The organism is Roseovarius sp. (assembly GCF_965228755.1).
Lineage (GTDB): Bacteria > Pseudomonadota > Alphaproteobacteria > Rhodobacterales > Rhodobacteraceae > Roseovarius.
Genome location: NZ_CBDDIG010000008.1, coordinates 108655 through 163901 on the forward strand (window position 1 = coordinate 108655; position 55247 = coordinate 163901).

Annotated in this window: 52 protein-coding genes and 2 riboswitches (1 of these 54 running past the window's edge); of the genes, 22 read left to right on the forward strand and 30 right to left on the reverse strand. The window is 67.8% G+C overall.

The window, feature by feature from the left end; genetic code table 11:
- Window positions 1–101 precede the first annotated feature (101 nt).
- The 4 genes from ACO07J_RS14320 (at window position 102) to gyrB (ending at window position 4418) form a co-directional block, all read left to right on the forward strand.
- Window positions 102–629 (forward strand): DUF1697 domain-containing protein, encoded by a 528-nt coding sequence (locus ACO07J_RS14320; protein ID WP_422030121.1) that lies wholly within the window; start codon window positions 102–104, stop codon window positions 627–629.
- Window positions 626–1246: a LysE family translocator gene (locus tag ACO07J_RS14325; RefSeq protein WP_300891999.1), complete on the forward strand. Its 621-nt coding sequence runs from the start codon at window positions 626–628 to the stop codon at window positions 1244–1246. Before ACO07J_RS14320 ends, ACO07J_RS14325 begins: the two co-directional genes overlap by 4 nt.
- A gap of 83 nt (window positions 1247–1329) precedes the next feature.
- Window positions 1330–1827, forward strand: coding sequence for a hypothetical protein (locus ACO07J_RS14330; RefSeq protein WP_422030124.1), 498 nt, complete (start codon window positions 1330–1332; stop codon window positions 1825–1827).
- 173 nt (window positions 1828–2000) lie between these two features.
- Window positions 2001–4418: a DNA topoisomerase (ATP-hydrolyzing) subunit B gene (gene gyrB, locus ACO07J_RS14335; RefSeq protein WP_422030126.1), complete on the forward strand. Its 2418-nt coding sequence runs from the start codon at window positions 2001–2003 to the stop codon at window positions 4416–4418.
- 17 nt (window positions 4419–4435) lie between these two features.
- Here the strand turns inward: gyrB and ACO07J_RS14340 are convergent, their stop codons facing one another.
- A complete protein-coding gene (locus ACO07J_RS14340) occupies window positions 4436–5344 on the reverse strand; it encodes a LysR family transcriptional regulator (protein WP_422030128.1) in 909 nt (302 codons plus the stop codon).
- 246 nt (window positions 5345–5590) lie between these two features.
- Here ACO07J_RS14340 and ACO07J_RS14345 point away from each other — a divergent pair, with 246 nt between their 5' ends.
- Together ACO07J_RS14345 and ACO07J_RS14350 are read left to right on the forward strand one after the other, a co-directional pair.
- Window positions 5591–6196 carry an NADPH-dependent FMN reductase gene (locus ACO07J_RS14345; protein ID WP_422030130.1) on the forward strand — a complete coding sequence of 202 codons (606 nt, stop codon included), beginning with the start codon at window positions 5591–5593 and terminating at the stop codon, window positions 6194–6196.
- A 55-nt stretch (window positions 6197–6251) separates the two neighbouring features.
- Window positions 6252–7448, forward strand: coding sequence for an MFS transporter (locus ACO07J_RS14350; RefSeq protein WP_422030132.1), 1197 nt, complete (start codon window positions 6252–6254; stop codon window positions 7446–7448).
- A gap of 12 nt (window positions 7449–7460) precedes the next feature.
- Here ACO07J_RS14350 and ACO07J_RS14355 read toward each other — a convergent pair whose 3' ends face one another.
- Window positions 7461–8399, reverse strand: a complete 939-nt coding sequence (locus ACO07J_RS14355) for a LysR substrate-binding domain-containing protein (protein WP_422030134.1) — start codon at window positions 8397–8399, stop codon at window positions 7461–7463.
- A 222-nt stretch (window positions 8400–8621) separates the two neighbouring features.
- On the opposite strand from ACO07J_RS14355, the gene ACO07J_RS14360 reads away from it, so the two are divergent.
- The 4 genes from ACO07J_RS14360 to ACO07J_RS14375 all read left to right on the forward strand — a co-directional run bounded on the left by ACO07J_RS14360 (window position 8622) and on the right by ACO07J_RS14375 (window position 12228).
- On the forward strand, window positions 8622–8807 hold the full coding sequence (locus tag ACO07J_RS14360) for a hypothetical protein (RefSeq protein WP_422030136.1): 186 nt from the start codon (window positions 8622–8624) through the stop codon (window positions 8805–8807).
- Between the two features lie 164 nt (window positions 8808–8971).
- Window positions 8972–10354 carry an MmgE/PrpD family protein gene (locus ACO07J_RS14365; protein ID WP_422030138.1) on the forward strand — a complete coding sequence of 461 codons (1383 nt, stop codon included), beginning with the start codon at window positions 8972–8974 and terminating at the stop codon, window positions 10352–10354.
- Entirely contained in the window at window positions 10351–11325 is a 975-nt protein-coding gene (locus tag ACO07J_RS14370) for a D-2-hydroxyacid dehydrogenase (protein WP_422030140.1), read from the forward strand. The genes ACO07J_RS14365 and ACO07J_RS14370 overlap by 4 nt, the downstream gene beginning before the upstream one ends.
- Before the next feature lie 12 nt (window positions 11326–11337).
- On the forward strand, window positions 11338–12228 hold the full coding sequence (locus ACO07J_RS14375; RefSeq protein WP_422030142.1) for a dihydrodipicolinate synthase family protein: 891 nt from the start codon (window positions 11338–11340) through the stop codon (window positions 12226–12228).
- A 90-nt stretch (window positions 12229–12318) separates the two neighbouring features.
- Here ACO07J_RS14375 and ACO07J_RS14380 read toward each other — a convergent pair whose 3' ends face one another.
- From ACO07J_RS14380 to ACO07J_RS14425, 10 genes are all read right to left on the reverse strand, one after another.
- Entirely contained in the window at window positions 12319–13647 is a 1329-nt protein-coding gene (locus ACO07J_RS14380; RefSeq protein WP_422030144.1) for a M16 family metallopeptidase, read from the reverse strand.
- Entirely contained in the window at window positions 13644–14975 is a 1332-nt protein-coding gene (locus ACO07J_RS14385; RefSeq protein ID WP_422030146.1) for a M16 family metallopeptidase, read from the reverse strand. Before ACO07J_RS14385 ends, ACO07J_RS14380 begins: the two co-directional genes overlap by 4 nt.
- Before the next feature lie 111 nt (window positions 14976–15086).
- Window positions 15087–15611: a DUF3035 domain-containing protein gene (locus ACO07J_RS14390; RefSeq protein ID WP_422030148.1), complete on the reverse strand. Its 525-nt coding sequence runs from the start codon at window positions 15609–15611 to the stop codon at window positions 15087–15089.
- Window positions 15612–15665: 54 nt separating this feature from the next.
- A complete protein-coding gene (gene lspA / locus ACO07J_RS14395; protein ID WP_422030150.1) occupies window positions 15666–16136 on the reverse strand; it encodes a signal peptidase II in 471 nt (156 codons plus the stop codon).
- Between the two features lie 28 nt (window positions 16137–16164).
- Entirely contained in the window at window positions 16165–17754 is a 1590-nt protein-coding gene (gene purH / locus ACO07J_RS14400; protein WP_422030152.1) for a bifunctional phosphoribosylaminoimidazolecarboxamide formyltransferase/IMP cyclohydrolase, read from the reverse strand.
- A gap of 27 nt (window positions 17755–17781) precedes the next feature.
- Window positions 17782–19524, reverse strand: coding sequence for a heparinase II/III family protein (locus tag ACO07J_RS14405; protein WP_422030154.1), 1743 nt, complete (start codon window positions 19522–19524; stop codon window positions 17782–17784).
- A 121-nt stretch (window positions 19525–19645) separates the two neighbouring features.
- Window positions 19646–19780 (reverse strand): aa3-type cytochrome c oxidase subunit IV, encoded by a 135-nt coding sequence (locus tag ACO07J_RS14410; RefSeq protein WP_422030156.1) that lies wholly within the window; start codon window positions 19778–19780, stop codon window positions 19646–19648.
- Between the two features lie 114 nt (window positions 19781–19894).
- Window positions 19895–20350 (reverse strand): DUF6173 family protein, encoded by a 456-nt coding sequence (locus ACO07J_RS14415; protein WP_422030158.1) that lies wholly within the window; start codon window positions 20348–20350, stop codon window positions 19895–19897.
- A gap of 7 nt (window positions 20351–20357) precedes the next feature.
- Entirely contained in the window at window positions 20358–21407 is a 1050-nt protein-coding gene (locus tag ACO07J_RS14420) for an MBL fold metallo-hydrolase (RefSeq protein ID WP_422030160.1), read from the reverse strand.
- Window positions 21404–23122 carry an acyl-CoA dehydrogenase gene (locus ACO07J_RS14425; RefSeq protein ID WP_422030162.1) on the reverse strand — a complete coding sequence of 573 codons (1719 nt, stop codon included), beginning with the start codon at window positions 23120–23122 and terminating at the stop codon, window positions 21404–21406. Before ACO07J_RS14425 ends, ACO07J_RS14420 begins: the two co-directional genes overlap by 4 nt.
- Before the next feature lie 138 nt (window positions 23123–23260).
- Between ACO07J_RS14425 and ACO07J_RS14430 the strand changes: the two genes are divergently transcribed.
- Window positions 23261–24205 (forward strand): L-threonylcarbamoyladenylate synthase, encoded by a 945-nt coding sequence (locus ACO07J_RS14430; RefSeq protein ID WP_422030164.1) that lies wholly within the window; start codon window positions 23261–23263, stop codon window positions 24203–24205.
- Window positions 24206–24273: 68 nt separating this feature from the next.
- Here the strand turns inward: ACO07J_RS14430 and ACO07J_RS14435 are convergent, their stop codons facing one another.
- Window positions 24274–24816 carry an invasion associated locus B family protein gene (locus ACO07J_RS14435; protein ID WP_422030166.1) on the reverse strand — a complete coding sequence of 181 codons (543 nt, stop codon included), beginning with the start codon at window positions 24814–24816 and terminating at the stop codon, window positions 24274–24276.
- A gap of 196 nt (window positions 24817–25012) precedes the next feature.
- Between ACO07J_RS14435 and ACO07J_RS14440 the strand changes: the two genes are divergently transcribed.
- The 3 genes from ACO07J_RS14440 to ACO07J_RS14450 all read left to right on the forward strand — a co-directional run bounded on the left by ACO07J_RS14440 (window position 25013) and on the right by ACO07J_RS14450 (window position 27662).
- On the forward strand, window positions 25013–26008 hold the full coding sequence (locus ACO07J_RS14440; protein WP_422030891.1) for an asparaginase: 996 nt from the start codon (window positions 25013–25015) through the stop codon (window positions 26006–26008).
- 473 nt (window positions 26009–26481) lie between these two features.
- Complete coding sequence (locus ACO07J_RS14445) at window positions 26482–26742, forward strand: EF-hand domain-containing protein (protein WP_422030168.1); 261 nt, start codon at window positions 26482–26484, stop codon at window positions 26740–26742.
- Window positions 26743–26989: 247 nt separating this feature from the next.
- Window positions 26990–27143, forward strand: a riboswitch (FMN riboswitch).
- Between the two features lie 78 nt (window positions 27144–27221).
- The gene (locus ACO07J_RS14450; protein WP_422030170.1) at window positions 27222–27662 is read left to right on the forward strand and encodes a 6,7-dimethyl-8-ribityllumazine synthase; all 441 of its coding nucleotides are present in this window, start codon (window positions 27222–27224) and stop codon (window positions 27660–27662) included.
- Here the strand turns inward: ACO07J_RS14450 and ACO07J_RS14455 are convergent.
- The 7 genes from ACO07J_RS14455 to ACO07J_RS14485 form a co-directional block, all read right to left on the reverse strand.
- On the reverse strand, window positions 27659–28357 hold the full coding sequence (locus ACO07J_RS14455; RefSeq protein WP_422030172.1) for an ATP-binding cassette domain-containing protein: 699 nt from the start codon (window positions 28355–28357) through the stop codon (window positions 27659–27661). The two genes, ACO07J_RS14450 and ACO07J_RS14455, sit on opposite strands and share 4 nt — an antisense overlap.
- Window positions 28344–29897: a thiamine/thiamine pyrophosphate ABC transporter permease ThiP gene (locus ACO07J_RS14460; protein WP_422030174.1), complete on the reverse strand. Its 1554-nt coding sequence runs from the start codon at window positions 29895–29897 to the stop codon at window positions 28344–28346. The genes ACO07J_RS14455 and ACO07J_RS14460 overlap by 14 nt, the downstream gene beginning before the upstream one ends.
- Window positions 29873–30850, reverse strand: coding sequence for a thiamine ABC transporter substrate binding subunit (gene thiB, locus ACO07J_RS14465; RefSeq protein WP_422030176.1), 978 nt, complete (start codon window positions 30848–30850; stop codon window positions 29873–29875). The genes ACO07J_RS14460 and thiB overlap by 25 nt, the downstream gene beginning before the upstream one ends.
- A 32-nt stretch (window positions 30851–30882) precedes the next feature.
- A riboswitch (TPP riboswitch) is annotated at window positions 30883–30995 on the reverse strand.
- 72 nt (window positions 30996–31067) lie between these two features.
- Entirely contained in the window at window positions 31068–31403 is a 336-nt protein-coding gene (locus tag ACO07J_RS14470; RefSeq protein ID WP_422030178.1) for a YciI family protein, read from the reverse strand.
- 670 nt (window positions 31404–32073) lie between these two features.
- Window positions 32074–34134: a response regulator gene (locus ACO07J_RS14475; RefSeq protein ID WP_422030180.1), complete on the reverse strand. Its 2061-nt coding sequence runs from the start codon at window positions 34132–34134 to the stop codon at window positions 32074–32076.
- 333 nt (window positions 34135–34467) lie between these two features.
- Window positions 34468–35334 (reverse strand): phosphoserine phosphatase SerB, encoded by an 867-nt coding sequence (serB, locus tag ACO07J_RS14480; protein ID WP_422030182.1) that lies wholly within the window; start codon window positions 35332–35334, stop codon window positions 34468–34470.
- A 71-nt stretch (window positions 35335–35405) separates the two neighbouring features.
- The gene (locus ACO07J_RS14485; RefSeq protein WP_422030184.1) at window positions 35406–36263 is read right to left on the reverse strand and encodes a c-type cytochrome; all 858 of its coding nucleotides are present in this window, start codon (window positions 36261–36263) and stop codon (window positions 35406–35408) included.
- Window positions 36264–36539: 276 nt separating this feature from the next.
- Here ACO07J_RS14485 and ACO07J_RS14490 point away from each other — a divergent pair, with 276 nt between their 5' ends.
- Entirely contained in the window at window positions 36540–37694 is a 1155-nt protein-coding gene (locus ACO07J_RS14490) for a phosphoserine transaminase (protein WP_422030186.1), read from the forward strand.
- Between the two features lie 98 nt (window positions 37695–37792).
- The gene (serA, locus tag ACO07J_RS14495; protein ID WP_422030188.1) at window positions 37793–39388 is read left to right on the forward strand and encodes a phosphoglycerate dehydrogenase; all 1596 of its coding nucleotides are present in this window, start codon (window positions 37793–37795) and stop codon (window positions 39386–39388) included.
- 360 nt (window positions 39389–39748) lie between these two features.
- Here the strand turns inward: serA and ACO07J_RS14500 are convergent, their stop codons facing one another.
- The gene (locus tag ACO07J_RS14500; RefSeq protein ID WP_422030190.1) at window positions 39749–40120 is read right to left on the reverse strand and encodes a hypothetical protein; all 372 of its coding nucleotides are present in this window, start codon (window positions 40118–40120) and stop codon (window positions 39749–39751) included.
- Window positions 40121–40296: 176 nt separating this feature from the next.
- Here ACO07J_RS14500 and ACO07J_RS14505 point away from each other — a divergent pair, with 176 nt between their 5' ends.
- The 4 genes from ACO07J_RS14505 (at window position 40297) to ACO07J_RS14520 (ending at window position 44834) form a co-directional block, all read left to right on the forward strand.
- The gene (locus ACO07J_RS14505) at window positions 40297–40989 is read left to right on the forward strand and encodes a metallophosphoesterase family protein (RefSeq protein ID WP_422030192.1); all 693 of its coding nucleotides are present in this window, start codon (window positions 40297–40299) and stop codon (window positions 40987–40989) included.
- A gap of 85 nt (window positions 40990–41074) precedes the next feature.
- A complete protein-coding gene (locus ACO07J_RS14510) occupies window positions 41075–42250 on the forward strand; it encodes an acetyl-CoA C-acyltransferase family protein (protein ID WP_422030194.1) in 1176 nt (391 codons plus the stop codon).
- 240 nt (window positions 42251–42490) lie between these two features.
- On the forward strand, window positions 42491–43216 hold the full coding sequence (locus ACO07J_RS14515) for an STAS/SEC14 domain-containing protein (RefSeq protein ID WP_422030196.1): 726 nt from the start codon (window positions 42491–42493) through the stop codon (window positions 43214–43216).
- A 100-nt stretch (window positions 43217–43316) separates the two neighbouring features.
- Complete coding sequence (locus tag ACO07J_RS14520) at window positions 43317–44834, forward strand: catalase (protein WP_422030198.1); 1518 nt, start codon at window positions 43317–43319, stop codon at window positions 44832–44834.
- Between the two features lie 93 nt (window positions 44835–44927).
- Here the strand turns inward: ACO07J_RS14520 and ACO07J_RS14525 are convergent, their stop codons facing one another.
- The 9 genes from ACO07J_RS14525 to ACO07J_RS14565 all read right to left on the reverse strand — a co-directional run bounded on the left by ACO07J_RS14525 (window position 44928) and on the right by ACO07J_RS14565 (window position 53211).
- Complete coding sequence (locus ACO07J_RS14525) at window positions 44928–45791, reverse strand: D-amino-acid transaminase (protein WP_422030200.1); 864 nt, start codon at window positions 45789–45791, stop codon at window positions 44928–44930.
- 70 nt (window positions 45792–45861) lie between these two features.
- Window positions 45862–46827, reverse strand: coding sequence for a M23 family metallopeptidase (locus ACO07J_RS14530; RefSeq protein ID WP_422030202.1), 966 nt, complete (start codon window positions 46825–46827; stop codon window positions 45862–45864).
- A gap of 25 nt (window positions 46828–46852) precedes the next feature.
- Window positions 46853–47818 carry an N-acetyl-D-Glu racemase DgcA gene (gene dgcA, locus ACO07J_RS14535; protein WP_422030204.1) on the reverse strand — a complete coding sequence of 322 codons (966 nt, stop codon included), beginning with the start codon at window positions 47816–47818 and terminating at the stop codon, window positions 46853–46855.
- Between the two features lie 85 nt (window positions 47819–47903).
- Window positions 47904–48905 (reverse strand): N-acetyltransferase DgcN, encoded by a 1002-nt coding sequence (gene dgcN, locus ACO07J_RS14540; protein WP_422030206.1) that lies wholly within the window; start codon window positions 48903–48905, stop codon window positions 47904–47906.
- A 138-nt stretch (window positions 48906–49043) separates the two neighbouring features.
- Window positions 49044–50309 carry an MFS transporter gene (locus ACO07J_RS14545; RefSeq protein WP_422030208.1) on the reverse strand — a complete coding sequence of 422 codons (1266 nt, stop codon included), beginning with the start codon at window positions 50307–50309 and terminating at the stop codon, window positions 49044–49046.
- 108 nt (window positions 50310–50417) lie between these two features.
- Window positions 50418–51410, reverse strand: coding sequence for a fatty acid desaturase (locus tag ACO07J_RS14550; RefSeq protein ID WP_422030210.1), 993 nt, complete (start codon window positions 51408–51410; stop codon window positions 50418–50420).
- Between the two features lie 73 nt (window positions 51411–51483).
- Window positions 51484–51738 (reverse strand): hypothetical protein, encoded by a 255-nt coding sequence (locus ACO07J_RS14555; protein ID WP_422030212.1) that lies wholly within the window; start codon window positions 51736–51738, stop codon window positions 51484–51486.
- Window positions 51739–51825: 87 nt separating this feature from the next.
- Entirely contained in the window at window positions 51826–52032 is a 207-nt protein-coding gene (locus tag ACO07J_RS14560) for a cold-shock protein (RefSeq protein ID WP_300893642.1), read from the reverse strand.
- 195 nt (window positions 52033–52227) lie between these two features.
- Window positions 52228–53211 carry a hypothetical protein gene (locus ACO07J_RS14565; protein ID WP_422030214.1) on the reverse strand — a complete coding sequence of 328 codons (984 nt, stop codon included), beginning with the start codon at window positions 53209–53211 and terminating at the stop codon, window positions 52228–52230.
- A gap of 363 nt (window positions 53212–53574) precedes the next feature.
- Here ACO07J_RS14565 and ACO07J_RS14570 point away from each other — a divergent pair, with 363 nt between their 5' ends.
- Window positions 53575–54534 carry an L-malyl-CoA/beta-methylmalyl-CoA lyase gene (locus ACO07J_RS14570; protein WP_422030216.1) on the forward strand — a complete coding sequence of 320 codons (960 nt, stop codon included), beginning with the start codon at window positions 53575–53577 and terminating at the stop codon, window positions 54532–54534.
- A 176-nt stretch (window positions 54535–54710) separates the two neighbouring features.
- Window positions 54711–55247: the 5' portion of an SDR family NAD(P)-dependent oxidoreductase gene (locus ACO07J_RS14575; protein ID WP_422030218.1), read on the forward strand. 210 nt of this gene lie beyond the right edge of the window; only the first 537 of its 747 coding nucleotides appear in the window; the start codon lies at window positions 54711–54713; its stop codon lies off the right edge, out of view.

A 55247-nucleotide genomic window follows, 5' to 3' on the forward strand; every position in this document is an offset into this window, starting at 1 on the left:
CAAGGCACCGAGAGGCGGTTGGTTGATGTGGCGTTCGGTGCGGGGTGCTACGAGATGTGGGATGGGGCGCAACACCAAGGCCGCGGAGCGGAGGGCGTGAGATGAGTGTTTCGGTGCTGCTGCTGCGCGGGATCAACGTGGGCGGGCGGAGGTCGCTACCGATGGCGGAGCTGCGGGCCATACTGGAGGGGTTGGGGGCGGAGGACGTGGCGACCTATATCCAGAGCGGCAACGCGGTGTTTCGCGGGGAGGTTTCGGCGGAGGCCATCGCCGACGGGATCGAGGCGGCGAAGGGCTTTCGGCCGCAGGCGCTGGTGATGTCCCGCGAGCGGCTGGAGAAGGTCATGGCGGCCAACCCCTTCGGCAAGGAAGGGGAGGCGGATGGCAAATCGGTGCATGCCTGGTTCTTCGATGCCGCGCCGAAGGCGCTGGAGGACGAAACGCTGGCGCTTGCAACCAAGACCGAGCGGGTCGAGGTGACGGACACGGCCGCCTACCTGCATGCCCCCGACGGGATCGGGCGGTCGAAGCTGGCCGCGACGCTGGAGAAGGCGCTGGGCGTGCCTGCCACGGCGCGGAACTGGCGCACGGTCATGGCCATCGCGAAGCTGGTGCAAGAGCGCCGATGACGCTGGGCCTGTGGGACGTGGCGCTTTATGCCGGGGCGCTGTTCATCCTGTTCATCACGCCCGGCCCGGTCTGGCTGGCGGTGCTGGCGCGGTCGCTGACCGGTGGGGCGCCGGCGGTGCTGCCGCTGGCGATGGGCGTGGTGGTGGGGGACGTGCTGTGGTCGCTTCTGGCGGTGCTGGGGGTGTCGTGGATCGTGAGCGCCTATGGCGGTTTCATGACGGCGCTGAAGCTGGTGGCGGTGGTGACCTTTGCCGGGATGGGGGTGCTTCTGATCCGCCATGCCGGGCGCAGCATCGTGGCCGACAGCCGGCTGACCCGGCCCGGGGCGCTGGCCGGGTTCATGGCGGGGCTGGCGGCGATCCTCGGGAACCCCAAGGCGATCCTGTTCTACATGGGCGTCCTGCCGGGGTTCTTCGACCTTGGCCGGGTGACGCCGGCGGATATCGCGGTGATTGCCCTTTTGTCGGCCATCGTGCCATTCGTGGGCAACATGGGGCTGGCGCTGTTCCTGGGCCGAGTGCGGCGGTTGATGACCTCTCCGACCGCGCTCAGGCGGACGAACCAGGCGGCGGGCGCGCTGCTGATCGTGGTGGCGGTGGTGATTGCGGTGACGTGAGCGGGACGCATCGGCACGGTCTTGTTGCGCGACGTCATTCGCGGGGGAATAGTGGGGCCGGAACGGATGCCGAGGTGAGGCGGATGGCGCGGCGCACGAGTGAAGAGATCAGGGCGGAGATCGACCGCTGCGACGCGTTCCTGCGGATCGCTGGGGATCTCCGGAAGGTGTTTTTTCCCGAGGAAGCGGCGTTGCGGGAAGCGTTAGTAGGTCTGCCGGACAAGGATGCCTTTGTGGCGAGATGCCTGAGTAACGGCGCCACCCTGTCGGAAGTGTTGAGTGGATTCGAGCAGGCGGTAAACGATCATATGTCCGCGTTTGCCGATACGGCGCCGGATTCGGTGGCGTATGCGGCCGGACTTCGCGCGTATTACCGCGAGCGGACGGGCCGGGAATTGCTGTCGGATTTTCCGCCGCCGACAGGCAAGTTGAAGGCGATCGTGAAGCGAGGGAAGATCCGTAACGACACGGAGTTCTACCTCGTGAAAGAGTGCGTCGATGGCCTGGAGGACAATCCGAAGACCGCCGCCATGGGGCGGGACTTGCGGGCGCTGCTCGGTGCCTACGAGGCCGGTGGCTGAGGTCTGACGGGCCCTATGGGCCGCCGAGCGAGGGCCGCACCCCCGAATGCCGGATTCCGGGTCGGGACCGCGCGGAGATACGCCGTGCGGACACCCGCGAAAACTGCCGCCGATTGCGTGACATTCCCCCCGGAAAATCGTATAAAATCGGAAAGTTAAAAAGGATAGCTTGCATGGCAGAGGCAGTACCGGCGCGGGAAGAATATGGCGCCGATTCCATCAAGGTTCTCAAGGGGTTGGAGGCCGTGCGGAAGCGGCCCGGCATGTATATCGGGGATACCGATGACGGCTCGGGTCTGCACCACATGGTCTACGAGGTGGTCGACAACGGGATCGACGAGGCGCTGGCGGGTCACGCGGATGTCGTGACGGTCACGATTCACGGCGATTCAAGCGTGTCGGTTAGCGATAACGGCCGCGGAATCCCGGTGGAGATGCACGAGGAAGAGGGCGTTTCGGCGGCCGAGGTCATCATGACCCAGCTTCATGCCGGCGGGAAGTTCGACAGCAATTCCTACAAGGTGTCGGGCGGTCTGCATGGCGTCGGCGTCTCGGTGGTGAACGCGCTGTCGGACTGGCTGGAGCTGCGCATCTGGCGGAGCGGCAAGGAGCATGTGGCGCGCTTCGAGGGCGGCGAGACGGTCGAGCACCTGAAGGTGGTGGGTGAGGCCGAGGGCAAGCGCGGCACCGAGGTGCGGTTCCTGGCGTCGACCGACACGTTCTCGAACCTCGAATACAGTTTCGAGACGCTGGAGAAGCGGCTGCGCGAGCTGGCGTTCCTGAATTCCGGGGTGCGCATCCGGCTGCGCGACGAGCGGCCGGAAGAGGCGCTGGAGTCGGAGCTGCATTACGACGGCGGGGTGAAGGAGTTCGTCAAGTATCTCGACCGCCACAAGTCGCCCATGCTGCCGGAGCCGATCTTCATCACCGGCGAGCGGGACGATATCCAGGTGGAAGTGGCGATGTGGTGGAACGACAGCTATCACGAGACGGTGCTGCCCTTCACCAACAACATCCCCCAGCGGGACGGCGGCACGCACCTTGCGGGGTTTCGCGGCGCGCTGACCCGGGTGATGCAGAAATATGCCGCCGAGAGCGGGATCGCGAAGAAGGAGAAGGTGACGTTCACCGGGGACGATGCGCGCGAAGGGCTGACCTGTGTGCTGTCGGTGAAGGTGCCGGACCCGAAGTTTTCCAGCCAGACGAAAGACAAGCTGGTGAGTTCGGAGGTGCGGCCGGCTGTCGAGGGCCTGATGAACGAGAAGCTGTCGGAGTGGTTCGAGGAGAACCCCAACGAGGCGCGGCAGATCGTCGGCAAGATCATGGAGGCCGCTCTGGCGCGGGAGGCGGCGCGGAAGGCGCGCGAGCTGACCCGGCGGAAGACGGCGATGGACGTGAATTACCTGGCCGGGAAGCTGAAGGACTGTTCCGAGAAGGACCCGTCGAAGACCGAGCTGTTCCTTGTCGAGGGTGACAGCGCCGGCGGGTCTGCCCAGACCGGGCGGGCGAGGGGCACGCAGGCGGTGCTGCCGCTGCGCGGCAAGATCCTGAACGTGGAACGGGCGCGGTTCGACCGGATGCTGGGGAGCCAGGAGATCGGCAACCTGGTAATGGCGCTGGGCACCGGGATCGGGCGGGACGAGTTCGATATCTCGAAGCTGCGGTACCACAAGATCATCATCATGACCGATGCCGATGTGGACGGGGCGCATATCCGGACGCTCTTGCTCACCTTCTTCTACCGCCAGATGCCGGAGCTGATCGAGGGCGGGTACCTGTATATCGCGCAGCCGCCGCTCTACAAGGTGTCGCGGGGCAAGTCGGAAGTGTATCTCAAGGACGTGCCGGCGCTGGAGGATTACCTGATCCAGCAGGGGACGGAGGACGCGGTGCTGCGGCTCGGCTCGGGCGAGGAGATCGTCGGGCAGGACCTTGTGCGCGTGGTCGAGGAGGCGCGGCAGGCGAAGCGCATCCTCGAGACCTTCCCGACGCATTATCCGCGGCATATCCTCGAACAGGCGGCGATTGCCGAGGCGTTCCTGCCCGGTCGGGCGGATGCGGACCTGCAGGCGGTGGCCGACGCGGTGGCGAAGCGGCTGGACCTGATCGCGGTGGAGTACGAGCGCGGCTGGCAGGGGCGGCAGACGCAGGACCACGGCATTCGGCTGACGCGGATGGTGCGCGGGGTCGAGGAGGTGCGGACGCTGGACGGGCCGGTGCTGCGGTCTGGCGAGGCGAAGCGGCTGGCGCAGCTCACGCAGGCGTTGCGGGAGGTCTATACGCAGCCCGCGAAGCTGTATCGCAAGGAGCGGGGGCAGGGGATCTATGGCCCGCTGGACCTGCTGGACGCGATCCTGAAGGAAGGCGAGAAGGGGCTGGCGTTGCAGCGCTACAAGGGGCTGGGCGAGATGAACCCGGACCAGTTGTGGGAGACGACGCTGGACCCCGAGGCGCGGACGCTGTTACAGGTGAAGATCGACGACGTGGCCGAGGCGGACGACCTGTTCACCAAGCTGATGGGCGACGTGGTCGAGCCGCGGCGGGAGTTCATCCAGCAGAACGCGCTGAACGTCGAGAACCTGGATTTCTGAGGCGTTGGCCGGGGCGGTCAGCCCTGGCCGGATGCCCCGCGGGGGCCGGTCTCGGCCGCCATGGTTCTCAGGATGTCGCCCAGCCGGCGCACACCGGGGCTGGCGCCGACGGCATCGCGGAACACCAGGAAAAGCTCGGCCGAGCGGCGGGCCCGTTCGGCCAGCGGCAGTTCCTTCAACGTGCCGGCGGCCAAGTCTTCGCCGATCAGCGTTTCGGCATACCAGCTGAATCCGACGCCGCGGCGCGCGGCCTCGAGCGATGTCGAGGTCTGGGAGAAGATGATCCGGTTTTGCGAGACCTGCCACGCGCCGTGCTCGACCCGGCGCACGCCGCTGTCGCGGATGATCAGGTGGTGATGGTCCCGCAGGTCGTTGAGCGACACATGATCGAGCGCGTGGAGCGGGTGGGACGGGGCGGCTACGGGCAGGAACTGGACGCGCATGATCGGCTCGCCCAGGAACCCGTCGGGCACGTCGGGGGCGATGGCGAGGTCGACCTGCCCCTGTGCGAGCAATTGCGAGGAGCCGGCGACGACGGTTTCGTAGATCTCGAGGCGGGTGGTCGGCCGCTCGGCGGCAAAGCGCCCGATCGCGTCGAGGAGCAGGGCCGGCGGGAACATGATGTCGATGGCGAGGCGCAGTTCCGCCTCGTGTCCCACGGCCATCTCGGCGGCGGCTTTCTCGATGCGCCCGGCCTCGGCCAGCAGGTGGCGGGCGCGCTGGTAGAGGGCTTTCCCCTCGGGCGTGAGGACGGCCTTGCGCCCCGCCATGCGGAAGAGGGTGACTCCGGTACGCTCTTCGATCTGGTTCACGGCATAGCTGACGGAGGATTGGCTCTTGCCGAGCACATCGGCGGCCAGCGCGTAGGTGCCGGCGTCGACGATGGCCACGAGGGCGCGCCACTGTTCCAGCGATATCACATTCATCTAATTATCCGATCATAATCCGCGAATCTTTGCGCTATTCTATCTGATGAGGAAATGTATTCTGCCCCCGATCCCGAAGAAAGGGCCCGTGAGCATGAAAACACCCATCGCAGGCTAGGGCCGCGCAGCCAGAGCGCGCCGCCGCCGCATACCCGGAAAACCCAACACCAAACCAACGCATCGGACACAGCTCGCGATGCGGCTGACCCCGCTCGTTTCGAGCGGCCAGGATCACAGGAGAGACCCATGTCGGACACCCCGCTTCACCTTGCCATTCTCGTCGGGAGCACCCGCGAAGGCCGGCTTTCGCCGGTGATCGCGCGGTGGTTCATCGAGCATGTCCGCGCGACCGCCGATGTCACGGTCGATGTCATCGACCTGGCGGAGCTTGCGCTGCCCGCGGCGATGCCGGAGGTGCCGACCGCCGAGATCGTGGCGTATCGCGAGCGGCTGGCGGCGGCGGACGGTTTTGTCATGGTGGTGCCGGAGTACAACCACAGCTTTCCCGCCGCTCTCAAGCAGGCCATCGATTTCGCCCATGGTGAATGGCAGGCGAAGCCGGTGGGCTTCGTGTCTTACGGCGGGTTTGCGGCCGGGCTGCGCGCGGTCGAGCACCTGCGCGGGGTCATGGCGGAACTGCACGCCGTGACCATGCGGGACACGGTGAGTTTCCAGAACGCGTGGGACGCGTTCGACGCGGAGGGGCAGCCCGCCAACCCCGGCGGCAGCGCATCGGCCGCAGAGGTGATGCTGCACCAGTTGACATGGTGGGCAAGCGCGCTGCGCAGAGCGCGGGGCGCCGAGGCCTATACGGTCGCGCCGGACTCGCAGCGGCTTGTGGGCGCTGCCTGATGCCGGGTCAGGGCAATTCGCAGGCCATCATTCACATTGAACGGAGACGATCCCCATGACCGTGGTGGAAAAAATCGAGAGTGGCCGGATTGGCGGGGCCGGGTGGCCCACCGTATTCATCATCGCCGGGGCCGGGACGGTTTCGGCCTTCCAGGTGGGAAAGGCGCCAATGGCGCTGAGCGCCATTCAGGGCGACCTGGGGGTCAGCCTTGCCGTGGTCTCGTGGCTGATTTCGGCCTTTGCCATCGTCGGGGCCGGGTTCGGCGCCCCGATCGGGCTGGTGGTGGACCGGATCGGGGCCAAGCGCATGGTGGTCGGCGGGCTTCTGTGCCAGGCGCTCGGCTCCGGGCTGGGCGCTGTGGCGGAGAGTGCTGGGCCGCTGATCCTGTCGCGTGTGATCGAAGGGCTGGGCTTTGTCTCGGTTCTGGTGGCGGCGCCGACGATCATCCTTGCGACCGTGTCGCCGGGCCTGAGGGATCGGGCGATCGCGGTCTGGGCCACGGTCATGCCCGTGGGCATGACCGTGGTGATGCTGGCCTCGCCCCTGTTCACCTACCTGGAGTGGCGCGGGTTCTGGTTGCTGAACGCGGCGATCCTGTTCGGTTACGGCCTGTTCTTCGCGGCCTGTGTGCCGGCAAGGGGGGCGGCGAAACAGGCCGACCGCATCGGCGCGCAGTTGGTGCATGTCGTGGCGGCGCCGGGGCCTTGGGTTCTGGCTGCGCTGTTCGCGGCCTTCTCCGCCGCCTTCTTTGCCATCTTCGGGTTCCTGCCGGCGATCCTTACCGGTGAGTTCGGCCTGAGCCAGACGCTGGCGAGCACGGTTGCCGCGATCGCGGTGGCGGCGAGCGGGATGGGCAACCTTGCCGCCGGTGCGCTGCTTTCTGCGGGGCGGCGCCCGGTTCAGGTGCTGACGGCGGGGTTCGTGGCGATGACGGTCCTCGGGTTCGGAGTTCTGGGTGCGGGTTTCGCCTGGCCCGTCGTGGCCGGGCTTGCGGTGCTCTTCTCATTCATGGCGGGGCTGGTTCCGGTCGTGCTCATGGGCAGCGTGCAGGAGCTTGCGCCGCGGCCCGACCTTGTCGGCGCGACGATGGGGTTTGCCATCCAGGGCAACAATGCGGGGATGCTGGCCGGGCCGGTCACCGCCGCGGCGCTGGCAGCGAGCTTTGGCTGGGGCAGCGTTGCGGTGGCCATGGCTGTCGTGCTGGTGGCCGCCATCCTGCTTGGCCGGGCAGGGCCGGGGGCGCGTGGGTAACGGCGTTTTCGGTCAGGCCGCTTCGGTGACGTCGAGGTTCAGCCCGGCGAGGTAGTCGCAGTCGCGGGCCGCCATGGTGGCGGCCCAGCTGCGGAAGGCCGCGACCTTGGGCTCGTGCCACTTGTCGCGCGGGCCGAGGATCGAGATGCCGCCCATGGGCGAGGGGCAGACCATGTCGGGAAGCGGCATGACGAGGGTGCCGCCCTCGAACTCCTCGCGGCAGAGGACGATGTCGCCCATGACGATGCCGGTGCCCATGACGGCGGCCTTGGCGGCGATGTCGAGGTTGGGGAAATCGTCGCCCGAGGCCGGGTCGACGCCGGTGACGCTGAACGCCTCGAGCCAGTCGCGCCAGTCGAGATGGGTGGACGTTTCGTGCAGGAGCACGTGGCGGGCGAGATCCTGTGGCGTGTCGAACCAGGGTTTGCCGGCCAGCAGCGCGGGCGCGCAGGCCGGGGTGAGGTAGACCGGGAAGAGGGTTTCCGAGACGATGTCGGGCGCGCGGGTGGGCCAGTGTTCGCAGGAGAAGCCGATGTCGAACTCGGTCATGTCGAAGCCGAGATGGCCGTGGAAATCGGTGGTGAGGCGAACGCGGATCTCGGGGTGGGCGCGGCGGAAATCCTCGAGCCGGGGGATCAGCCAGCGGATCGAGGTGGCCGGTGGGCAGATGATGCGCAGGTCGCCGGTGTCGGCGGTCAGCCGGTCGGTTTCGCGGCGGATCAGGGCGAAGGCCTCGGACAGCGCGGGCAGGAGCTGTCGGCCCGCGTTGGTCAGCCGGACGCCCTTGGACTGCCGGACGAAGAGTTGCACGCCGAGATGATCCTCGAGCTGGCGGACGTGGCGGCTGATGGCGCCGCGGGTGACGTGAAGCTCGTCGGAGGCGCCGATGAAGCCCTCGTGGCGGGCGGCGGCCTCGAACGCGCGCAGGGCGTTGAGCGGGGGCAGGGGCATAAGGCGGGTCCAAGGATCAATTTCTGTGATCCATGGTACGAGAAAGCCTGATTTGATTGCAAGCGTGGCGCTGGGGTAATCTGAGGGCAGGTTCACCCTATTTGCCGGATTATCGCCATGAATACCGCAAACCCTGCCAGTTTCTCGTTCCCCGCCTCGCCCGGATCGCGGCGGAGGTTGCCGTTCGGGGGATGGAGGAAACCTGATCCTAAGACGGGAGCGGTGCGAGGGCTGGCGGAGGCACTGGAACGGCTGGCGCTGACCTCGCCGCATCTGCTGGCCGATATGGGGTTCGAGATGGATGGCGGCGCGGCGAGCCCGACGCGCACGGTGTGGCGGCGGGGGCGGCTGAGCGTGACGATCGAGCGGGGGGATGTGGCGGAGGTGCGTGTCGAGACCGGAGGCTGAGCGCTTGACGGGGTGACATTTGCCCGCGCGCGACGGCGCGTGTCGCAAATGACATGGATTTGCGCCGTGCGCTCCGGAAGGATCGGGGGGAAAGGAGGGCCTGCCATGACAGATGCCCCTGTGTTTCCGACCGTCTTTCTCGTTAATTCCGAAAGGTCCGTGCGATGAACCGCCCGCTGAGCCCGGTGGCCCGGCCCGGGGCGGAGCAGATCGCGCGGATCGCGGGGTTCGCGCTGGACCGTGACCTGGCTGTGCCGGAGCACGTGATGCGCCATGCGGCGACGTTGCTGATCGACACGCTGGGCGTGGCGGCGGGGGCGACGCGGCTGAAGGTGGGGCGGATCGCGCGGGATTACGCGGTGGATTTCCACGGGGCGGGCGCGGGCCGGTATGCCGCGCCGATGCTGTTCGACGGGCGGGTGGTGAGCATGCCGGGCGCCGCCTGGGCGCTGGCGACGCAGATCGACAACCTTGATGGGCATGACGGGTATTACCCGACGAAGGGGCATATCGGCTGTGCCGTGGTGCCGGCGCTGTTTGCCTATGCCGAGCGGCATCCGGAGCTGACCGGGCCTCAGGCGTTGCGGGCGATGGTGATGGCCTACGAGGTGGCGACGCGGGCCGCCGTGTCGCTGCACGGGACGGTGAGCGATTACCATACCTCGGGCGCGTGGAACGGGCTGGGGGTGGCGGCGCTGGGCTGTCATCTGGAGAATGCGGGGACGGAGGTGCTGCGCCACGCGCTGGGGATTGCGGAGTATCACGGGCCGCGCAGCCAGATGATGCGGGAGATCGACAACCCGACGATGCTGCATGACGGCTCGGGCATGGGGGCGCTGGTGGGGGTGAACGCGGCGCTTCTGGCGATGCGGGGCTTTACCGGGGCGCCGGCGATCACGGCGGAGGCGCCGGAGGTGGCGGCGTACTGGGACGATCTCGGGGCCGAGTGGACGGTGGCGGAGAATTACATCAAGCCCTATCCGAGTTGCCGCTGGGGCCATCCGGCGGTGGATGCGATGCGGAAACTGCGGGAGGCGCACGGGTTGACCGCCGAGCAGGTGGCGGCGGTCGAGGTGCGGACGTTTGACGAGGCGGCGCGGCTCTATGCCGGGATGCCGGAGACGACGACGCAGGCGCAGTATTCGCTGCACTACGTGGTGGCGGTGATGTTGCAGCATGGCACGCTGGCGCCCCGGCACGTGGCGGATGAGGGGCTGGTTGATGCGGAGGTTGCGGCGATCATTCCACGGATCACGGCGGTGGCGACGGACAGGCACAATGCCCGCTTTCCCGCGGGGCGCTGGTCGGATATCGAGGTGACGCTGAGGGATGGGCGAAAGCTGCACTCGGGCGATGTGCCCGCCAGTGGCGGCCCCGGCGCGTGGCGCACCGATGCCGAGGTCGAGGCGAAGTTCCACGATTTCTGCGAGGGCGTGCTCTCCCCGGCCCGCATCCGCGCGATCTGGGCGATGCGGGACGCAATGCTGGACGACACGGTGACGCTGGCCGACCTGGCGCGGCTGGTCACCCCGGAAGGAGACGCATGAGCAGGGACGCCCCGAGGGTTATCATCATGAACGACGCCGCCGGGCCGATGGCGGCACGGTTGCGCGAGGCCGTGCCGGAGGCGGAGGTGGCCGTGGTGTCGCGGTACGAGGAGACCGAAGCGGTATTGGCCGAGTTCCGGCCGGACGTGGTGTATTCCATCAAGTTTGCCGGGAATGACGGGTTTCCGGTGGAGGCGCTGTTCGGGCCGGAGGGACCGGAATGGGTGTCGGTCGGGGGGTCGGGGTGCGATCACCTTGGCACTTGGGATGCCGGGCGGGTGACGGTGACCAACTCGGCGGGCGTGGCCGCGCATATGATGGCGGAATATGCCTTTGGCTGTGCGCTGCATTTCAGCCTCGATTTCGCGGGGCTGGCGAAGGACAAGGCGTCGCGGCGGTGGGACAGGGCGCGGATGATGGCGCCGCTGAAGGGGCGGACGCTGCTGATCGTGGGGCTGGGCCAGACCGGGCAGGCGGTGGCCGCGCGGGGGCAGGCGTTGGGGATGCACGTGATCGGCACAAGGGCGCGGCCGGAGCCGATGGATAACCTCGACGAGGTGCATGCGGCGGATGATCTGCCGGGCCTGTGGGGGCGGGCGGACATGATCGTGGTCGCCGTGCCGCTGCTGCCCTCGACGCGGGGCATGATCGGGGCGGCGGATTTCGCGGCGATGAAGCGCTCGGCGGTGCTGGTGGATGTGTCGCGCGGGGGCGTGATCGACGGAGAGGCGCTGTTGGCGGCGTTGCAGGAGGGCGAGATCGCCGGGGCGGGGCTCGATGTGTTCGCCGAGGAGCCGCTGCCGGAGGAGAGCGCGTTCTGGGATCTCGACAACATCATCCTGTCGCCGCACGCGTCGGGGGTGTACGAGGGGTGGGAGCTCAATTCGTTCGACATGTTCATCGAGAATTTGAAGCGGTGGCAGAAGGGCGAGGCGTTGCGGAACGTGGTCGACCCGGCGCGCGGATACTGAGGAGATAAGCCCATGGCAGAGCGGTTTCGCGGCGTGATCACGCCGATCCTGACGCCTTACAACGACGATTACGGCATTGCAGAGGAGCTGTATCTTGAGCATGCCGGCGCCTGCCTGAAGGGCGGGGCGCATTACATCTCGCCGTTCGGGACCACGTCGGAGGCGCTGAGCCAGTCGATGCGGGAGCGGATGGCGATGGTGGAATTGCTGGCGAGTTCCGGCACCGCAAGGCCGGGGCAGATGATGCCGGGCACGGGGCTGTGCAACATGGAGGAGACCGAGACGCTCTGCCGGCATGCGGTGGAGCTGGGCTGTGCGGCGGTGATGGTGCTGCCGCCGTTCTTCTTCGTGAATGCGGGCGACGAGGGGCTGTACCGGTATTTCAGCGGGCTGATCGAGCGGGTGGGGTCGGACCGGTTGAAGGTGTGCCTCTACCACATTCCGCAGATGGCGGGGATCGGGATAACGCCGGCGCTGGCCGCCCGGCTGAACGAGGCGTTTCCGGAGGTGGTGGTGGCCTACAAGGACAGCTCGGGCAACTGGGAAAATACGAAGGCGGTGATCGAGGCGGCGCCGGGGATATCGGTGTTTCCGGGGTCGGAAAGTTTCCTGGTGGAGGCAGGCAAGCTGGGCGGGGGCGGGTGCATCTCGGCCAGTTGCAATTCGAACGTGGCGGCGATCCGGGGGGTGTATGACCTTGTCGAGGCGATGAAGTGGGAGGCGGCCGAGGCGGCGCTGGGGTCCGTGAACGTGCATCGCAAGGCGGTGCAGGATGGCGGGCTGATCCCGGCGCTGAAGGCGTTGAAGGCGTACCGGTCGGGGGATCGGCGGTGGCTGAACCTGCGGCCGCCGCTGGAGAATGCGGACCCGGCGCTGGGCGAGAGGCTGGCGGCGACGCTTTAGGGGGGTGCCGGAATTTTGGAAAAATCCGGGGTAGAAAATTCGAATTTTCTACCCCGTTTTCCGCGCGGAAAACGTGTCCCCGCGCCCCGGTCAGTTGATCGTCGAGTCGAGCCCGTCCGGCTGGCCCACGACCACGAAGGTGAGCTTCTCGGGGTCGAGCCATTCGCGGGCGACGCGGTTCACGTCTTCCAGCGTCACGGCGTTCATCTTGTCGTTGCGTGTGGCGATGTAGTCGCGGGGCAGGCCGTCGACCTGCATGCCGACCGCGATGTCGGCGATGGGGCCGTTGCCGTCGAAGCGGAGGGGGTAGGCGCCGGTGATGTAGGTCTTGGCGTCTTCCAGTTCCTCGGCGGTCACGCCCTCTTCCTTGATGCGGGTCCACTGGTCGCGGATGACCTCGATCGCCTCGGCGACGCGGTCATTGGCCGAGGAGACCGAGCCGATCCAGGTTTGCGCGTTGTCCTTGAGCGAGAGGTAGGAATAGACGCCGTAGGTGAGGCCGCGTTTCTGGCGCACCTCGGTCATCAGCCGGGATGAGAAGCCGCCGCCGCCGATGATGTGGTTGAGGATGTAGGCGGCGAAGAAATCGGGGTCGTCGCGTTCGATGCCGGGCTGGCCGAAGATCACGGCGGATTGCGGGGTCTCGTAGTCGATGACCTTGACGCCGCCGGGCATGTTGGTGTCGGCCGCGCCGGGCAGGGGCGCGCCGGTGGCGGGCAGGTCGCCGAGGAGGTCGTCGAGCAGGGTGGCCAGTTCGTCGGCGGTGATGTCGCCCACGGCGCTGACATAGACCCGGTCGCGGGCGAAGACGGCCTTGTGCGCGGCCTGGATATCCTCGCGCGTGAGGCTGCCGACGCTGTCGATTGTGCCGTCCTCGGGGCCGCCATAGGGGTGATCGCCGAAGACCAGTTCGGAGAAGGCGTGGCGGACGATCTCGTCGGGGTCCTTCAGGCTGGATTGCAGGATCGAGATCACCTGTGCCCGGACCCGTTCGATGGCGGGCGGGTTGAAGGCCGGCTGCACGAGGCTGCCGCGGAGGAGGTCGACGGCCTCGTCGCGGGTTTCGGTCAGGAAGCGGGCCGAAACGCTGACGGCGTCGTCGCTGGCCTGGTACGAGAACTCGGCCGCGAGCGATTCCGCGGCGCGGGCGAAGGCGCGGGAATCCATGTCGCCGTTGCCCTCTTCCAGCAGGGCGGTCATCAGGCTGACCGCGCCGTCCTTGCCCTCGGCGTCGAGCGAGGTGCCGCCGCGAAAGCGCAGTTCCAGCGCGACGAAGGGAAGGGAGTGTTCCTCGACCAGCCAGGCCTCGATGCCGCCGGGGGTGGTGACCTCCTGGATGTCGACCTCGGCCCGGGCGGGCAGGGCCATGGCGAGGGCCACCAGCATCGCCGGGACGAACAGGATCCTTGCAAAGCTCATTGGGTCACCTCCGGTGCCTTCATCCAGCCGGTCACGGCCTTGTCGCGGTTGAATACCTTGCGGGCGGCGGCGAGCACGTCGTCGGCGGTCACCGCCTGGAGCACGTCGGGCCAGGCCTGCACGTCCTCGACCGTCAGCCCCTGGGTCAGGGCCCGGCCATAGCGGTTCGCCACCTGGTTCACGTCGTCGCGGGCATAGATCTCGTCGGCCTTGAGCAGGCGCTTGATGCGGTCGAGCTGGTCCTCGTTGATGCCCTCTTCGAGGAAGCTGGCGATCACGGCGTCCATGGCGTCCTCGATCTCCTGCAGGGTGACGCCGGCGGCCGGCGCGACGATCAGGTCGAAGGTGGTGTCGTCGAGCGACTTGCCGTTGTAATAGGCCGAGGTGTAGACCGCCTTGCTTTCGTCGAACTGCAGCTTTTCGGACAGCAGCGAGGTGATGCCGCCGCCGAGGATCTCGGCCAGCACGGTCAGCGCGGCAGCCTCGTCCTGCTTGCCGCTGTCACGCTCGGGGGCGAGGTAGCTGCGCATCACGTAGGGCTGGCCGACGCGGGGATCTTCGTAGATCAGCCGGCGTTCGGCCATCTGGCGGGGTTCCTGCGGGCGGGCGCGTTCGGGCAGGTTGGGGTTGCGGGGCAGGGCGCCGTAATACGTCTCGGCCAGCGCCTTGACCTCTTCGGGTTCGACATCGCCGGCGACGATGAGGACCGCGTTGTTCGGCGCATAATAGGTCTGGTAGTAGTCGAGCGCGTCGCGCAGGTCGAGCTCGCGCATCTCGTGCTGCCAGCCGATGATCGGCACGCCGTAGCGATGGTTGAGATACTGCGCCGCGGTGGCCTGTTCGCGGAAGAGGGCGCCCGGGTTGTTCTCGACCCGCATGTTGCGTTCCTCGATGATCACGTCGCGTTCGGTGGCGATGACCGACTCGTCAAGCTGGAGGTTCACCATGCGATCGGCCTCCATCTTCATCATCAGTTCGAGGCGGTCGGCGGCGACGCGCTGGAAATAGGCGGTGTAATCGAAGCTGGTGAAGGCGTTGTCGCGCCCGCCGTTGCGGGCGACGGTGGCGGAGAATTCCCCGTCGGCCACCGTTTTGGTGCCCTTGAAGAGCAGGTGTTCGAGGAAATGCGCAACGCCCGAGACGCCGGGCTTTTCATCGGCGGAGCCGGCCTTGTACCAGACCATGTGGACGACCACGGGGGCACGGTGATCCTCGACCACGACGACCTCCATCCCGTTGTCGAGCCTGTAGGACGTGACCTGTTCGTCGGCCTGCGCCGGTACCGCCGCCGTGAGGATCACGGCGAGCATGGCCAGAAATCTCGTCATGGCCTGTCTCCCTGCCATCAATTCGCTTCGCCCCACGCCTATACTAGCGAAGATACGGGCGTACCATCGCAATTCAATCGATCTGAACGGGTTGTGAATGGGGCGCGGAGCCTAGCGCGAAGGCGGCGGTGCCGTCGGCGTGATGACGCCGGCGTTGCGCATGCGGCGCTGTTCGGCCTCCGAATCGAGCCATTGCCGCTTGTAGGCGTCGGTATAGTTGTCGCGCGGCCCGATGCGCAGAATGTTGCGGCGGCCATAGCTGCGGCGGACTTCGCTGTCTTCCACGCGCAGGCGCTGGCGGATCGCCGGATCGGTGCCGTAGCGCGAGGCGTGACGGACGAGGCCGGCATCGTTGGCCGAGATCCCGGTGTCGGCCGTGGCCGCCGGGTTGCCGCCGAGGGCGGCGATGCCGTCGGCCTTGGTATTATGGTCGGTGCGGTTGCCGGCGCCGGGTTGCGGCGTGGGCAGGGCGGAATAGCTTTCGGGGGCCTCGAGCGGCTTGCCGGGGGCGATCGCGAACTCGTCCGGCCCGTCGCCGGTGTTGTTGAACCGGGTCAGCGTGAAATCGCGGTCGCGCGCACAGGCGGCCACGGCCAGCACCAGCCCAACCATCATGATCTTTCGCGGCAAGCTCATTCCGCCAATCTCCTGCAATCGTCGTGCCGTGTCTAACCCATCGCGTGGGAAAGGTCACGCGGCCTTTTTCTCGCCCGTGAATATTACCATACCGACGGCCCCGGCGAAAACAGCGATATCGGCCACGTTGAAGGCATAGGGGTTGTCGATGCCGCAGCAGGACATGTTGAGGAAGTCGGCGACCGCCCCGTAGACCAGCCGGTCGACCACGTTGCCCATCGCCCCGCCGATCAGCAGGCCGGCGGAGATGTGCTGCCAGAGGCCGCCGGGTTCGCGGCGGATCCACCAGATCACCACGCCCGAGATCACCAGCGCGATGGCGATGAGGATCCAGCGGGTGGTGTCGGTGTTGCCCTGGAAGAGGCCGAAATTGATGCCGTAGTTCCACGCCATCCGGAAGTTGAGGAGGGGCGGCAGGATGTCGATCTCGCGCAGGCGGTCGAGTTCGAGGATGTGGACGACCCAGTATTTCGACACCTGGTCGATCAGGAAGGTGATGATCCCGGCGATGATCACGGTGCGCATTGTCGTTCTCCTGCCCTGTTGGCGGGGTTCAGTGCCGGAAGTGGCGCATGCCGGTGAGGACCATGGCGAGCCCGGCCTCGTCGGCGGCGGCGATCACGTCGTCGTCGCGCATCGAGCCGCCGGGCTGTATGACGGCGGTCGCCCCGGCCTCGGCCGCGGTGAGCAGGCCGTCGGCGAAGGGGAAGAAGGCGTCGGAGGCCACCACGCTACCTTGCGTGAGGGGGGCGTCGAGGCCGAGTTCCCTGGCCATGTCCGCCGATTTGCGGGCGGCGATGCGGCAGCTGTCGACGCGGCTCATCTGGCCCGCGCCGATGCCGACGGTGGCGCCGTCCTGAACGTAGACGATGGCGTTGGACTTGACGTGTTTCGCCACTTTCCACGCAAACAGCATGTCGGCCATCTCGCGGTCCGACGGCGCGCGCTTGGTGACGACGCGGAGGTCGGTCACGTCGACCTGGCCGGTGTCCTTGTCCTGCACGAGGAAGCCGCCGGAGACCTGCTTGATGGCGAGGAGGGAGGCGGTGGGGCTGGCGAGCTTGTCGGTGGTCAGCAGGCGGAGGTTCTTCTTGGCGGCGAAGATGGCCCTGGCGTCGTCATCGGCGCCGGGGGCTATGACCACCTCGGTGAAGATCTTGGCGATCTCCTCGGCGGTTTCGCCGTCGAGGGGCTGGTTGAGGGCGATGATGCCGCCGAAGGCGCTGGTGCGGTCGCAGTCGAAGGCGCGCCTGTAGGCGTCGCGGAGGGTCGGCCCCTGGGCCACGCCGCAGGGGTTGGCGTGCTTGATGATGGCGCAGGCGGGGCCCTCGTCGGTGGGGTATTCGCTGACCAGCTCGAAGGCGGCGTCGGTGTCGTTGATGTTGTTGTAGCTGAGTTCCTTGCCCTGGTGCTGGGTGGCGGTGGCCACGCCGGGGCGGGCGGTTCCGTCTTTGTAGAAGGCGGCGGACTGGTGCGGGTTCTCGCCATAGCGGAGGGTTTGCGCGAGCGTGCCGCCGAAGGCGCGACGGCGGGGGGTCTTGTCGCCCAGCGCCTGAGCCATCCAGCCGGAGACGGCCGCGTCATAGGCGCCGGTGCGGGCATAGGCGGTCAGCGCGAGGCGCTGGCGGAATTCGTAGGTGGTCTGCCCGTCATTGGCGTCGAGCTCGTCCAGCAGCGGCTGGTAATCCTCGACATCGACGACGACCGAGACGAAGGCGTGGTTCTTGGCCGCCGCGCGGATCATGGCCGGGCCGCCGATATCGATGTTCTCGATGCAGGTGTCGTAATCGGCGCCCTTGGCGACCGTTTCCTCGAACGGGTAGAGGTTGACGACCAGAAGGTCGATCGGGCCGATGCCGTGCTGTTCCATGGCCGCCACGTGATCGGCGTTGTCGCGCAGCGCCAGCAGGCCGCCATGGACCATCGGGTGCAGGGTTTTCACGCGGCCATCCATCATCTCGGGGAAGCCCGTCACATCGGCCACGTCGCGCACGTCGAGCCCGGCCTCGCGCAGGGTCTTGGCGCTGCCGCCGGTCGAGAGCAGCTCGACCCCGCGTTCGGTGAGGGCCTTGCCCAGCCGGACCAGCCCGGTCTTGTCGGAAACGGAAAGCAGGGCGCGGCGAAGGGGCGCAAGATCGGTCATCGGCAGCATGTCCTTGGTCGGTTCAGATCAGGTTTCGGTCACCGGGTCGAGCCCGTCGCGCGCCAGATCGCGGATCCCGATGGGCGAGTCCTGCGGCTTGGCCAGTGACCATCTCACGCGGGTCGCATACTCCATCATGCGGCCGGATAGAACAATCTGTTTGGTCGCACGTGGCTTCAGGCGCGTTTTTTCGAGGTAAACGCTGCCTTCGATGGACATTTCGACGTTTCCGTCGACCCGCATGACCCAGATTTCGCCGCTCATCAGCGCCATCGAGGCGGCGGTGCCGCCCATGTCGAGCGAGACGTCGACATCCGGGTGCAGGTGAAAGCGGATGTCGAAGGGGATGCCCTCGAGCCCGGAGGCGTCGAGCGCCTTGTCGAAGCGTTCCTTGTCGCCCTCGTCGAGGGTGACGAGCATGTCCTCGCCCGCCAGCCCGCGCCCGTCGAAGGTGAGTTCCAGCTTGCGCACGTGGGTGAGGCCGTAGTCGCGGACATAGCCGTCATGCCCGCCCTCGAAGCGCAGCCCGTCGGAGGCGTGGCTGATCTCGATGGGCACCCGGCGGGGGGCGCTGACGAGGTAGTCGAACCCGTCGCGGGGGGCGCCGAGCCGGGCGCTGGACTGTTCGTTGAGGACGAGGGTGGAATGCGAGGGGGTGGCACGGCCGGCGCGGCGCCATTCCTGCCCGAAATTGACGCCCGAACCGCAATTGACGATCAGCGGGCGGCGGCCGGAGGTCAGCTCGAAGGCGAGGGTGGAGGCGTGGGCCTCGCCCGAGGCCTTGCCCTGGGGCGGCGGGGCGGCATCGACGATGACGCTGGTGCGGCCGGCGCTGAGCCGGAGGAAGCCCATGGAGAGGCCGTTCGCCGCGCGGCTTTTCACGCCGCTGTTGGCCAGCGCGTGGTCGAGCCGGCCTTCCAGCCCCTTGCCGCCGCCGTGGAAGCGGGCCAGCCCGCCATCGGCGTGGCGCAGGGTGCGCAGGGTCGGGGCGATGCGTTCGATGGCCGACCAGTGGGCGTTGCTGACGCCCTTGCCGGATTCGCCCAGCGCGACGGCGGCCCATGTCAGCAGGGTGAAGACCTCGAGCAGTTCCTCGGGGTTGCGGGTGGGAAGGCCGCCCTGGGCGTCGATCTGCTCGGTGCATTCGCGGCCCAGCGCGGTAACGGCGGGGTCGACCTGGCCTTCCATGCCTTCGAGCGAGATGCCGGCATAGATCAGCCCGGTCAGCGCCTCGAAGCGCGGCAGGCCGGGGGAGGTGGCGGACCAGCGGCGGCCGAGGAAGACGGTCTGCGCCGCCATCGACCGGTAGAAGGCGTGGGAGTGTTCGCTGCCCAGCCCGTTGAGCAGGAAGAAGGCGTGGCTGATCCAGCGGATCAGGCGGCGGCCGGTGAGGTTCGGTGTCCAGCCCGGGCCGCGGCCGCGGCCGTAAAGCTCGATCCAGCCGCGGAGCCATTCCTGGGCACGGGCGCGGGCCGTGGCGTCACCGGCGGCGACGAGATCGTCGAGCCAGCCGAACCCGTGCAGCGCCTCGGCGAAGGCGTGGTCGGGCGGGGTGAGCTCCCACATGTCGGTGTCGGGCTGCTGGAGCAGGTGGCCGGCGAAGAGGAAATTGCCGGCGGCCAGCTGGCGCCCGCGGGCATAGCTGCCGATGGTGCGGGGTTCGGGGCGCGAGACGAAGGCCGTGGCGGGCCGGCCCAGCACCGCCCTGCGGGCGGCGACCCGGTTCTGGAACCGCGTCCAGCGCGCGGTCAGCTTTTCCGCTGTTGCCATGCCTTGATGCCTCTTCACGCTCTTCTCGGCGCCGTTTGGCCGAGTATAGCGCGGGAGCGAGGTCAAGTCACGGCGGATTGCGGCCTGCCGGTGGTGCTTTCGGGAAAAGGCCGGTGGCGCGTCAGGCGTTGACCAGCGCCATGAAGATCAGCACGACGACGATCAGAACGCAGTTCCACGCCGTGAAACGGATGAAGCCCTCGAAGGTCTTCTCCTGGTCCTGGATATCCATTTCGCCATGTTTGTGGTCAGCCATCTGGGGTCGTTCCCTGCTTGGAAATTACGCGGTCGGAGGTGTGGATAGCGCATTTGCCGGGGGCTGTCACCACCCTGTGCGCCCTGTGGCCCGAAATGTCGCAAGCGGCGGGGGTCAGGCGGTTTCGAGGTCTTCCACCAGGCGGAAGCCGATGCGGTTGGGCTCGACGTGGTCGATCTTCTTCGGCAGGGCACGCAGCATGACGCTGAGCTGGGTGACGTGCTGGATGAGCTGGGTTTTCACGCCGCCCGCGTCGCTGCCGTAGAAGGTGACGATGTCGGGGTCGAAAAAGCCCATCCCCTCGATCCGGATGACGCCGGTGTCGCCGCCGGCGAAGCCGATGGCGATCTCGTGCTCGTTGTCGAGGGTCTTCTCGAAGTTCTGGATATAGAGGATCAGCCGCTCATAGGCCCATTGCGCCTCGCTCTTTTCCTTGACGGGGGAGAGGCGGACGCCCGCGGTCACGTCGCGCCCGCCCTTGCAGGTCTCGGGGTCGGCATGAACCTCGTGACAGCGCGGGATGGCGGCGTCTTCGGCGGCCTCGGCCGCGGTTCTGATTTCGTCGTCCATGGTCGTCTCACTCCGGGCTGCTCTGCCAAAGCCAGGCGCCATCGTCGCGGCGGCGGCGCGTGATTTCGCCAGCGTGGTGGAGATGATTGAGATGTGCAACCGTCTCGACCAATGCAAGACCGTAGATGCCCGCGTCGATCGGGCGTTTGAAGAGCGGGGGGAAGCATTCGGCGGCGGTGCGGGGCTCGGCCAGGTGGGCGCGGAGGCGGTCGAGCGCGCCGTGGTGGTTCTCGATGAGCTGGCGCATCCGCATGGGCAGGCCGAGGAAGGGCCGCTTGTGGCCGCTGAGAACGAGGTGATGTTCGCGGGCGAGTGAGCGGAAGCGGCCGCAGGCTTCCAGCCAGTCGGCGACGGGGTCGGCCTCGGGCTCGGTGGGGTGGACGCCGATATTGGGGCTGATGGAGGAGATGATCTGGTCGCCGGCGATGACGAGGTTGTCGTCGCGGCTCCAGAGGGTGAGGTGCTCGGGGGCGTGGCCGTTGCCGATATGGATGTCCCATGTGCGGCCGCCGGCGCGGAGCGTGTCGCCTTCCTTGACGCGGGTGTAGCCGACCGGGAGGGGGTGGCAGACATCGGAGAAGTTGAAGGGGCGTTCGGCCTTGCGGCTCTCGTAAATCTCGGGGTCCATGCCGGCGGCGCGCCAGAAGGCGAGGGCCTGGGGGGTGGGTTCCTCCTCGGTGTCGAGGATCAGCATCCGGGAGAAGAGCCAGGCGGTGCGGGTGGTGATCAGCTCGGCCCCGAAACGCTCCATCAGCCAGCCGGCCATGCCGACATGGTCGGGGTGGTGGTGGGTGAGGATGATGCGCGTGACGGGTTTTCCGGCGAGCGGCCCGGTGAGCAGCCCCTCCCACAGCGCGACGCTGTGAGAGGTCTTCATGCCGGTGTCGACCACGGTCCAGCCGTCGCCGTCATCCAGCGCGTAGATGTTGACGTGGTCGAGCGCCATGGGCAGGGGCAGGCGGATCCAGAGCACGCCCGGCGCCACCTCGAGGGCGGCGCCGTTTTCCGGCGGATCGGGAAAGGGGTAGCGCAGGGTCTGGTTCGGGCCGTCCGTCATGCGACGAGGTCGTCCGGTGTCAGCGCGTAGAGGTCTTCCGATCCGGCGGTGGCGTGGGCGATGTGGCCCGCGTGCTCGGGCAGGAGGCGCTTGATGTAGAAGCGCGCCAGCCGGGTGCGCTTGCCCTCGCCGCCCTCGGCCGAGGCGGCGCAGAGGTGGAAATGGCCGCCCAGCACCCGCGCCCAGGCCCGCAGGAAGGGGACGGAGCCGGCGAAGCGGTCGGTCATGTTCTTTTGCGCGACCATCCACTCGGTCGCCTCGCGCAGGGATTCGGTGGCGTTCCACACCGGCTCGGCCAGCTCGGGCAGGGTGCTCCGCGCGCTTTCGGCGTGGCGCTCGATCTCGTCGAGCAGGGCATAGGCGGCTTCGCCCCCGTCCATCAGCTTGCGGCCGGCAAGGTCCATCGACTGGATGCCGTTGGTGCCCTCGTAGATGGCGGTGACGCGGACGTCGCGGGCATACTGGGCGGCGCCGGTTTCCTCGATATAACCCATGCCGCCATGCACCTGGATGCCGAGATCGCTGACCGCGATGCCGGTATCGGTGCCGAAGGCCTTGGTGATGGGGGTGAGGAAGGCGGCGCGGGCGGCCCAGTCGGGCTTGCCGGTGGCGTGGGCCATGTCGATCGCCACGGCATTGGCCAGCGCGATCGCGCGGGCGGCGGCGGTTTCGGCCTTCATGGTGGTCAGCATCCGGCGCACGTCGGCGTGGTCGATGATGGTGCCGGTGCCGTTCTCGACGGGCGTCTTGCCCTGGCTGCGCTCCTGGGCGTAGGTGATGGCGTGCTGCAGCGCGCCCTCGGCCGCGCCGATTCCCTGGACGCCGACGCCGAGGCGGGCGTTGTTCATCATGGTGAACATGCAGCGCATGCCGTCATGTTCCTCGCCGATGAGCCAGCCCTGGGCGCCGTCATACTGCATCACGGCGGTCGGGCTGCCATGCAGGCCCATCTTGTGCTCGAGGCTGACGACCTTGAGGTCGTTGGGTTTGCCGGGGGCGCCGTTCTCGTCGGGGATGTGCTTGGGCACGAGGAACAGGCTGATCCCCTTGGTGCCGGGCACGCCGTCGGGCAGGCGGGCGAGGACGAGGTGGCAGACATTCTCGGTGAAGTCGTTGTCGCCCCAGCTGATATAGATCTTCTGGCCGGTGATGGCGTAGGAGCCGTCGCCGTTGGGCTCGGCCCGGGTGCGAAGGGCGCCCACGTCGCTGCCCGCCTGCGCCTCGGTCAGGTTCATGGTGCCGGACCATTCGCCGGAAATGAGCTTGGGCAGGTAGGTGTCGCGAATCGCGTCGCTGGCGTGGTTTTCCAGCGCCTCGATCTGGCCCTGGGTCATCAGCGGGTTGAGCTGCAGGCTGAGGCAGGCGCCGCTCATCATCTCATTAACGGCGGTGGTCACGGCCATGGGCAGGCCCATGCCGCCGTTTTCCTGAGAGGCGGAAATCGAGACCCAGCCCCCCTCGGCAATGGCCTTGTAGCCCTCGTCGAAGCCCGGGCTGGTGCGGACGACGCCGTTCTCGAGCCGGGCGGGGTGCAGGTCTCCCTCGCGTTGCAGGGGGGCGAGCACCGCTTCGCACATGCGGCCGGCCTCGTTGAGGATGGCGGTGACCATGTCGGGCGTGGCGTCGGCGAAACGCTCGGTCGCGGCGACGTCCTCGAGTTTCACGACATGGGAAAACAGGAAGTTGAATTCCTCGACAGGGGCGCGATAGGGCATCGAAAATCTCCTGATCCTGGCGGTTCCGCCAGCCGGGGCGGCTTGGCTTCGCGGGTGGCGGCCTTTATGCAGTCGGCGTACAGATAGCCTAGCCGGTGCCGGACTTCCATCAACCAAAACGCCGCGTCAGAGTTGATCATGACTGTTGAAACCGCCCTTCTGAATGCCGACCCGGACGGGTACGCAAGCGCCGCCGAGCTGCTGCGCGGCGGGGCGCTTGTCGCCTTCCCGACCGAGACGGTTTACGGGCTGGGGGGCGACGCGACGAACGACATGGCGGTGGCGCGGATCTTCGAGGCAAAGGGGCGGCCGCGGTTCAACCCGCTGATCGTGCATGTGGACGGGGTGGAGACGGCGCAGGAGTTCGTGGAGTGGCCGCACGAGGCAGACGTTTTGGCGAGCGCGTTCTGGCCCGGGCCGCTGACGCTGGTGCTGCCGATCAAGGCGGGGACGGGGATATCGGGGCTGGTGACGGCGGGACTGCCCTCGCTGGCGGTGCGGGTGCCGGCCAACCCGGTGGCGCGGGCGTTGCTGCGGGAATTTGGCGGGCCGGTGGCGGGGCCGTCGGCCAACCCGTCGGGGCGGATCAGCCCGACGACGGCGGCGCATGTGGCGGCCGGGCTGGGCGGGCGGATCGCGGCGATTTTGGGTGGCGGGGCCTGTGACGTGGGGGTGGAATCGACCATCGTCGGGCTGACGGGCGCGCCGGTGTTGCTGCGCCCCGGCGGGCTTCCGGCGGAGGCGGTGGAGCAGGCGCTGGGCGCGCCGCTGGCGCGGCATGGCGCGGGGGATGCGGTGACGGCGCCGGGGCAGTTGGCCTCGCATTATGCGCCGGGGGCGACGGTGCGGCTCGAGGCCGAGAGGCGGGAGCCGGGCGAGGTGTTGCTGGGGTTCGGGCAGGTGGCGTGTGATCTGAACCTGTCGGCCTCGGGCGACCTGACCGAGGCGGCGGCGAACCTGTTCGCGCATCTGCACGCGCTGGACGAGACCGGCCAGCCGATTGCGGTGTCGCCCATTCCCGATCGGGGGTTGGGCCGGGCGATCAACGACCGGCTGCGCCGGGCCGCCGCGCCGCGGGAATAGGAAAGGGCGCGTCACCCGGAGGGGTGCGCGCCCTTGGTACGTTCTTGAGACCTGGCCGGGTCAGGCCGTTACTGGCAGCGTTTCTCGGCCTCTTCGACCGCCGCGGTGAAGCCCAGCAGCGAGAAGGTATCCTTGGTCGTGGTGCCCCGGCTGGAGCGCGCGGTGAGCACCGCGTCGGTGCCGCGCTTGAGGGCGGCGATGATCTTGGCATCGTCCGCCGTGCTGGCCGGCCAGGCCCATTCGCCCTCGGTGAACAGCTCGAACTCGGTGTCGCCGACATTGAGGTTGACGGTCGAGCCGGAGGCGAAGGGATAGCCGCCGGTGAAGGTGAGCTGGCCATCGACGCCGGCATCGGGGCGGTAGAAGGTCATCAGCAGGATGTCGCCCCGCCGCACCGCGACCACGCGGCCATCCTTGGTGTTGACCGTTTCGGTCGGCGAGGACACGGCCCAGCATTCGCGCGGGTCGTTATCCTCGAACACGCTCCATGCCGTGTTCGCGGCGACCTGGTTGGTGCTTTCTTCCTGCGCAGCCGCGCCGGTGGCGGTAACTGCAAGCAGGGCGCCCGCCAGAAGGCGCAGGGCAGTCAGACGTCCTATCGGTGATCCCATTCTATCCAGCCTCCAAAGCTGTCCTTGGCCTCAAATTCTTCAACCGCCCGCGCCGCTTACCGGATTTATCTTGCGGGTCGGCCATTTTCCCTCGACATTGCAATATTAGCCTGAAAGTGACGAGACATGAAAGGATCAATTGGCAAGTTTTCGCGCGCCCTCGCGAGGGTGTGAACCCTTGCCGGAAAGGTGAATGATGACAGGCCCTGCCCCCCTGACCGAAATCTGGCGCGGACCGCTGGCGGAGAGCCGGCATAATGGTCACGCGGTGATCTGCGACGCCAAGGGCGAGATCGTGGAGGCCTGGGGCAACCCGGAGGAGCCGGTGTTGCCGCGTAGTTCGGCCAAGATGATCCAGGCGCTGCCGCTGGTGGAAAGCGGGGCGGCGGCGAAGCATGGGCTGAGCGCCGAGCGGCTGGCGCTGGCCTGCGCCTCGCATAACGGGGCGGCGATCCATACCGAGCGGGTCAACGCGTGGCTGGCGGAGCTGGGGCTGGCGGACGGGGATTTCCGCTGTGGCCCGCAGATGCCGGATGACGAGGAGGCGCGGTACGGGCTAATCCGGGCGCATGAAGAGCCCTGCCAGGTGCATAACAACTGTTCCGGCAAGCATGCCGGGTTCCTGACGCTGGCGCGGCACCTGGGCGCCGGGCCGGAGTATGTCGAGGCGGAGCACCCGGTGCAGAAGGCCTGCCTGGCCGCCTTCGAGGAGGTGACGGGGGAGGCCAGCCCCGGCTACGGGATCGACGGGTGTTCGGCGCCGAATTTCATCACCACGGTGCATGGCATGGCCCGGGCGATGGCGCGGTTTGCCACCGCCAAGGAAGGTGCGGATGCGCGGCAGGGTGCGCAGCACCGGCTGTGGCAGGCGATGGTGGCGCATCCGGAACTGGTGGCGGGCGAGGGGCGGGCCTGTACCGAGCTGATGCGGGCCTGTACCGAGCCGGTGGCCTTGAAGACCGGGGCGGAGGGGTTTTTCGTCGCCATCCTGCCGAGCCGGGAGATGGGGATTGCCCTGAAGGTGGCCGACGGGGCGACGCGGGCGGCGGAATGCACGATTTCGGCGCTGCTGGTGCGGCTTGGCGTGCTCGACCCGCTGCACCCGGCGGCGCGGCGGTTCCTGAACGCGCCGATCTACAACCGGCGGGGGATCGAGACCGGGCGGATCAGGCCGGCGGAGGGGTTGTTGTAAACACACCTGTCGGGGGAGGCTGCCGGGCGAGCGCCTGCCCGTGGGGAGGCGCTGCAACGGTATTGGTTGGCAGTTTATGGTGCCGAGTTCATCTGCCCTAAGAACGTAGCGCTCCATGTCAAAAGCGCCTGCCCGCCGGGACGGGCCGGCGCTCGCCCGGCGCCGCGCAAAAGCGCGGCTTTGTTCCGGGCGTGTGGCAGTTTCAACCGTAAGGGCGTTCGTTTTCGCACCGTGGCTGGTGTGGCCGAGCGTTTCCGCCTATTCCCGCGTGCCCGTTCCGCAGGTTCCCGCCGTCAGGCGCGCTCATAGCGGCTCATGGCAATCTCTTGCTGATCGGAAAGGCCGGTTTGGGCTCTTTCCCGCAGGTTCGGGGGTGTCCTGTCGATCGCCGCAGACAAGTGGCTTTCGGGTCACCATGTTCTGTGGACGAGAGCACCACTCTCGGAAAGCAGAAACCGAAAAGGAACGTTTTCATGTTCAAGAAACTGACATCTGCAGGCCTCATCCTCGCACTTGTCGCGCCGACCGCCGTGCTGGCGGAAGACGCGGCCGCGTCGATGGATGCCGATGGCGACGGCGCCGTCACCATGTCGGAGTTCAACGAGGCCATGCCCGATGCGGGCACCGAGGTCTTTGCCGAGATCGATGCCGACGCCAACGGTGCCTTGAGCGAAGAGGAAATCACGGCAGCGACCGAAGCGGGCGTTCTGCCGGACATGAATTCTCGGGGCTAGGGCGGATACGTTCCTCCTCCCGAGTTCCCGGAGGGAGCGTGCGGTCATCTACGCAGGCGCGCCCAGCCCTGAGGCCGGTCAAGGACACCCCCAAATCCCGACCGGCGAATGGCTTTAACCAGCCAGCGCCTGTGCAGCTACATCTGGTTTGACAGCGCACTACTCCGGGTCGGATGCCGCGTCGCCACTGGCGGCGCGGCATCTTATTTCTGGGCTTGCCGGGGCTCCGGTTTTCCAACATCATCGACCACGTTCTCAGGGCGGGGTGCAATTCCCCACCGGCGGTAAGGGGCATCTGCCCCAAGCCCGCGAGCGCACCGGGGCCTCATGGCTTCGGTGGTCAAGCAGATCCGGTGCGATTCCGGAGCCGACGGTGACAGTCCGGATGGAAGAGAACGCCGGGTTTCAGGGGTTTCCCCTGCCTTTCCCGTCGTCCTGCGCCTTGGGTGAGAAGTGTCGATGATGGAAAGGAGCACCCCATGACACGCACCCGATACGCCTTTATCAAGGCCAACTGGCATGCCGAGATCGTCGATCAGGCGCTGGCCGGTTTCTGTGAGCTTATCCCCGAAAGCGAGGTCGATGTCTTCGACGTGCCCGGCGCGTTCGAGATGCCTTTGCTGGCGCGTGACCTCGCGCGGACGGGGCGCTATGCCGCCGTTGCCGCGGCGGCCTTCGTGGTGGATGGCGGGATCTATCGCCACGACTTCGTGGCGCAGGCCGTGGTGGACGGGCTGATGCGGGCGGGGATGGACAGCGACGTTCCGGTCCTGTCGGTGTCGCTGACGCCGCACCAGTACCAGGAGACGGCGCATCACACCGCGATCTTCAAGGCGCATTTCGTCGAGAAGGGGCGGGAGGCGGCGCGGGCCGCGCTGATGATCGGCAAGACCCGCGAGGGGTTGAGCGCGGCGGCCTAGGCGTCACCCAGGTAGGCGCGCAAGGCCTCGGGCGGATCGGCGAAGAGCCGGTCCGTCGCCACCGGGGGGTGGGCCTTGCCGCCTGTCACCAGGATCACCTCGTCGGCGACGCGGCGGGCGTCGTCGGGTTCGTGGCTGACCATCAGGACGGTGGCGCCGGTTTCGCGGGTCAGTTCCGCCACGAGGTCGAGCATCTCGGTCTTGAGCGCCGGGCCGAGGGCGGCGAAGGGTTCGTCCAGCAGGAAAATCTCGCGGTGCTGCACCATGAGGCGGGCCAGGGCCACGCGCGCCCGCTGGCCGCCGGAGAGCGCGCCGGGTTTGCGGGGGCCGAGGCCTTCGAGGCCGACGCGGGTGAGGGCGGCGTCGATGCGGGTTTTGTCTTCCGGCGAGAGGCGGAGGCGGGGGTCGAGGCCGAGGCCCACGTTCTGGGCGGCGGTCAGGTGGGGGAAGAGGTTGCCGTCCTGGAACAGCATGGCGACGGGGCGCTGGCCGGGTTCGGTGCCGGATAAGGGGTTGGCGTTCCAGGTGATTTCGCCGGAGGTCAGCGGCAGGAAGCCGGCGACGCCTTCGAGCAGGGTGGTCTTGCCGCCGCCGGAGGGGCCGATCACCGCGACGATCCGCCCGGTATAGACCGAGAGATCGGCGGCGAGGTGGAAACCGCCATTGTCGATGGTGCAATCGTCAAACTTCAGCATGGTGGCGGCCTCCCTTGTCGAGAAGCCAGAAGGTGCCGACGGAGAGGAGGAGAAGCAAGAGCGCGCCGCCCGCCGCCGCCTCCATCTGGTAGGCGCCCATGAGGCGGTAGATCTGGAGCGGCAGGGTGGCGATGTCGGGGTCGGCGAAGAGGGTGATGACGCCGAGATCGCCGATGGAGAGGGCCATGCCGAGGCCGGCGGCAAATCCGATCTGCGCCCGCATCCGGGGCAGGAACACCCGCCAGAGGAAGGGGACGTTTGCCATGTCGAGCGAGAGGCCGAGCTTGCCGTAGCGCTCGACGATGCCCCGGGCGCGGGGGACGAGGATGCGCATGGCGAAAGGCAATGAGATCAGGGCGTTGACGAGGGCGGTGACGGGCAGGGCCAGCAGGAACGGGTCGGCGATGGGGCGGATCAGGATGAAGAGCCCGGTGCCGATGACGAGGGGGGAGGCGGCGAGGCCGAGGAGGCCGGCGAGTTCGATGGCGTGGCGGCCGGTGGCGATGGCGGCGGCCATGGGGAGGGCGGCGAGGAGGAGGAGCAGGGTGGAGGCGGTGGCGACGAGGAGGGAGACGCCGGCGGCCTTCCAGACGACGAAGGGCAGGCCCGCAAAGCCGGGCACGCCCGAGGCGACGATGGCCCCGAGCGGGAGCAGCAGGAAGGCTGCTGCGAGGGCGATCCAGACCGTGTCGGTCGTTATCGCCAGTGTCGTGCGCCCGTCCCAACGTCTTAACGAACGGTCAAGGCCGGTGCCGAATCCGGTGCCTTGCGCCAGTCGAATCGCCACCATCGCGGCGCCCGTGGCGAGCAGAATCTGCAGGCCCGACAGCAATGCCGCGCGGCCAAGGTCGAATTCAAACCTGAAGGCCTGGTAAATGCCGAGTTCTATGGTGGTCGCTTTCGGCCCGCCGCCGAGGGTGAGGGCGACGGCGAAGCTGGTGAGGCAGATGGCGAAGACCACGGCCAGCGCGCCGGGCACGACCTGTCGCAGCAGGGGCCATTCGATCAGGCGGAACATGGCGGGGGCGTCGAAGCCCAGCTGGGCGGCGAGGCGGAAGCGTTCGGCCGGCACCTCCTGCCAGCCCTGGAGGATGAGGCGGGTGGCGAGCGGCAGGTTGAGGAAGACATGGGCGAGCACGACGCCATGCAGGCCGTAGATGCGGATCGGGTCGAGGCCGAAGAGGCCGAGAAGCTGGCTGATCAGGCCGGCGCGGCCGAAGACCTCGAGCAGGCCGAGGATGGCGACGATCACCGGCAGGATGAAGGGCACGCCCAGAAGGGCGATAAGGGCCGAGCGGCCGGCAAAGCGGCGGCGGGCGAGCGCGCGGGCGACGGGGATGGCGAGGCCCACGCTGAACAGGGCCGAGAGGGTGGCCTGCAGCAGGGTGAAGCGCACCGCCGCCCAGTCGGCGGCGGAGAGGCCGCCGCCGGGTTCGGCCCGCCATGCGACGGCGGCCAGCGTGCCGAGGACCAGCGCGGCGATGCAGGCCGCCGCGCCGATGCCGGGGCGCGCGCTTACTGGCTGAGCGCGGTCTGCCACTCTGACAGGGCCTCGTCACGGATGGCGGCGGCGTCCTCGGAGGACATGAGCAAGGAGGTCTCCGGCGTGATCAGGGTGTCGAAGCCCGGGGCCAGCCCGTCCTCGGGCATGACGGCGGGGTACATCCAGTTGGTGGTGGGGATGATCGACTGGAACGCGTCGGAGACCATGAATTGCAGGAACTGGTCGGCCAGCTCGGGCTGGTCGGTGTAGGCCAGCTTGGCGGCCACCTCGACCTGCATGTAATGGCCCTCGTCGAAGGGGGCGGCGGCCTTGGTGTCATCCTCTTCCGCGATCAGGTGATAGGCGGGGGAGGTGGTGTAGGAGAGGACCATGTCGGCCTCGCCTTCCATGAAGAGGCCGTAGGCTTCGGACCAGCCTTTCGTCACGGTGACGATGTTGTCGGAAAGGCCTTCCCAGATTTGCGGGGCCTCGTCGCCATAGACGGACTTGACCCAGAGGAGCAGGCCGAGGCCGGGGGTGGAGGAGCGGGGATCCTGGATCAGGATGGTCTGGTCGCTGTCGGCCAGTTCCCGGAAGCTTTTCGGCGCGTCGGTGCCGGCCTCGTGGATGAAGGCGAAATAGCCCCAGTCGTAGGGGACGAAGACCGGGTCGTCCCACGTGACGGGCATGTCGTAGGTGGCGTCGACCGAGTGTTCGGCGAAGAGGCCGGTTTCCTTGGCGGCGGCGGTCAGGTTGGTGTCGAGGCCGAGCACGATGTCGGCGTCGGAGCGTTCGCCCTCGAGGCGGACGCGGGCGAGGAGCGCCGCGCCGTCCTCGACGCCGACGAGCTTGAGGTCACAGTCGCAGACCTCCTCGAACGCCGCCTCGACCTTGGGGCCGGGGCCCCATTCGGCGACGAAACTGTCATAGGTATAGACGGTCAGTTCCGGTGTCTGGGCCGTGGCGGCCGTGGCACTCAGAATTGCCGCTGCAAATGCAAGATGCTTCATGTCATCCTCCTTTGCGGCGCGAGGGCAAGGGCGGATGCGACCTTTACCTTCCCTCCGCCGGTTCTAGCCGGTTCAGGTTCAACGGGTTCGCCGGTGGCATCTCAGCCCTTGGGCCATTGGCCCACGGGCACCCCGAGGTAGGCTGGTAACTAGGGCCAGCGGAGGGGGAAGGCAAGGGGGGCCGGGGGCGCCGGGGCGCCCGCTTCGGCCTTGCGGATCAGGCGGCGGTGGCGTGCGGGGCGGTCATCTCTCCGATCGGCGCGACCTCGACCGAGCCGCCGTCGGCGAGGATCGGGCAGCCCTTGGCGATCTCGCAGGCGGTCTCGATATCTTCGGCCTCGACGATGGTGTAGCCGGCGAGCGGATTCGTGCCGCCATTGTGGGCGATCCCGGCGCTGCGGACGGTCTTGGACCAGCCGACCCGTCCGCCCTCGTCGAGGCAGGCCTGGCCCATGACGTTCTTCCAGTCCTCCCAGCGGGCGTGCTCCTCCTGCTCGGACATCCCGGATTCTGCAGCGTTTCCGCCATGATAGGCGAGAATGTACTTCGGCATATCGTGGTCCTCCTGATGGGGTTTCAGGGGGGCAGGATATCACGGCGGGGGCGCGAGATTCAGGGCAGCGGCCGGGAGGAGGGGTTAACGGCCATATTTTGCTGGGGGATGGGTGTCGGTATCACGTCGGTATTCTGTCGGTATTGTGTCGGTGCGGGGGGGTGTGGAGGCGTTGGTTGATGTGGCGGGCGGTGCGCAACGGGGCAGATGTTGTGGGGGGTGCAACGGGGGGGTGGTTGCGATCTGTTCTCGGTTTGGTGCCGCCGGGCGAGCGCCGGTCCGTGGGGAGGCGCTGCTCCGGTTATGGATGGCATTTTATGGTGCCGAATACATCCTGCCTCTGCAACCTCGCGCTACACCTGCGAAAGCGCCTGCCCGGCGGGACGGGCCGGCGCTCGCCCGGCGCCGCGCTAAGGCGCGGCTCTGTTCCGGGCGTGTGCGATGCCGAACCGATGCGCTCTTCTCGAGCCGGGACCTTGTGCCACCGAGGCCCCGGGTCAGGCCCGGGGCGGGATGTGGAAGTTGAACGGCGGGGTGCGCCTCCGCCGGGTCCGGGGGCCGACCTACTTTTCCGCCCTGCGTGTTTTGCGTCTCCCCGTCCCGGCCCCCGAGCCGGGACCCCGCGGCGGCAGAGGCCCCGGGTCGGGCCCGGGGCGGGGTCACTAAAGGGTCAGCTTTCGCCGTTCTCCGGTTTGCCGTTCGGCTCGGTCGAGCGGCCGACGATGGTGCGCAGGGTGCGCACGTCGATCGGTTTCTGCAGGAAGGGCAGGCCCGCCACCGCCTCGATATCCTCGCGCTGGGCGGCGGAGGCGAAGCCGGACATCAGGATCACCTCGATATCCGGGTAGCGCTGGCGGATGCGGGCGGCGAGGTGGTGGCCCTGCATCTCGCCCGGCATGACGATATCGGTGAGCACGACCTCGGGCAGGGGCCCCTCTTCCAGCAGTTCGAGCGCCCTGGCCGCGTTGAGGGCGGTGCGCACGGTGTGGCCGGCGCGTTCGAGCTGGGTGGCCATGACGCGGGTGAGCGCCTCGTCGTCGTCGACGATCAGCACGCCGCGGGGCTGGGTGGTGTGGGTGATCGTCTCGGTGCTGTCCTCCGGGCCGGGCGTGGCGGTGCCCGGGGCGGCGGGGAAGGCCATGGCGACCAGCGTGCCGGTGCCCGGCGCCGAGTCGATCCGCAGCCCGCCCCCGGACTGGCGGCAGAAGCCGGCGACGGTGGACAGGCCCAGCCCGGTGCCTTCGCCCACCTTCTTGGTGGTGAAGAAGGGTTCGGTGGCCATCTCGGCCACTTCCGGGGTCATGCCGATGCCGCTGTCCTCGATGGCGAGGGTGGCGTAGGTGCCGGCGGGCAGGGTTTCGGTGCCGTGGAAGCCGGTGACGGCGGCGCCCTCGAGATGTTCGCGCCGGCCGGTGACGAGGATGGTGCCGCCCTCGGGCAGGGCGTCGCGGGCGTTGATCAGCACGTTGAGCACCGCCTGCTGCAGCGCGCCGGGATCGGCGCGGATCGTCAGGCCGGGGGTGGCGAACGCCTTGGTGAGGGTGATGTTGGCGGGACAGACCCGGCGGAACATGGCGATGGCGGTCTCGACCTCGGATTCGAGGTCGGTGAGGACCGGGCGCAGCTGCGACTTGCGGCCATAGGCGAGAAGCTGCCGGGTCAGGTCGGCGGCGCGGTTGGAGGCGCCGATCGCCTCGGTCAGGTAGGTGCGGTGCATCTTGCGGTCGGGATCCTCGGCCAGAAGCTCGAGATTGCCGAGGATGACGTTGAGCGTGTTGTTGAAGTCATGCGCCACGCCGCCCACCAGCTTGCCCAGCGCGGCGACCTTTTCGGAGCGGGCGGCGGCCAGCTCGGTCTGCTGGCGCTGCATCTCGCTGCGGAGATAGGCGGCCTCGGCCTCGGTGCTGCGGCGTTCGGCGCGGTTGGTGAGATGGGCGAAGCCGATCACCGCGGTGACGGTGCAGAAGATGATCATGAAGGTGAGCACGGCGAGGCGGAATTCGACCGTCATGATGGCGCGGTCGACCGCCTCGGCCACGACGAGGGCGAAGAACAGCGGCAGGATGATCGCCACAGGCAGGACGCGGCGGGCCATGCGGCTGCCCGGTTCGTGCGAGAGCAGCACCTCGATCCAGCCGCGGCCCGGATCGGTGAGCATGAGCGCCACGAAGATCATCACGTGCCCCAGCGCGGTGTGCAGCGCCATCATCGTGTAGAGCGGGTTGTAGAACAGGGTCTGGGCGCCGAAGACATAGCCGATCAGCGGGATGAAGGCGACGACGAGGCCGAGCGTGTCGACCGTGATCGAGGCCACGCCGAGGCGACGCGCACGCAGCAGCAGGCTGAGCCCCAGCAGGGTGGCGCAGACGGCGCTGGCCAGCGACATGCCGTCGGTGCCGCGATGCGGGTCGGGAGTGAGGCTGATGGTCTGTTCGAGGAGGATGGAGGCGAAGACGACCGCCGCCGCCAGCAGCGGGATCGGCGCCGGGTCGCCGCGGAGAAGCGCCGCGGCGCCGACCCCGCCGGCCAGCAGGGTGATGGCGGTGGCGGGCACCATGGCGGGCAGGCCCGGTGCGATGCGGCGCAGCCAGTCGATGTCGAACCCCCAGCCGAAGACCAGGACAAGCGCCGCGCCGAGCGCCGCCATGACTGCGAGGGCCAGGCCCAGGCGCGGCGGGTCGATGGCGTGGACCGTGAAGCCCGCCGCTGCATCATGTGCCTGATTCGCCATAGAATTTCCTACCACGGAGGAACAGTTCCGCGCAGTGTACAGTCTTAACCCTTGCGAGGAAACGATGTTCCTGCCGGGCGGTTAACCCTCTGCCCGCGCCCCCCCGGATTGGCGCCTTGGGGGCGGGTGCAGGGCGGCAAGGCGGCGTCCGACGGGGCGGGAGACAGCGGCGCGGCGCCGCCCCCGGCATTCGCCAGACCGCGCGGGCAGGCGGGAAACCGCTGAGCTGTCGGAGGGCCAGAGGTGGGCATGGTTGGCGGTCGGGGGGTGGCGGAAAATTGGAATTTTCCGGCCCGTTTTCTTCGAAGAAAACGGGGACGCGCGCCTGGCTCGTCAGGCGAACTCCGCCCGCGCGTAGCCCTGCAGGAACAGCAGCGCCGTCAGGTCGCCGTGGTTGATGCGCACGTCGCATTGGGCGGCGACGGAGGGCTTGGCGTGGAGGGCGACGCCGGTGCCCGCAAGCTCGAGCATCCCGAGGTCGTTGGCGCCGTCGCCCACGGCGATCACGTCTGCCGGCGTGAGGGCGAGGCGGGCGGTGATCTCGTGGAGGGCCTGCACCTTGGCGTCGCGGCCGAGGATGGGCTGGGCGACGTGGCCCGTCAGCGTGCCGTTCTCGATCAGCAGGGTGTTGGCGCGGTTCTCGTGAAAGCCGAGCTCCTCGGCCACTTTCGCGGTGAAATTGGTGAAGCCGCCGGAGACCAGCGCGGCATGGGCGCCGTGGGCCTTCATGGTCGAGAGCAGTTCGCGCCCGCCGGGCATGTAGGTGATGCGGGAGGCGAGCACCTCGGCGATGACGGTCTCGGGCAGGCCCTTGAGCAGGGCGACGCGTTCGGTCAGCGCGCCCTCGAAATCCAGCTCGCCGTTCATCGCGCGGGCGGTGATGTCGCGGACATGGGGGCCGACGCCGGCCTCCTCGGCCAGTTCGTCGATGCATTCCTGCCGGATCATGGTGCTGTCCATGTCGGCGAGCAGCATCTTCTTCGCCCGGTTCTCGGCGGGCTGGATGACGAGATCGGTGGCGCCCTTCTGCAGGTCCTCCCACACTTCCCAGCGGTTGCCGGGGAGCGCCTCCATCGGGAATTCGGCGGCCTCGTCGGGGGAGAGCCATTGCGCGTCGCCGCCGCCCCAGGCGTTGCGCAGGCTGTCGACGAGCGCGGGCTGCAGCGTGCCGCGCGGGGCGATCAGGGTGGCGATGTACATTGGGCGGCCCTCCGTCGGTTCAGGTGTCGCTGCGGGATAGACCACAGGCACCGGCGGAGGGCCAGCGGGTTTTAGCTGCCGCCGGTGTCCACGTCGGGCAGGGGCGGCAGGGTGCGCAGGTAGAGGATGAGGGCGGCGAGGTCGTCCTCGGTCATCTTCGCGAGGTAGCGGTAGGGCATCGGTGGCATCATCGGCGCGCCGTCGGGGCGCTGGCCCCTGGTGATCATCCCGGCCAGGTCGGCGTTGGTGTAGTCGGCCAGCCCGTCGGCATGGCTGGTGAGGTTGGGCGCGACGGAGATGCCCCACGGCCCCTCGAAGACAAAGCCGCCGCGGCCGAGCTCGTCATGCAGCAGCGCCCCCTGCGGCCCGCGCGGGGTGTGGCAGTCGACGCAGTGCCCCACCGCCCCGGCGAGGTAGGCGCCGTATTCCGCCGTCACCCCGCGGGGGATGTCGGCGACGGTTTCGACCGGCGGGCCCCAGGCGGGCGGCAGGGGGATGCGGTATTCGGAGGCCTCGACGGTGTTCTCGACCGCCGGCACGGTGCGGAGATAGGCGACGATGGCGGCGAGGTCGGTATCGGAGAGGTCGCGGTACATCTCGAACGGCATCGGCGGGCCGATCAGCGAACCGTCGGGGCGCAGGCCCTCGCGGATGGCGCGGGCGAGCTCGGCATCGCTCCACCCGGCGATGGGACCGCCGGGGGTGATGTTGGGCGCGCGGGCGGTGAACTCGGGCCGCTCGACGACGAGGCGGCCGGAGAGGGCCTGGCCCGGCAGGGGCTGGCCCGCCTGGTCGATGGGCGAGTGGCAGTTGCCGCAGCCGGCGGGCCCCTCGACGAGGTAGGCGCCGCGTTCCTCGGGCGTTTCGGCATGGGCGGCGAGGGGGAAGGTGGAAAGGGCAAGCGTGGCGATGAGCGTGGGAAGACGCATCTGGCTGATCCTGATGGTCCGGGCCCCGGTTTTCCCTTCACGATTCGGGGCGGGCGGACGTTGCGGTGACGTGGGGGCAGCCTAGCAGGTCGGCGCCCACGCTCTGGCGGGTTTGCGACCGGCCGGTTTCCGATCGGAACCGAAAGCGTCGCAAACTGACATCAAACCGGCGCTGGGGGGCGATTTCTGCGCTTGCAAAGGCCGGGAAAGAGACTTACTCCCATCCGTGGGACACCCCTCCCCAACGAGGGGCGCTTATCTGGAAGGGTAGCAGCAATGGCTATTTCGCAACCGGCAACGCGGCCGGGTAATCCGCGTTTCTCCTCTGGCCCCTGTGCCAAACCCCCCGTTTTCAAGCTCGAGAATCTGAAGGACGCGCCGCTGGGCCGCTCTCACCGTGCCGCTGTCGGCAAGGCCAAGCTGAAGGCCGCGATCGAGGGCACGCGCGAGGTTCTGGGCATTCCGGAAGATTACAAGATCGGCATCGTGCCGGCGTCGGATACCGGCGCGGTGGAAATGGCGATGTGGAACCTCTTGGGTGAGCGCAAGGTCGAGATGCTGGCCTGGGAAAGCTTCGGCTCTGGCTGGGTCACCGACGTGGTCAAGCAGCTGAAGCTCGATGCCGAGGTGAAGACCGCCGAGTATGGCGAGATCGTCGACCTCGAGGCTGTCGATACCGACAATGACGTGGTGTTCACCTGGAACGGCACGACGAGCGGCGTTCGGGTGCCGAATGGCGACTGGATCAAGAGCGACCGGGCCGGGCTGACCATCTGCGACGCCACGTCGGCCGCGTTCGCGCAATACCTGCCGTGGGACAAGCTGGATGTGACCACGTTCAGCTGGCAGAAGGTGCTGGGCGGCGAGGCCGCGCATGGCATGCTGATCCTCAGCCCGCGGGCGGTGGAGCGGCTGGAAAGCTACACCCCGTCCTGGCCGTTGCCGAAGATCTTCCGGCTGACCAAGGGCGGCAAGCTGATCGACGGGATTTTCGAGGGCGCGACGATCAACACGCCGTCGATGCTGGCGGTGGAGGATTACCTGCTGGCGCTCGACTGGGCGCAGTCGGTGGGCGGCATGGAGGGGCTGCGCGAGCGGGCCTATGCCAACCTGGCCGCGGTGCAGTCTTTCGTGGCCGAGAATGACTGGATTTCCTTCCTGGCGAAGGAGCCGGCGATCCGGTCGAACACCTCGGTCTGCCTGAAGTTCACCGACGACCGGATCAAGGACGGTGCCGGCTTCGCCAAGGCCGTGGCCAAGCGGCTGGAGGCGGAAGAGGTGGCATTCGACATCGGTTCCTACCGCGATGCGCCGGCCGGCCTGCGGATCTGGTGTGGCGGGACGGTGGAGACATCGGACGTCAGCGCGCTGATGCCGTGGATCAAGTGGGCCTACGAGGCCGAGATCGCGGCGCTGTCAGAGACCGCGTGAGACCGGTGCCGGGCTGAAGCCCGGCCTACGAGATGTTCCGTAGGGCGGGCTTCAGCCCGCCACACTTCGACCAATTTCAATCTAAAGGACCAGGAAAAATGGCTCCCAAGGTACTTGTTTCCGACAAGCTGTCGGACACCGCAGTTCAGATCTTCCGCGACCGGGGGATCGATGTCGACTTCATGCCCGAGCTGGGCAAGGACAAGGACAAGCTGGCCGAGGTGATCGGCGAGTATGACGGCCTTGCCATCCGCTCGGCCACCAAGGTGACGGCGAAGCTGCTCGAGAACGCCACCAACCTGAAGGTGATCGGCCGGGCCGGGATCGGCACCGACAATGTCGACAAGGAGGCCGCGTCGAAAAAGGGCATCATCGTGATGAACACGCCCTTCGGCAACATGATCACCACGGCCGAGCATGCCATCGCGATGATGTTCTCCGTCGCCCGCCAGATCCCCGAGGCGAGCGCCTCGACCCAGGCCGGGAAGTGGGAGAAGTCGCGCTTCATGGGGGTCGAGCTGACCGGCAAGACGCTGGGCGTGATCGGCGCCGGGAATATCGGCGGGATCGTGTGCGACCGGGCGCGGGGCCTCAAGATGAAGGTGGTGGCCTATGACCCGTTCCTGAGCCAGGAGAAGGCCGACAAGATGGGGGTCGAGAAGGTCGAGCTGGACGAGCTGCTGAAGCGCGCGGATTTCGTGACGCTGCACGTGCCGCTGACCGAGCAGACGAAGAACATCCTGTCGCGCGAGAACCTGGAGAAGATGAAGAAGGGCGCGCGGGTGATCAACTGTGCCCGCGGCGGGCTGGTCGACGAGGAGGCGCTGGCCGATCTGCTGAAGTCGGGCCATATCGGCGCCGCCGCCTTCGACGTGTTCACGGTGGAGCCGGCGACGGAGAACCCGCTTTTCGGCCTGCCCAACGTGGTTTGCACGCCGCATCTTGGCGCCGCGACGACCGAGGCGCAGGAGAACGTGGCGCTGCAGGTGGCCGAGCAGATGTCGGATTACCTTCTGACCGGCGCCGTCAGCAACGCGCTCAACATGCCGTCGGTGACCGCCGAGGAAGCCAAGGTGATGGGCCCCTGGCTCAAGCTGTCGGATCACCTTGGCGGGTTCATCGGCCAGATGACCGACGAGCCGATCAAGGCGATCAACATCCTCTATGACGGTGTGGTGGCCGACATGAACCTCGAGGCGCTGACCTGTTCGGCGGTGGCGGGGATCATGAAATCGGTGAACCCGGAGGTGAACATGGTCTCGGCGCCGCTGATGGCCAAGGAGAAGGGCGTGAAGATCTCGACCACCCGGCAGGACAAGTCGGGCGCCTTCGAGGGCTATATCAAGCTGACGGTGGTGACCGACCGGCGCGAGCGGTCGATCGGGGGCACGGTGTTCTCGGACGGCAAGCCGCGCTTCATCCAGATCAAGGGGATCAATATCGACGCCGAGATCGGGGCGCATATGCTCTACACCACCAACAAGGACGAGCCGGGGATCATCGGCACGCTGGGCCAGACCATGGGCGAGAACGGCGTGAACATCGCCAACTTCACCCTGGGCCGGTCGGCGGCGGGGGGCGAGGCGATTGCTTTGCTCTATGTCGATGCGCCGGTGGGCAAGGACGTGATCGCCAAGCTGCACGCGACGGGCAAGTTCCAGCAGATCGCGCCGTTGCAGTTCGACGTGGTTTGAGGGGGTTTCGTCATTGGACGAGGGAAACGCCGCCTTTCGGGGCGGCGTTTTTTTTGTGGGAGGTTTTCGGCGGGTAAAGGGGCGTGCCCTGCGCGGAATCGAGGGCGAAGCCCGCCGCGCATCGACCACTGGCCGGCAGGCGATTGCCTGCAATCGCCGAGAGGTGGGCCGTACCGTCGCACCAGAGGTGCGCCGCCCAAATCCGGCACGCCTCTGGCGTGACGGCACGGCGATTGGGTGAGGTTAGCGCGACGCTGACAGGACAGAGGTGCACTGCGGGCATAAAGCGGCGGCCGGCGGCGTTGGTTCGCCGCGCCACGGCCCGACGATGCGCGGCTCCTCGGGCGCCCCGTGCCTCTCCTACCCCGCGTGTGCCCCGCGCAGGACCACCACGAGGAAGGCCAGCATCCCCAGCGCCGAGATGACCGAGCCGGCGACGGCAAAGGCCGGGGTACCGCCCTCGATGGCCAGCGCGATGCCGGGGATCATCAGCGCGAGCCCCGCAACCGAGAGCAGGAAATGCACCGTGGGCAGGAGCCCCACATCGGCCCCCGGCACCGCGTGGTAATAGAAGGCGAAGACCGAGAAGGCCACGAAGCCCAGGAGGTTGAGATGGCCATGGGCGGGGGAGAGGGAGTGATCCTCGATCCCCGACATGTAGAGCCCCCAGCTCATCCCGGCGAGTGCCGCGATCAGGCCGAGCACCATGAACCAGAGCGATAATCCCTTCATTGTTCCGTCTTCCCCGATTGTTCCCCCTGCAGCGCAGAGTGCGGCATGACGCCCCGTAAGGCAAACAGGGGCAGACCCGCCGGGCCGGGTTCGGGGCGAGGTGAGACCGCCATGCCATACCCCCCGCCGGGCCGAACCGGGTTGCGCCGCGCCGCGAGACCGGCCACCAATGGCGCATGAGTATCCTCGCCATCCCCGATATCCACGGCTACCGGTCCGAGCTTGACCGGGTGCTGGCCCTGGCCGACGCGCAGTGCGGCGCGGAGGCCCGGATCGTCTTCCTCGGCGACCTGACCGACCGGGGCCCCGACAGCCGGGGGGTGATCGCGCGGCTGATCGAGGGGATGGACGCGGGGCGCGACTGGGTCGTGCTGCGGGGCAACCATGACCAGATGTTCCTCGATTTCCTGCGCGATCCCGGGCCGGGGGCGCGGTGGCTGAACGACAATATCGGCGGGCGCGAGACGCTGGTCTCCTATGGTGCGGGCGAGGCGATGGCGGCGGGCGACTGGGGCGGCGTTGCCGCCTGCGTGCCGCGGGCGCATCGCGATTTCCTGGCCGGGCTGCCCTTCAGCCACGAGACGGAGGCGCAGTTCTTCGTTCATGCCGGCATCCGCCCCGGCGTGCCGCTCGACATGCAGGAGATCGACGACCTGCTGTGGATCCGGCACGAGTTTCATGGCAACACGCGCGATCACGGCAAGCTGATCGTGCATGGCCACACGCCGATCGAGCAGCCCGCGCATTACGGCAACCGGGTCAACCTCGATGCCGGGGCGGGATTCGGGCGGCCGCTCAGCGTCGCGGAGATCGAGGGGCGCGAGGCCTGGCTGTTGACGGCGGAGGGACGGGTGCCGCTGGCCCCCTGAGCGGGTTGCGACGCGAGGTCCTGTTTGCGTCCGGCATCCTGCAGTATACCGTGGGCAACGACATCGAATCCTGCAGGAGCTTCCCATGACCGACATCGTTCTTCTCGACGGCGCGCGCACCGCCATCGGCACTTTCGGCGGATCGCTGGCGGGCACGCCGCCGACCGCGCTGGGCGCGCATGTGGCCAGGGCCGCGATGGAACGCTCGGGCGTCGAGCCGGGGCAGATCGGGCACGTGGTTTACGGCACCGTGATCAACACCGAGCCGCGCGACATGTACCTGTCGCGGGTGGCGGCGATGGAGGCGGGCATTCCCGACACGACGCCCGCGATGAACGTGAACCGGCTGTGCGGCTCGGGCGCGCAGGCGATCGTGTCGGTGGTGCAGGCGCTGATGCTGGGCGATGCCGAGTTCGGGCTGGCCGGCGGGGCCGAGAACATGAGCCGGTCGCCCTTCATCGTGCCGGATCAGCGCTGGGGCGCGAAGATGGGCGACGTGCGGACGTTGGACATGATGCTGGGCGCTTTGAATTGTCCGTTCGGCACCGGGCATATGGGCGTGACCGCCGAGAACGTGGCAGGCGAGCATGATGTGAGCCGCGAGGATCAGGATGCCTTTGCGCTGGAGAGCCAGAAGCGGGCGGCGAAGGCCATCGAAGAGGGATATTTCAAGTCGCAGATCGCGCCGATCGAGGTGAAGGTGAAGCGCGACATGGTGCCGTTCGAGACGGATGAGCACCCCAAGCCGACGACCGCCGAGGGGCTGGCCGGGCTGCGGCCGGCCTTCCAGAAGGATGGCAGCGTGACGGCGGGCAACGCGAGCGGCATCAACGATGGTGCGGCGGCGGTGGTGCTGGCCCGCGCCGACGCGGCGGAGAAGGCGGGTCTGAAGCCGAAAGCGCGCGTACTGGGCTATGCCGTGGCGGGTGTGCGGCCCGAGGTGATGGGCATCGGGCCTGTGCCGGCGGTCGAAAAGCTGATGGAGAAGACGGGGCTGAAGGCGGGCGATTTCGACGTGGTGGAATCGAACGAGGCCTTCGCCGCGCAGGCGATTGCGGTGAACAAGGGGCTTGGGCTGGACCCGGCCAAGGTGAACCCAAATGGCGGGGCGATTGCGCTGGGCCACCCTGTCGGGGCGACGGGGGCGATTTTGACGGTGAAGGCGCTTTACGAGCTGGAGCGGATCGGCGGGAAGACGGCGCTGATTACCATGTGCATCGGCGGCGGTCAGGGTATCGCGCTGGCGATCGAGCGGCTCTGAGCCGGGGCCGGCCCGGGGTTTGACGCGGAGGTCCCGGGTCAAGCCCGGGACGGGTCGTATTGGAGCGCCCCGGCCCTGAGCCGGGGCCTCTTTCGTTGCGCCGAGATCCCGGGTCGAGCCCGGGACGGGGCGGACGGGCCACGCGCGGGGAATGGCCGGTGCGCGGCGGTCCCCTTTCGCGACCGGCCCCGGCCTTCCTATATCGGGCATGTTCTCACCCCCGTTGGAAGGACCATCCCGATGATCGAGACCAAGCAGACCGGCGACCACGGCATCCTCGAGATCCGCATGACGCCGCCCGTCACCGACGCCGACTATACCGACAGCCTGATCCCCGCCATCGACGCCGCCATCGAGCAGCATGACCGCGTGCGCATCCTCGCCATCGTCGAGGCCGGGTTCTCCGATTTCACCCTTGGCGCGATGCTGAAGGACGCGCGCACCGGGCTCAAGCACTGGCGCGGCTTCGACCGGGCGGCGCTGGTGACCGACAACAGCGCCATGCGCAATGCCGTGGGCGCGTTTTCCGTCTTCCTGCCCTGCCCGGTGGGCAAGTTCGCCATGGCCGAGCTGGAGGAGGCGCGGCGCTGGCTGCGCGAAAGCCTCGGCACCATCCAGCAGGAGGAGATCGGCGACGGTATCCTGCATATCAGCCTGCGCGGCAAGCTGGATGGCGAGGCCTATGCCAACGACCTTGAAGACCTCAACCGCTACATGGCGCGGCACGACAAGCTGCGCCTGCTGATCGACCTGCGGGATTTCGACGGCTGGCAGGGGTTCGGGGCGCTGAAGGATCATTTCGACCTGGTGCGCGGCCATGCCTCGCGCGTCGAGCGGGCCGCGATCGTCGGCAGTGCCGGCTGGCAGGAGATGGCCGTGGGCATCGGCAAGCGCGCCTTCGGCTTCGACGCCCGGCATTTCGGCGGGACGGAGTTCGACAAGGCGAAGGCGTGGCTGGCCGGCTGAGCCGCGCCGGCGGGGCCGCTTCACGCAAGGGCAGGCGGCCCGGCCGGAACCTGGGCTGACCGGCAACCGTTGGTTTCGTGACAGATGAGAGAGGCTGACCATGACCGACGACAGGAGAACGCCCCCCACAACCACCGACGCAGGCATCAGGGTTCAGAGCGACGAGCATTCGCTGACCGTGGGGCCGGACGGGCCGATCGTGCTGAACGATCACTACCTGATCGAGCAGATGGCCAACTTCAACCGCGAGCGCATTCCGGAACGCCAGCCCCACGCCAAGGGCTCGGGCGCGTTCGGGCATTTCGAGACCACGCAGGACGTGTCGAGATACACCAGGGCCGGCATCTTCCAGCCCGGCGCCAAATGCGAGGTGGTGGTGCGGTTCTCGACCGTCGCGGGGGAGCGCGGCAGCCCCGATACCTGGCGCGACCCGCGCGGCTTCTCGGTCAAGATGTACACCGAGGAGGGGAATTTCGACATGGTGGGGAACAACACCCCCATCTTCTTCGTCCGCGACCCGATGAAGTTCCAGCATTTCATCCGCAGCCAGAAACGCCGCGCCGACAACGACATGCGCGACCATGACATGCAGTGGGATTTCTGGACGCTGTCGCCCGAAAGCGCGCACCAGGTGACCTACCTGATGGGCGACCGGGGCATTCCGCGCACCTGGCGCGAGATGAACGGCTATTCCAGCCACACCTATTCGCTGGTCAATGCCGAGGGCGAGAAGTTCTGGGTCAAGTTCCACTTTCACACCGATCAGGGCGACGGCAACGCCTATCTCAGCCAGGAGGAGGCCGACAAGCTGGCGGGCAGCGACGGCGACTATCACCGCCGCGACCTGTTCAACGCGATTGCCGAGGGCAACGCGCCGTCATGGACGCTGAAGTGGCAGGTCATGCCCTACGAGGATGCCAGGACCTACCGCATCAACCCGTTCGACCTGACCAAGGTCTGGCCGCATGACGACTATCCGTTGATCGAGGTCGGCAAGCTGGTGCTGGATCGCAACCCCACCGATTTCCACACCGAGATCGAGCAGGTGGCGTTCGAGCCCAACAACATGGTGCCGGGCGTGGGGCTTTCGCCCGACAAGATGCTGCTGGCGCGCGGGTTTTCCTATGCCGACGCGCACCGCGCGCGGCTGGGGGTGAACTACAAGCAGATCCCGGTGAACGCGCCGAAATCGCCGGTGCACAGCTATACCAAGGATGGCGACATGCGCACCGAGAAGGTGGCCGACCCGGTCTATGCGCCGAACTCCTATGGCGGGCCGGCGGCGGAACCGCAGAGGGGCGGCGAGGCCGGCACGTGGCACGCCGATGGCGACATGGTGCGCCAGGCCTATACGTTGCGGAAGGATGACGACGACTGGACCCAGGCGGGCATCCTCGTGCGCGAGGTGATGGACGATGCGATGCGCGAGCGGCTGGTGGGCAACGTCGTGGGCCATCTCTGCGACGGGGTCAGCGAGAAGGTGCTGCAGCGGGCGTTCGAGTACTGGCGCAACATCGACAAGGATGTCGGCGACCGGATCGAGAAAGGCGTGCGCGAGCAGCTCGGCGGCACGTCCGACGCGCCGGGGATGGCCTCGGCGAAGAGTATCGGGGGGTAGCCGTCAGGGGCGTGGCGCGCCCGGAAAATTCGAATTTTCCGGGCCCGTTTTCTGCGCAGAAAACGGGTCACCGCCAGTCGGGAGGCAGTGCGCTCAGATCGCCGCCTTCAGGCTCTCCTCGAGGTAGATCTCCCGCAGCCGCTTCGATACGCGCCCCGGCGTCCCGTCGCCGAGGCTGGCCCCGTCGATCTCCACCACCGGCATGACGAAAGTGCTGGCCGAGGTGATGAACGCCTCGTCGGCCTCTTTCGCCTCGTCGATGGTGAACGACCGTTCCTCGACCGCCATCTGCGCCTCGCGGGCAAAGCGCAGCACGGCGGCGCGGGTGATCCCGTGGAGGATGTCGGTCGACAGCTCGCGGGTGATGATCTTGTTGCCCTTGACGATATAGGCGTTGTTGCTGGTGCCCTCGGTCACCTTGCCGTCCTCGATCATCCACGCATCGTCACAGCCCGCCTTCTTGGCCATCATCTTGCCCATCGAGGGGTAGAGGAGTTGCGTCGTCTTGATGTCGCGCCGGCCCCAGCGGATGTCGTCGATGCTGATGACCTTCAGGCCGGTCTTGGCCGCCGGGCTGTCGGCCAGCCCCGGCTTGGCCTGGGTGAACAGCACCAGCGTCGGCTTGACCTCCTCGGGGTCGGGGAAGGCGAAATCGCGGTCGGCGGCGGCGCCGCGGGTGACTTGCAGGTAGATCAGCCCGTCCTCGATCCCGTTCACCCGCACCAGCTCGCGGTGGATCTCGAGCAGGTCGTCGAACGCCTCGGGCTTCTGCATGTCGAGCTCGTTCAGCGAGCGTTCCAGCCGCTTCAGGTGCCCGTCGAAATCGATCAGCTTGCCGCCCAGCACGCTGGTCACCTCGTAGACCCCGTCGGCCATCAGGAAGGCCCGGTCGAAGACCGACACCTTGGCCTCGGTCTCGGGCAGGTATTCTCCGTTCACGTAGACGGTTCTGGTCATGGGGTCTGGTCCTTTCGTTTTATAGCCTCTTCCGACGATCCGCATCCCGGGTCAAGCCTCTCGCCACCGGTCATGCGCCGCCCTTTATCATGTCTCCGCGTATCCGCACCGCGCCGCCGATCAGAAGTGGCAACGGCGCGCCGGAAATCGGTGCCGCCCCGGGCGCTGCCGGTCGCTGGGCGTGAATATGGAGGTGCGGCTCCATCGTCTGGCCCGAGTTGCCCACCTCCGCCAGCGCCGCCCCGGCTTCGATTCTGTCGCCGGGCGCGACGCGCAGGCTGCCCTGTCGCAGATGCGCCATCACGATCACCGCCCCGTCACAGGCCAGCATCACGTGATTGCCCAGCTTGTTGTCGCTGTCCATCTCCGGCACCGGCAGGTCGGGCCTGTCGTTCTCGACCGCCAGAACCTCGCCGGTGCAGGGCGCCCGCAGCGCCGCCCCGAAGATCGCATAGCGCGCCGGGTCTTCCGGCCGAAGCCCATCGGCCCGCCGCCCGCCGGGGCCAATTCCGAAGACATCGACCGCGTAGGACTGCCCGCGCCAGTCGCGATACCGCGGCACGCTCTCGTCGAGCGTCCGCATATGGGCGTTGAACAGCGGGGCATGGCCGCCATGCGCCACAAGATAGCGCCCCGGCCCGAACGGGTTGGATATCCCGGCGGCCTCGAGGCCCTCGGGCACCTGCCGCGCGTTCATCAGCTGCGCTGCAACCCAGCCGCCCGCCACCACCAGAACAAGCGAAACGCCCAACCCGGCACGCCCGGCAATTCCCCCGGGCCACACCGGCCGCCCCTTCAGCGCCCCGCGCCAAAGGCTCACCAGCGCGGCTATGACGAAAAGCGCCCCCAGCACCAGCGGCATCCACCAGCCCGTCACCGCCCATTGCGCGATCCGCGCGATTGCCCAGACGGCCGCACCGACGCCCGCGAACCGCGCCAGCCAGCCCGCCACGCTGTTCGGCGGCCACAGGACAAGCCAAAGGATCAATGCCAGCGGCGCCACGATCTGCAAAAGGATGGCAGGCAGAACCGGCATACCTCTGCGCGCCCCCGTATCCGCCTCAGCCCCAGAGTGCCGCCGACGGCGGATGCACCCCGGCCTCGTCGAAAGTCAGCGGTTCCTCCCGGTCTTCGGCCAGAAGCAGCGGGCCGTCAAGGTCTGTCACCATCGCGCCCTGCGCCACCAGCACGGCGGGGGCCATGGCGAGGCTCGAGCCGATCATGCAGCCGACCATGATGGCGTAGCCCTCGGCCCTTGCCGCCTGCCGCAGGGCCAGCGCCTCGGTCAGGCCGCCGGTCTTGTCGAGCTTGATGTTGACCACGTCGTACTTGCCCTTGAGCCCCGGCAGGCTGGCGCGGTCGTGGCAGCTCTCGTCGGCACAGACCGGCACGGGCCGCTCCATCCCCAGCAGGGCGTCATCCTCGGCGGCCGGCAGGGGCTGTTCCACCAGCGCCACGCCCAGTCGCACCAGGTGCGGGGCGAGGTCGGCGTAGATATCGGCGCTCCACCCCTCGTTGGCGTCGACGATGATCTTGGATTTCGGCGCGCCGGCGCGGACGGCTTCCAGCCGGGGCATGTCGTCGGGGGTGCCCAGCTTGATCTTCAGAAGCGGCCGGTGGGCGTGTTTTGCCGCCTGTGCGCGCATCTTCTCGGGCTTGTCCAGCGACAGGGTATAGGCCGTCACCTCGGGCCCCGGCACGTCGAGACCGGCGAGATCCCAGGCGCGGACGCCCGCCTGTTTCGCCTCGAGATCCCACAGGGCGCTATCCACCGCGTTGCGGGCCGCGCCCGCCGGCAGCAGGTCGTAAAGCGCCTCGCGGTCGAACTCCGCCGGAAGCCCCTCGATCTCGGCCGTCACGCTGTCGAGCGTCTCGTCGTAGCGGGCGTAGGGCACGCATTCGCCCCAGCCGGTCACGCCGTTCTGGCTGATCCGCACGGTCAGCACCTGTGCCTCGGTCCGGGAGCCGCGGCTGATGGTGAAGACCTGCGCCAGTCTGAAGACGTCCCGCGTTACCGTGAGTTCCATGTCATCCCGTCCCGGACTTGATCCGGGACCTCCCCGTTTCCTGGCCAGAGGCCCCGGGGCAGGCCCGGGGCGCGTAGCATGTGTGTCAGAGCGCCGCCAGCGCGTCGACCAGCTTGCCCGAGCCGAAGCGGTAGGGGTCGGTGGCGGGCAGGCCCATCTCTTCCTCGACCTTGGCGAGATAGGCTTTCGCCTCGTCCTCGGCCATGTGCTGGGTGTTCACCGACACGCCCACAACCTGGCAGGCGGGGTTGGCGATCCGCGCCAGCGGCAGGGCGGTGTCGCGGAGCTGTTGCAGGCTGGGCAGCTGGTAGTCGGGCAGGCCGCGCATATGCGCCCGGGTCGGCTCGTGACACAGGATCAGCGCGTCGGGCTGGCCGCCATGGATCAGGGCCATGGTCACGCCGGAAAAGCTGACATGGAAGAGCGAGCCCTGCCCCTCGATCATGTCCCAGTGATCGTCGTCATTGTCGGGCGTCAGCCACTCGATCGAGCCGGCCATGAAATCGGCGATCACCGCGTCGAGCGGCACGCCTTCGCCGGTGATCAGGATGCCGGTCTGGCCGGTGGCGCGGAAGGTGGCCTTCATGCCGCGCTCGGTCATGTCGCGTTCCATCGCCATCGCCGTGTACATCTTGCCGACGGAGCAGTCAGTGCCCACCGCAAGGCAGCGCTTGCCGCGGCGTTTCTTGCCGTCGGCGATGGGGTACTTGACCGACGGCACGCGCACGTCGTGCAGCTTGCGCCCCGTCGCCTCGGCGACGGCCCTCAGGTCGGGCTCGTCGCGCAGCAGGTTGTGCAGGCCGGAGGCGAGGTCGAAGCCCTCTTCCAGCGCGGTGACCAGCACCTTCTTCCATTCCTGCGAGATCACCCCGCCGCGGTTGGCCACGCCGATCACCAGCGTCTTGGCGCCTGCCGCCTTGGCGTCTTCCAGGGTCATGTCGGTGAGGCCCAGGTCGGCGCCGCAGCCTTCCAGGCGGAACTGGCCCACCGCGTGTTCCGGGCGCCAGTCGCGGATGCCGATGGCGACCTTGGCGGCCAGCATGTCGGGCGCATCGCCCAGGAAGAGGAGGTAGGGGGTCTCGATCATCGCGCGTCTCCTTGTCGACCGGCGGCGGGGCCGCGGGCGGGAATCAGTTTTGCGGCAGTTTCCATGGAAACCGCCGCGATGTCCTCTTTGATTCGGCACCGTAGCCGGGAATCAGCGCAAGATTGTTCGAACTTTCGGCTAAGTGTGCGAAGATTCATCGCTTTCCTGATCCGGCGCGCCCTCGTCTTCGGCATAAACCTCGGCCTGCAGCATGCCCGGCTGGGCGATGCCGATGACACCGGTCGGCCTGACCTCGCCAGTCTCCTCCGGCGCGTCGGAGCGCACCCGCCGCGTCACCGCCAGCAGCACCGTGGCCACGCCCACCACGGCCAGCATCAGCGGCAGGCCCCGCCCGTCGAACAGCTTCAGCGTGTTGGGCCCGATCAGCATCCCGAACACCTGCCCGAACTGCAGAAGGAACGCCATCGTCCCGGCGGCGGGCACCACCTGGCCGGGGCTGAGCTGGTCGTTGGCGTGGGCCGCGAGGATGGAATAGACCGGCAGCGTCACCGCCCCGATCACCGCGAAGCCCACCAGGATCGACATCGGCCTTGTGTCCAGCGCCATCCACAGCGCCGCCACCACCGACACGGCCGCCATGCCGATCACCACGTAGCGCCGGTCGGTCTGGTCCGAGATCCAGCCCAGCGGGTATTGCGACACCGCCGCCGCGACCATCGCCACCACCAGCGCGAAGGAGGCCTGCGCCTCGGAAAACCCGTTCTGCAGCGCGTAGAGCGGCAGCGAGATGAACCACGCCACCACGCCCGCGCCCATGATGACGATGCCCAGCACCGCCATGGGCGAGACCTTGTAGAGCCGCCGGACCGGCATCCGGTCGGGGGCGGTGTATTCCGGTGCCCGGTTGTTCGACAGCAGAAGGGGGACGATCGCCACCGACAAGAGGATCGAGCAGAGGCCGAAGAGCAGGTTGCCCTTGGGGTCGGGCAGGGCGACCATGGCGGTGCCCAGCGCCGGGCCCGCCGACTGGATGATGAAATAGACCGACAGCACCTGCGCCCGGATGCGGTTTTCCGTCTTGGCGTTGAGCCAGCTTTCGGTGATCACGTAGAGCCCCGGGAAGCACGCCCCCGCCAGCAGCCGCATCGCCCCCCAGCTGATCGGATCACTTGTCAGCAGGTGGGCAATCGCCGCCACCGACACCATCGAGGCCAGCGCCGAGAAGACGCGGATATGCCCCACCTTCTCGATCAGCCGCGGGGTCAGCACCGTGCCCGCCAGCGCGCCCAGCGGGTAACAGGCCTGCATCAGCGAGATCTCGAGGTCGGAGAAGCCCAGCACGCTGCCCCGGATGGTCAGCAACGTGACGAGCATCCCGTTCCCCACCATCAGGAACAGCATGCCCAGGAACAGGGCCCAGTTGTCGATCAGGGCGCGTCTCATGCCTCCGCTTTGTCACGGGGCGGAGTGGGGCTGCGCCTGCGTTTCCGACAAACCGTGTCGCTGGGGGGACAGGGTGGGACTTCGGCCCGAAGCCCCGCCCGGCCGCCTTCAGGCCACCGACCGCGCCCCGGCGAAGGAGACCAGCCGCCGGCTTTTCTCGTCCCACAGGTGGAGCCGGGCGCAGCGGATGCTGTCCATCAGCGTCAGCCGCTTCATCTGCGCCAGGATGTCGTGATCGCGCAGCACCTCGGTCAGCCGGTAGAAGGGGATGCGGCTGGCCATGTGGTGCACGTGGTGCACGCCGATATTCGCCGTGATCCAGCGCAGCACGCCCGGCAGGTCGTAATAGGAACTGCCATGCAGCGCCGCCTCCTGGATGTTCCAGTCTTCCTCGCGGTCCCAGTGGGTGTCCTCGAACTGGTGCTGGACGTAGAACAGCCACATCCCCGCCATCGCCGCCAGAAGCGTCGTCGGCAGGTAGATCAGCAGCACCACGTCGGCCCCGCCCAGCCACGCCAGGAGCGCCACCACCGCGGCGATGGCAAGGTTGGTGCCCATCGCGCTGAACCAGTAGCGCCAGCCCGAGCGCATCAGCCCGGCCGGCACCCGGTGTTGCAGGAAGAAGGTGTAGAACGGCACGATCCCGAACAGGAAGACCGGGTTCCGCACGAGGCGATAGCCGGCCCGGCCGAGGCGGGTTTTCTCGCGGTATTCGCGCACCGTCAGCGTCGGCAGGTCGCCCACCCCGCGCCGGTCGAGATTGCCCGAGGAGGCGTGGTGGATGGCATGGGTGCGCCGCCACACGTCATAGGGGGTCAGTGTCAGCACGCCAATGCCGCGCCCGACCCAGTCGCCCAGCTTGCGATCCTTGAAGAACGCGCCGTGGCCGCAATCGTGCTGGATCATGAACAGCCGCACGAGGAAGGCGGCGTTGACCAGCGCCACCGGCAGCGAGAGCCACGGGCTGATCGTGTGCGCCCACCAGGCCAGCGCCCAGAGCCCGAGAAAGGGCAGCAACGTGACGGCGAGTTCGAGAAGGCTGCGCAGGGGGAAGGGCTCGCGGTACTGCGCGAGCGTGCGGGTCCAGTCTGAAGGTCTCAATCCGATACCTTTCCGTGGGAGGATGACGTGAATTTTCGGCCCGGTGAGGCTGAAGGCGGCGCGGCGCCGCCGGTCAGGACGGGCCTGACGTGGCCCGGGCTTTCTTGCGCGCAGTCTTGGGGATCGGGGGCGTCTCGTCAACCGCCGCGTCGTCGGCCGGGTCATTGGCGCGGGCCAGCCGCGCCTCGCGCAGGCGTTCGGTCTTGAGATCGCGCTTGGCGGTCTCGTCGTCGATGATGTCCCACGCGGCGCGCGTGGTCTTTTCCAGAAGCGTTTCGGCCCGCGTCGGTGTCCCGGCGGCCGCTCCGGGCTTGGTGGGTTTCGGCATCGCGTCGTCTCCTGTTCCTGTTGCTCAAATGAAAAGACGGGGGAAGCCGCCTGGCCGCCCCCGTCCCGGTCGTCACGTGTTCACGGCTTATGCCAGGGCGAGGTTGCCCGCCGATTCCCGCCCGTCGCGGCCGCTTTCGATATCGAAGGTCACGGCCTGCCCATCGTCGAGCCGGTGAATGCCAGCCCGTTCGAGCGCGGAGGCATGAACGAACACGTCCTTGCTGCCGCCCTCGGGGGCGATAAAGCCGAAGCCTTTGGATTGGTTGAACCATTTCACGGTGCCATTGGCCATCGTGTCGTCTCCTGTCTGTGGTGTCACCCGCAAGATGCGGTGACCTGGCTCAGTGTCGTCATAAGAACAGCTGAAGCCCAGGGGAAACAGATGGTCGAAGGAAGATGCTTCACCCCTTTGACATAGGGTGCCCCGTGCCGCTCCGCAATGGCGCGGCCCGATTAAACCGGATCGAAGGCGGGCCGCCGCCCGCGCCTATTCCAGCGTGGCGCTGCCCACGTTCACGTCCTTGAAGTAGAGCTGGTACTCGCCCGAAGCGCCCGAGCCGAGGAAATAGAAAGTCCGCTCGATCTGGCCCGAGGTGCCTTCGCCCTGCCAGTTGGTGGTGCTGGAATTGCTGCTCGACAGCGTCAGGCTCCCGCCGTTGTTGCGCGCCTCGCCCACCAGCGCCAGCGGCAGCCCCTCGGGCCCCACCAGCCAGACATGTTTCGAGGTGAAGGCGGCGGCGTTGCTCTCGTTCAGCCGGTCGGCCTTGAGGTCGCGCTTGGGGGTCAGGTTCATGTCGACCTTGACCAGCTTGCCGATCAGCGGCGTGACCCGCCCGGGCACCGACTGCGCGCGAGAGCCGCGGTCGGTCGTTACCTCGTCGGCCAGCGACAGGCCAGTGATCTCGATATCCCACAGGCTGCCGGCCTGCGGAAGCTCGGTCACCTCGCCCGACAGGTCGAGGGGAAACTCGACGGTGGGCTCGTCCCGCTTGCCGATGACCAGGGTGGCTTCCATCGCGTCCGAAGGGACGGTGAAGACGGCCTCGAGGTAGGTGTCGTTGTCGACATCCGGCCATTTCCGGTCACGGTTCACGTTTATCGAGGCGGTCGAGGTGCGCACCTCGGGGAACCAGTCCATCGAGCCCCAGGGCTGCAGGTATTCCTCCGGGTCGGTCTGGCCCGGCAGCTTCAGCTTGATGTCGTTGCCGCCGTAATAGCTGACCCGCTTGATCTCCTCGGTCCATTCGACGTCGAGCAGGATGTGCATGTAGACGAAATCGTGGTCCGGCCCGCTTTCCAGCACCTCGACGGCGCAGCAGACGAGGCTGTCATCGGCGCTGTAGTTGCGCACCTTGTCGAGGCGGGTGATCTCGGTCGACTTGATCGACAGGGGCGGCGGCGCGGCCTCCTGCGACTGGGCGGGGATGGCGAGGGAGAGGGCGGGCAGGGCCGCGAGGATGAGGGAACGCATTGCTGGTATCTCCGAAAAGGGAACAGGTTGTCTGAAATGGTGCGGCCCGTAACGGGCCATGGCACGGCGGGTATCATGCGCCATCCCGGCGACCGGTCAAGCCTACATCTCGTGGGTTAACGCGCCGTGCGCCACATGAACCGGGGTGGGTGCGGTGCAAAACACCGACGAAATACCGACGTTATACCGACGTGAAACCGATGCGCTATGGCCCTTGTTTTACTGGGCTTAACCCCGATTCGTAGCGGAATGGCGGTGCAGCGGTTTTTCTGCACCCGCAAAATGGTTGCGATTGCCCCGGCAATTTTATACCGGTTGCGGCGAACCTGACGCAATTTCCGAACCCTTCGAGAGGTGCCCGACATGAGCTTCCGCCTGCAACCCGCCCCGGCCTCCCGCCCCAACCGCTGCCAGCTCTTCGGGCCCGGCTCGAACGTCAAGCTCTTTGAAAAGATGGCCGCCTCCGCCGCGGACGTCATCAATATCGACCTCGAGGATTCCGTCGCCCCCACCGACAAGGCCGCGGCCCGTGCCAACACCGTCAAGGCCATCAACGAGGTCGACTGGGGCAACAAGACCCTGTCGGTGCGGATCAACGGGCTGGATACCGAGTGGTGGTATCGCGACGTGGTCGACCTTCTGGAACAGGCGGGCGACCGGCTTGACCAGATCATGATCCCCAAGGTGGGCTGCGCCGCCGACATCTACGCCGTCGATGCGCTGGTCACGGCCATCGAAAAGGCGAAAGGGCGCGAAAAGCCCATCAATTTCGAGGTGATCATCGAATCCGCCGCCGGCATCGCCCATGTCGAGGAAATCGCCGCCGCCTCGCCCCGGCTGGTGGCCATGAGCCTCGGCGCAGCCGATTTCGCGGCCTCGATGGGCATGTCCACCACCGGCATCGGCGGCACGCAGATCAACTACTACATGCTGCAGAACGGGCAGAAATACTGGGCCGATCCGTGGCACTGGGCCACCACCGCCATCGTCGCGGCCTGCCGCACCCATGGCGTTCTGCCGGTCGACGGCCCGTTCGGCGATTTCTCGGACGACGACGGCTTCCGCGCCCAGGCGCGGCGGGCGGCCACGCTGGGCATGGTGGGCAAATGGGCCATCCACCCCAAGCAGATCGCGCTGGCGAACGAGGTTTTCACCCCTTCCGACGAGGCGGTTCAGGAAGCCCGCGAAATCCTGCAGGCGATGGAGGATGCCAAGGCCCGCGGCGAGGGGGCGACCACCTACAAGGGCCGCCTCGTCGACATCGCCTCGATCAAGCAGGCCGAGGGCATCGTGCGCCAGGCCGAGATGATCGACGCCCTGTAGGAGGCGTTCCGCCGGCGGCGCTTTCGGGACGCCTCCGGCGGGAGTATTTGGGGAAAGATGAAGCCTGACGCGTGCTTCTTCTGGCCGAAAATATCCCGGGGGACGTTGAAATTCCCCGGAATTTCAACGTGGGGCAGCGCCCCAAGCCACGGTGAGACCAGATGGGAGGGACAGGGATGAAAACAGCCATCGTCACAGGCGCGGCCCGCGGGATCGGGCTGGCGACCACGAAACAGTTTCTCGACCAGGGCTGGCGCGTGGTCATGATCGACCGCGACGAGCCGGCGTTGGCGGAGGAGGCCGGCAGGCTGGCGGAGGTCGACCCGGTGGTCTGCGACGTCTCGCAGCCCGAGCAGGTGGCGGAAATGGCCCGGCATGTCGGCGAGAGTTGCGAGAGCGTCGATGCGCTGGTGAACAATGCCGGCGTCGCCGATTTCGGGCCGATCGGCGAGACCGGCTTTGACCGCTGGCGCACGGTGATGGAAACCAATCTCGACGGGGTCTTCCTGGTCACGCAGGCGCTGACCCCCGCGCTGGCCGGGGCGAAGGGGGCGATCGTCAACATCGCCTCGATCTCCGGCCTGCGCGCCTCGACCCTGCGGGTGGCCTATGGCACGTCGAAGGCCGGGGTCATGGCGCTGACGCAGCAACAGGCGGTGGAGCTTGGCGAAAAGGGCATCCGCGCCAATTGCGTCTGCCCCGGCCCGGTGCGC

Bases quoted from the DNA above. Each gene is read 5' to 3' on its own strand.
- ACO07J_RS14515 (WP_422030196.1), top strand. From the start codon at position 42,491: ATGATCGAGACCAAGCAGACCGGCGACCACGGCATCCTCGAGATCCGC.
- ACO07J_RS14570 (WP_422030216.1), top strand. From the start codon at position 53,575: ATGAGCTTCCGCCTGCAACCCGCCCCGGCCTCCCGCCCCAACCGCTGC.
- ACO07J_RS14375 (WP_422030142.1), top strand. From the start codon at position 11,338: ATGGCAGAGCGGTTTCGCGGCGTGATCACGCCGATCCTGACGCCTTAC.
- ACO07J_RS14475 (WP_422030180.1), bottom strand. From the start codon at position 34,134: ATGGCGAATCAGGCACATGATGCAGCGGCGGGCTTCACGGTCCACGCC.
- ACO07J_RS14555 (WP_422030212.1), bottom strand. From the start codon at position 51,738: ATGCCGAAACCCACCAAGCCCGGAGCGGCCGCCGGGACACCGACGCGG.
- ACO07J_RS14470 (WP_422030178.1), bottom strand. From the start codon at position 31,403: ATGCCGAAGTACATTCTCGCCTATCATGGCGGAAACGCTGCAGAATCC.
- ACO07J_RS14530 (WP_422030202.1), bottom strand. From the start codon at position 46,827: ATGCCGGTTCTGCCTGCCATCCTTTTGCAGATCGTGGCGCCGCTGGCA.
- ACO07J_RS14560 (WP_300893642.1), bottom strand. From the start codon at position 52,032: ATGGCCAATGGCACCGTGAAATGGTTCAACCAATCCAAAGGCTTCGGC.
- ACO07J_RS14445 (WP_422030168.1), top strand. From the start codon at position 26,482: ATGTTCAAGAAACTGACATCTGCAGGCCTCATCCTCGCACTTGTCGCG.
- ACO07J_RS14565 (WP_422030214.1), bottom strand. From the start codon at position 53,211: ATGCGTTCCCTCATCCTCGCGGCCCTGCCCGCCCTCTCCCTCGCCATC.
- ACO07J_RS14455 (WP_422030172.1), bottom strand. From the start codon at position 28,357: ATGCTGAAGTTTGACGATTGCACCATCGACAATGGCGGTTTCCACCTC.
- ACO07J_RS14340 (WP_422030128.1), bottom strand. From the start codon at position 5,344: ATGAATGTGATATCGCTGGAACAGTGGCGCGCCCTCGTGGCCATCGTC.
- ACO07J_RS14350 (WP_422030132.1), top strand. From the start codon at position 6,252: ATGACCGTGGTGGAAAAAATCGAGAGTGGCCGGATTGGCGGGGCCGGG.
- ACO07J_RS14370 (WP_422030140.1), top strand. From the start codon at position 10,351: ATGAGCAGGGACGCCCCGAGGGTTATCATCATGAACGACGCCGCCGGG.
- ACO07J_RS14425 (WP_422030162.1), bottom strand. From the start codon at position 23,122: ATGCCCTATCGCGCCCCTGTCGAGGAATTCAACTTCCTGTTTTCCCAT.
- ACO07J_RS14325 (WP_300891999.1), top strand. From the start codon at position 626: ATGACGCTGGGCCTGTGGGACGTGGCGCTTTATGCCGGGGCGCTGTTC.
- ACO07J_RS14545 (WP_422030208.1), bottom strand. From the start codon at position 50,309: ATGAGACGCGCCCTGATCGACAACTGGGCCCTGTTCCTGGGCATGCTG.
- ACO07J_RS14410 (WP_422030156.1), bottom strand. From the start codon at position 19,780: ATGGCTGACCACAAACATGGCGAAATGGATATCCAGGACCAGGAGAAG.
- ACO07J_RS14415 (WP_422030158.1), bottom strand. From the start codon at position 20,350: ATGGACGACGAAATCAGAACCGCGGCCGAGGCCGCCGAAGACGCCGCC.
- ACO07J_RS14520 (WP_422030198.1), top strand. From the start codon at position 43,317: ATGACCGACGACAGGAGAACGCCCCCCACAACCACCGACGCAGGCATC.
- ACO07J_RS14420 (WP_422030160.1), bottom strand. From the start codon at position 21,407: ATGACGGACGGCCCGAACCAGACCCTGCGCTACCCCTTTCCCGATCCG.
- thiB (WP_422030176.1), bottom strand. From the start codon at position 30,850: ATGAAGCATCTTGCATTTGCAGCGGCAATTCTGAGTGCCACGGCCGCC.
- ACO07J_RS14380 (WP_422030144.1), bottom strand. From the start codon at position 13,647: ATGAGCTTTGCAAGGATCCTGTTCGTCCCGGCGATGCTGGTGGCCCTC.
- gyrB (WP_422030126.1), top strand. From the start codon at position 2,001: ATGGCAGAGGCAGTACCGGCGCGGGAAGAATATGGCGCCGATTCCATC.
- ACO07J_RS14525 (WP_422030200.1), bottom strand. From the start codon at position 45,791: ATGACCAGAACCGTCTACGTGAACGGAGAATACCTGCCCGAGACCGAG.
- ACO07J_RS14385 (WP_422030146.1), bottom strand. From the start codon at position 14,975: ATGACGAGATTTCTGGCCATGCTCGCCGTGATCCTCACGGCGGCGGTA.
- dgcA (WP_422030204.1), bottom strand. From the start codon at position 47,818: ATGGAACTCACGGTAACGCGGGACGTCTTCAGACTGGCGCAGGTCTTC.
- purH (WP_422030152.1), bottom strand. From the start codon at position 17,754: ATGACCGATCTTGCGCCCCTTCGCCGCGCCCTGCTTTCCGTTTCCGAC.
- ACO07J_RS14510 (WP_422030194.1), top strand. From the start codon at position 41,075: ATGACCGACATCGTTCTTCTCGACGGCGCGCGCACCGCCATCGGCACT.
- ACO07J_RS14320 (WP_422030121.1), top strand. From the start codon at position 102: ATGAGTGTTTCGGTGCTGCTGCTGCGCGGGATCAACGTGGGCGGGCGG.
- serB (WP_422030182.1), bottom strand. From the start codon at position 35,334: ATGTACATCGCCACCCTGATCGCCCCGCGCGGCACGCTGCAGCCCGCG.
- lspA (WP_422030150.1), bottom strand. From the start codon at position 16,136: ATGCGCACCGTGATCATCGCCGGGATCATCACCTTCCTGATCGACCAG.
- ACO07J_RS14505 (WP_422030192.1), top strand. From the start codon at position 40,297: ATGAGTATCCTCGCCATCCCCGATATCCACGGCTACCGGTCCGAGCTT.
- ACO07J_RS14490 (WP_422030186.1), top strand. From the start codon at position 36,540: ATGGCTATTTCGCAACCGGCAACGCGGCCGGGTAATCCGCGTTTCTCC.
- ACO07J_RS14435 (WP_422030166.1), bottom strand. From the start codon at position 24,816: ATGGGATCACCGATAGGACGTCTGACTGCCCTGCGCCTTCTGGCGGGC.
- ACO07J_RS14355 (WP_422030134.1), bottom strand. From the start codon at position 8,399: ATGCCCCTGCCCCCGCTCAACGCCCTGCGCGCGTTCGAGGCCGCCGCC.
- ACO07J_RS14365 (WP_422030138.1), top strand. From the start codon at position 8,972: ATGAACCGCCCGCTGAGCCCGGTGGCCCGGCCCGGGGCGGAGCAGATC.
- serA (WP_422030188.1), top strand. From the start codon at position 37,793: ATGGCTCCCAAGGTACTTGTTTCCGACAAGCTGTCGGACACCGCAGTT.
- ACO07J_RS14405 (WP_422030154.1), bottom strand. From the start codon at position 19,524: ATGGCAACAGCGGAAAAGCTGACCGCGCGCTGGACGCGGTTCCAGAAC.
- dgcN (WP_422030206.1), bottom strand. From the start codon at position 48,905: ATGATCGAGACCCCCTACCTCCTCTTCCTGGGCGATGCGCCCGACATG.
- ACO07J_RS14440 (WP_422030891.1), top strand. From the start codon at position 25,013: ATGACAGGCCCTGCCCCCCTGACCGAAATCTGGCGCGGACCGCTGGCG.
- ACO07J_RS14430 (WP_422030164.1), top strand. From the start codon at position 23,261: ATGACTGTTGAAACCGCCCTTCTGAATGCCGACCCGGACGGGTACGCA.
- ACO07J_RS14330 (WP_422030124.1), top strand. From the start codon at position 1,330: ATGGCGCGGCGCACGAGTGAAGAGATCAGGGCGGAGATCGACCGCTGC.
- ACO07J_RS14345 (WP_422030130.1), top strand. From the start codon at position 5,591: ATGTCGGACACCCCGCTTCACCTTGCCATTCTCGTCGGGAGCACCCGC.
- ACO07J_RS14390 (WP_422030148.1), bottom strand. From the start codon at position 15,611: ATGAGCTTGCCGCGAAAGATCATGATGGTTGGGCTGGTGCTGGCCGTG.
- ACO07J_RS14485 (WP_422030184.1), bottom strand. From the start codon at position 36,263: ATGCGTCTTCCCACGCTCATCGCCACGCTTGCCCTTTCCACCTTCCCC.
- ACO07J_RS14450 (WP_422030170.1), top strand. From the start codon at position 27,222: ATGACACGCACCCGATACGCCTTTATCAAGGCCAACTGGCATGCCGAG.
- ACO07J_RS14500 (WP_422030190.1), bottom strand. From the start codon at position 40,120: ATGAAGGGATTATCGCTCTGGTTCATGGTGCTCGGCCTGATCGCGGCA.